Here is a 49,879-nt window from a genome sequence, read left to right on the forward strand (position 1 = left end):
CCTGCGATTACGGCCGCTTCGACGGCCTGCGCGCCGACGCGGAGGGCCGCATCTGGGCGGCCGCGTGGGACGGCGTGCACTGCTTCGCCCCGGACGGCACGCTGATCGGCAAACTGCTGCTACCGGAGTCGGTCGCCAACCTGACGTTCGGCGGCCCGGCCCTCAACCACCTGTTCATCGCCGCGGGCACCTCGGTCTACACGCTGCGCGTGACCTTCAACGGCGCCCGCTGACCCCGGATGCCGGCCCCACGTCAGCTGGATGGGGAGGGGGTGCCGGCGCCGAGGGCGACGCCGAGCCTGGCCACCACGGCCGCGTAGGCGGTGTCGCCCCTGGTGAGCGTGGTCTTGGCCGCGGCGACCTGAGCGGCGTCGCCGGCGGTGGCACCGGTGCGGCAGTCCTTCGCGCCCTGCTGCAAATCCGTGAGCGCCGACGACCACAGTGCCTGGGCCTGCGGGTCGGGAATGGGGTCGAACTTCGTGATGATGGTGAGATCGTGATCGAGGAAGTCGCAGGCCGACCGGATGTTCGAGAAGTCGGCCGCGGCGGCCGGGTCGATGGCCATGCTGCGCTTGACTTCGCCGAAGGCGTGGTCGATAGCCTGCAGTCCTTCCCGGTGACGGCTGTCCTCGAACCACGCGACGAGCTTGACCTGCGCATCCGCGGAGAGCGTCGGCACCTCGGCAGCGGATGACGTGGTGGCGGCAGTCGGCGCGCCGGTGGACGACGAGCCGCCGCCGCAGGCGGCAAGCGGGACCACAGAACCGGCGATGACCAGACTGAGCAGGAACGGACGCACGAAGACTCCCTCTACTGACGTTCCGAAACATTACCGCGCCCGGACCCCGGCTGATTTCACACGCGTCGATGCGATGGCTGAAGTCGTCCAATGTCGATCCACGACCACCGGGCACGACCAGGTCGCCGCCGTAGATAACCTGGCCGGTATGGACGATGCGGAGATCGAACGGTCCGATGTCCTTCGCGTACGCCTGGCGTGGGAGCGGCCCGGGCGCAGGTTGCCGATCAGCGTCACGCTCGACGCCGGCACCGAAGTGGCGGTCGCCGTCCCGCTCGGTGACGGTCGTACGCTGCTGGCGGTCGCCCATGATCAGGACGGTCCGCCCGCGCTCGTGTCACTGTGGGACCCGGCGACCGCCGAGAAGATCGGCGAGCCGCTGACCTATCCGGCGGAGGCCGTCACCGCGATGGTCGCGCTGCCGGCGCCGGACGGGACGCCCCTGCTGGCGGTCGCCTACCTGGACGTCGACGATTCGCTGGTGCAGGTGTGGGATCCGGTGGCGGGCAAGCGGGTCGGCGAGCCGCTGCCGGGCCCGATCGACAGGGCCGGCCTCGCCGCCGTGCCGGTGCCGGGCGGCCGTCACCTGCTGGCCGTCATCGAGGATTCCGGCGGCGTGCTGCGACTCTGGGATCCGGTCACCGGCGAACCGGTGCTCGGACCGCTCGGCCCCGATGCGGAGCCGGAACAGCTGGAGAACTGGGCCGTCGCGGCCACGACCACGCCGGACGGCCGCTCGCTGCTGTTGACCGTGTACGGCGACGAGAAGGAGGCCGTGGTCCGGTCCTGGGATCCGGTGAGCGGGCAGCTGTTGGGCCCGTTGCTGCGGACCCTCCACGACGCGGCCAGCCCGTACCGGATAGCGGCATTGCCGCTACCGGACGGCCGCCTCGTCCTGGCGCTCGCCCGTGGCCACGAGGACGACGGGTTCGTGGTGCGGTTGTGGGACGCGGCGACCGGCGACCCGATCGGTGATCCGATGGAGGGCTACGGCCTGACGCCGGTGCCGGCGGCCGACGGCACGGTGCCGCTGCTGGCGGTCGGCGATGGACTGTGGGATCCGGGGTCGGGCCGGCGGGTGGGTGACGCCGGCACGAACGGCGTGCCCCGGCCCATCGCGGCGGTGCCGTCCCCGGGCGGCCCGACCCTGCTGGCCGGTCCCGGACCGGACGGCAGGCTCTGGCTGTGGGATCCCGCCACGGTACGACCGCTGCCGAGCGGCGAACGGGTCGGCCCGGTCGCCTTGCTGACCCCGGTGACGCCGCCCGGCGGCCGCACGTTGCTGGCCACGTCCGGCACCGGCGAGTTCGGCGGTCCGGTGGACGAGGCCGTCCGATTCTGGGACGCGCTCACCGGTGAACCGGTCGCGCCCGCGTTGACCGGCCACGCCGGGGGCGTCACCGCGATGGCGTCGGCGCCGTTGCCCGACGGGCGGGTGGCCGTGGTTACGTGTGACGCGGCCGGCACCATCCGTTCATGGGACCCGGTGACCGGGCAGCTTCTCGCCGCGACGCCGACCGCCCGCGCGAACGCGGTCCGCTCGATGACGCCGATCGGCCTGCCGGACGGGCGGACGCTGCTGGCCACCGGCAACGACATGAACGTCCTCCGGCTCCGCGACCCGGCGACCGGAGGCAGCGCCGGCGACATGTTCACCCGGCTCGACCGGCCAAAGCTGCGGGCGCTCGCCGCGGTGCCCATGCCCGACGGCCGCGTACTGCTGGCGGCCGGCAACGCCACCCCGGCTCGCGGCGGCAGCTGGGCGGCACGACTGTGGGATCCGGCGACCGGCCTGCCGGTCGGTGAGCCGATCGGCGCGGACATCCGGGTGTGGTCGCTGGCGGCGACGCCGGCTGGACACGACCGGCCGCTGCTGGCCGCCGGAACCGAGGACGGCACGATCCAGATCTACGACGTCCTCGGCCGCGAGGTGCTCGGCGAACTCCCCGGAAAGCACCCGTGCCTGCTCACCGCGCCCGACGGCCGGCCCGTGCTGGCCGTCGGACGCCGGGACGAGGTCGAGTTCTGGGATCCGATCGGCTGCCGCCGCCTGACCTCGCTCCGGATGGGAACCAAGGTCCAGGCGCTGGCCGCGGCCGGCTCCCGGCTGGCGGTCGGTTGTGCGCACGGCCTCGCCGTCCTCGACCTGGGCAAGCCCTACCGAAAAGCCGAATAGTAAGGATCCGTGGGCGGCCGGTCGCCGGTGACCGGCGCCGACGGGGGCAACGACACCGCGATCTCCTGCCTCCAGGGCATCCGCAGCACCACGACGTCGCCGGCCGTGAACCGGACGGCGTCCTCGGTGTCCCAGTCCATGTACTCGTGCGGGTAGCTGGACACCGGCATCTCGACGCCGACGTCGACCCGGTGCAGTTCTTGGTCGGGCAGGTGCAGCGCGCGCAGGCTCGCCCAGTCGAGCGTGACCCGGGCGCCGGACCGCTTGTCGAACAGGTCGGTGAAGTGCTGGTCGGTGCCGCGCACCCGGTATCCGTCCGCGACGAACCCGACGAGCCAGCGGCTGTCCGGCGAGAACACCGGCGGGTGCCCGTGGCGGCCCGGCACCGCGGGGAGCCCACCGATGTGCCGGAACTCGGGCCGCACCTCGAACAGCTCGAAGCCGTGCGTGTGGTCCTCCGCATCGATGTCCCCCGAATAGATGAACAGCGCCAGGTAGCGCTCGTCGGGGGACACCACGAACGCGTACTCACCGACCGGGGTCCTCGGCTCGAACGGCGCCACCTCATCGGACGCGCCCGGCGCGACCAGCGTGAGCGCGGACTCGCCGGCACGCCACTCGACGACGCCGGCACCGACGTGCGCGGTGGGCGGCGGCGGCGGGGCGTTGCACTCGGCCACGATCTCGTCGAGCAGCAGCCCCCGGCCGTCGAGATCCTCATCCGTCCACCTGTGCCGCGCCGGGCAGAACCAGTCCGGCAGCCCCGGCTCGATCATGCAACCGCCGAGACTGACACGGCCGGCCTCGACGGCACGGAGCAACGGCGGAGCGGGCAGACCGTAGACGAGCATCGTGCCGGGCTCACCGCACTCCGGGCAGTTTTCGATCATATGGCTGGCTCCCCTCGCCGCATGGTCTCGGTGACACGCCGGTTGTCGGCCGCCACCCGAGCCGAAGCCGTCAATAGTTGCAGAGCGGCCTCGTGGCTCGATCCCGGCGCCGGCGTGTACGTCAGCACGCGGTGCCCGTCGTCGTCGGGCAGGTGCAGCGCCTCGTAGTCGAGTTCCAGATCGCCGACCACCGGATGATGCAGGAGTTTCGTGCCCGCGCCGCACACCTGAACCGGATGTTCGGCCCAGCACGCCGCGAACTCGGGACTCTTCACGATCAGCTCGCCGACCAGCGCCGTCAGCGCGGCGTCGTCGGAATAGCGGCCCGCTGCCACCCGCAGCGAGGCCACGGCCCGGCTGGCTTCCTCGTCCCAGCGCCGGTACAGCTCTCGGGTGTGCGGGTCGAGGAACAGCATCCGGGTCAGATTCGGCCGATCCGCCGGCCGGTTCGGAGCCGCGCGGTCGACGTGCCCGGCGAACAGCAGATGACCGAGCTCGTTCCAGGCCAGGACCTCGCTGTGGCGGCCCAGCACGAGAGCCGGCACGTCCCGCATCGCGGTGATCAACCGCTCGACACCACGCCGAGCCGCCTCGGTGCGCTGCGGCCGGCGCCGCTTCGCCGGTCGTGGCCGGGCCAGCTCGTGCAGGTAGGTACGTTCGTCATCGGTGAGAGCCAGCGCCCGGGCGATGGCGTCGATCACGGACTCGGACGCGTTCGCGCTCTGCCCCTGCTCCAGCCGGGTGTAGTAGATGGGGCTGACCCCGGCCAGCTGGGCGAGTTCCTCCCGCCGCAGCCCCGGCACCCGGCGTGGTCCGTACGACACCAGCCCGACATCCTCGGGGCGCAATCTCGCGCGTCGAGTCCGGAGGAAGTCCGCCAGCTCGCCACGGCCCCCACGCTCACTCTGCATGAGCCCATCTTGCCCATGGTCACGGCGTGCTGCCTGTCCCTGCCAGTACCAGTCGGGCTCCGCGTAGCCGGAACAGTGGACTGGTTGCCGGCGAACCCGCAGGTCAGGGTGATTCAGCGGCAGGCGCTGCCGCCTGCCTGACCATCAACCACGACGCGGAGGTCGCCTCGATGACCCGTACGGACTCGGTCCACGAGACCAGCAGAAACCAGGCTTCAACCACGGGGAGACGCCGTGACCGGCTCACTCTCGCCGTCCTGCTGACCGCGAGTTTCGCCCTGGCCGTCGACTTCTCCATCCTCAACGTCGCCCTGCCGGTGATCGGCGCCGACGTCGGCTTCGCCCTCTCCGGTCTGCAGTGGATCGCGACGTCCTTCGCGGTGTGCGCGGCCGGGTTCACCTTGTTGTTCGGCCGGATCGCCGACATCGTCGGACGGCGCCGGTTGTTCCTCGCCGGCATCGCCCTGCTGGGCGTCTCCTCGCTGGCCGGCGGGCTGGCCACCGGCCCGGCCGTCCTGATCGTCGCCCGCGTCGCGCAAGGTCTGGCCACCGCGGCCGTCACCCCGGCCGCCCTCGCCTTGCTGACCACCTCGTTCCCGGAGGGGCCCCGGCGCGAACGGGCGCTCGGCCTCAACGGTGCACTGATGGCTGCCGGATTCACCACCGGCGCCATCCTCGGCGGTGTCGTCACCGACGTGCTGAGCTGGCGATGGGCGTTCTTCGTCAACGTGGTCGTCGCCGTCGTCGTGCTGGCGGTCGCCCCGTTCGTGCTCGCCGAGAGCCGCCCCGGCCAGCGCCCGCGCCTGGACGTGCCCGGCGCTGTCACCGTCACCGCCGGACTGCTGGCCGTCGTCCTCGGCCTCACCAGCGCCGGAGAGCACGGCTGGACCGATGTCCGCGCCTGGGGCGGGCTGCTCGCCGGAGTCGTACTGCTGATCGGATTCCGGGCGATCGAACGCCGGGTCGCCGCGCCGCTGGTGCCCGTACGGATCCTGCGCGAGCGCAGCGTCGCCGGGGGCAACATCGCCGGCGTCCTCGCGTTCGCCACCGAAACCTCGCTGGTCTTCCTCCTCACCCTCTACCTGCAGGAAGTCCTCGGTTACTCGCCGCTGGCCGCCGGGCTGTCCTTCGCGGTCCTCGGCCTCGGCACCGTTCTCGGCGGCGCCATCGGCCCCACGGTGATCGCCCGGCTCGGCAACCCGCCGCGGGCCCTGGCACTCGGCATGGCCGTCCAGGCGGCGGCGACCCTGGCGCTGGTGTCTCTCGGCCCCACCTCGAACGGGATGCCGCTGCTGCTGATCGCCACCTTCATCGGCGGCGTCGCCAACCTGGTCGCCATCGTCGGGTTCATGGTCACGGCCACCTCGGGCCTGCCGGACGACGAACAGGGCCTCGCCGCCGGTCTCGCAACCATGAGCCAGCAGATCGGCATCACCCTCGGCATCCCGGTCATGTCGGCGATCGTCGGTGCCACCCTCACCTCGCTCGGCACCGATACCACCGGCAGCATCCTCACCGCGGTACGCACCGCCATCGGCGTCAACACCGCCCTGTGCGTGATCACCGCAGTGGCCGTGGCGACGTTCCTGCGGACGCCACGCATCGTCACCACCGCCGTGCCGGGCAGGTAGAGCCCCGTCAGGCTTTGACCACGTTGGTGCCGCTGACCTTGACGGCGACCTCGCTCAGCGCCTTGGTGGCCGGGCCCTGCACCACCGAGCCGTCCTTGATGGAGAACTGGCTGTTGTGGCAGTTGCACAGAATCTTGTCGCCGGTGATCGAGCTGACCGGGCAGCCCTGGTGTGTGCACACCTTGCTGAACGCCTTGAACGCTCCGGCAGTCGGCTGGGTGACGACCAGATCCGTGCCGATCACACCCCCACCGACCGGGACGTCCGCGACCGCCGCCACCACATCCGCGCTGTCCCCGGCACCGCTCGCCGCGGAAGTCTCCGTGGTCGCCGGCGTCGTCGTGCTGACCGCGGCGTCGTCGGTGTCGTCCGACGAAGAACCGCACGCCGTCAGCAGGACGCCGGCCCCACCCGCCCCGGCCAGCTGCAACACGCGGCGACGGGCGACAGCTGGGTCCGGCGATTGGTCACTCATGCCTGCTCCAGGAAGGTCGGCGACGGGCAGATCGGTAGTCCAAAATATCACCAATCGCCCGCCCGTCGAGGCCGATCAGAGCGGGGTCAGCAGACGCAGCGCGGCCGTGACGGTGTCCGCCATCGCGATCCGGGCCGGGGTCAGGTACTTGCGCGGGTCGACCAGCTCGGGTCGCCCGGCCAGGGTCGCCCGGACCGCGGCGGTGAAGGCCGTGTTCAACGCCGTACCAATGTTGATCTTTGCCATGCCGCCGGACACCGCGGCGGTCAGCTCGCCGTCCGGCACACCCGACGAGCCGTGCAGGACCAGCGGCACCGGCACGGCCGCGCGCAACCGCGCGATCAGCTCGTGGTCCAGGCGCGCGGTCCGTTCCCGCATCGCGTGCGCGGAACCGACCGCGACCGCGAGCGCGTCCACCCCGGTCGCCGCGACGTAGGCGGCCGCCTCGTCCGGGTCGGTCCGCACCCCGGGAGCGTGCGCGCCGTCCTTCCCGCCGACCTCGCCCAGCTCGCTCTCCACCCACAGTCCCAGGGCTCGGCAGCGGGCTGCTGCCGCTGCGGTGGCGGCGACATTGTCGGCGTACGACATCCGCGACGCGTCATACATCACCGACCCGAATCCGTTCGGCGCCGCCTCGTCCAGCAGCTCGGCGCACTCGACGTGATCGAGGTGCAGCGCGACCGGCACCGTGGACGCCCGCGCCACCGCAACGGCGGCCGCGGCGATCGGGGCGAGCCGGCCGTGATGGAACCGGACCGCGTTCTCACTGATCTGCAGGATCACCGGGCGCCCGGCCGCCTCGGCCCCGGTCACGATCGCCTCGGCGTGCTCAACGGTGATCACGTTGAACGCGGCCGCCGCCCCGCCCCGCGCCCGAGCCGCCATCACGATCTCCCCGGTCGGCGTCAGCACGCGGCACCGCCAGCGCCAACAACGACGGCGGCGAGCGCGGCCCGGGTCAGCACGACCCACCGCCACTGGTCACGGCGAGCGCCGCGCGCGTCGAACGGTAGACATCGGGGTCGAAGGAGCCGGCGACCGGGCTCGCCACCGCAGCGGCACCCAGCGCCACCGCGTCGGCGAGCAACTCCGGCCACCCGGCCCCGTCCCGCAGCCCACGGGCCAGCGCCGCCGCGCACGCGTCGCCCGCACCGGTCGGGTTGCCGTCGACCGGGTAGGGCGGCGCGCACCGGAACTCCCCGTCCGGCGTGATCGCGTGCAGCCCCTCCGGCCCGTGCGAGACCACCAGCGCTCCGCCTTCCAGGGAGACGGTGCCCAGCTCGGCCAGCTCCTCGGCGTTCGGCTTGGCCACGGTGGGCGCGGCCGCCAGACCGTGCCGCAGCGCCGGGCCGCTGGTGTCCAGCAGCACGGGTACGTGCTCGGCGGCGGCCAGCCGGCTCAGTACCGCGTACGCGTCAATCGGCAGACCCGGCGGAAGCGAACCGCACAGCGTGACCACCGCGGCCCGGCCGACCAGCTCGCGGAAGTGGTCGACGAACCGCAACCACTCGGCCGCCGGGACCACCGGCCCGGGTTCCCAGAAACCGGTCGCGCCGCCGGGGTCGACGACCGCGACGGTACGGCGGGTGTCCCCGGCGATCGGCACGAACGACGCCGGCACCCCCTCGGTGGCCAGCAGCGACGCGACCACCGCGCCGGACGGCCCGCCGAGCAGGCCGGTGGCCAGCACCGGTTCGCCGAGCGCGTGCAGCACCCGGGCCACGTTGAGCCCCTTGCCGCCGGCGCGTTCGGCGACCCCGGTGACCCGGTGGGTGCGATGCGGGACCAGCGCGCCGACCGGATAGGTCAGGTCGAGCGCGGGATTCAGGGTGACAGTAACGATCATGGTCAGGGCTCCGCTGCCGGATCTGCCCCGCCTCGGGCCGGATGGAGCGGCCCTGGCGCCTGACTGCCGGACTGGATACCGGCTGGGCGACGATCGTTGGCACGATTCCAACTGATCGAACGCGCACGTGTCAATAGCCGTTCGTGCGCGTATGGTGCTCATCGATTGTCCATATGAACATCTGGAGCACGCATGCCCGAGTTCGACGTGCTGGTCGTCGGCGACGCCAACCCGGACCTGCTGCTGCGCGGCGACGTGCGCCCGCGCTTCGGCCAGCAGGAACAACTGCTCACCGGCGCCGACCTGGTCCTCGGCGGTTCGGCCGCGATCACTGCGGCGGGCTGTGCGCGGCTAGGGTTGCGGACCGCGCTGCTCACCGCGGTCGGCAAGGACTTCTTCGGTACGTTGGTCCGCGACCACCTGGCGTCCCTGGGTGTGCGGGTGCTCGCCGTGGAGTCCGGGGACACCCCGACCGGGCTGACCGTGGTCCTCGCCGAGCCCGACGACCGCGCCATGCTCACCCTGCCCGGCACGATCGCCGCGCTGCGCCCGTCGGACGTCACCGCCGAGCTGCTGTCCCGCACCCGGCACGTGCACGTCGCCTCGCTCTACTTGCAGCCCGTTCTCGCCGCGGGTCTGGCCGGGGTGTTCGCGGCCGCGCGCACCGCCGGGGTGTCCACGTCCCTGGACACCAACTGGGACCCGACCGGCGAGTGGTCCTGGATGCCGGAGATCCTCCCGCACACCGACGTGTTCCTCCCGAACGCCGCCGAGCTGCTGGCGGTGACCGGCGCGGCCTCGCCCTCAGCGGCCGCGGAGCAGCTGGTGGCGAACGGCGCCACCGTGGTGATGAAGGACGGTGCCCGCGGTGCGCAAGCGTGGTGGCCGGGCGGTTCGTGCACCGCGCCGGGCGTCCCGGTGCAGGTGGTGGACGCGGTCGGAGCCGGCGACAGCTTCAACGCCGGCTTCCTGGCCGCCCGCCTGAGTGGCCGCGACCTGCCGTCAGCGGTCAGCTGGGCCGCGGTCGCCGGCTCCCTGAGCACCCGAGCAGCCGGCGGCACCGCCGCCCAGGCCACCCCGGACGACCTCCCCCACCCCTGACCACCTCCCCACCCCGGGCCACCTCCCCACCCAGGACCACCTCACGGTCCAGCGCGGCCTCGCCTCCCGCGCTCGCGGGCTGATCCGGCCGCGTTTTCAGTGCGGGTCGCAGCCTCCCGTGACCAGTTCGCGATCGCCGCTTTGCCCCGGACCGCGGCGCACCTCAGGCCCCGGCTGGCTCTCAGGGGTGTCTCCGTGCCCTCGAGACACCCCTGGCGGCCAGCCGCCGGGCCGGTGCTTTCGGCGTTTCTCCACCACGCCGCACACGGCGGCCAGGACGACGCCGAGCAGCATTCCGGCCAGGGCGCCCAGCAGCGGCGAGTGGGCGAAGACCGCGCCACCCAGCCGGCCCAGGGCGATCACGTAGATCGCCCAGGCCACGCTCGCCAGCGCGCTGAACAGCTGGAACCGCCGCATCGGCAGCCGGACCACGCCGGAGGTCACGGTGGTGGCCGCCCGGCCGTAGGGCAGGAACCGGCCGACCAGGATCGCGGCGCCGTCGTGCCGGAGCAGGGCCTGTTTCGCTTTGGCGCGGGCGCGGGCCGCTTTCGAGTCAGCTGGTGAGCCCGGGCGCCGGGTGGGGTCGCGCCGGGCGATCCGCCGGCCGATCAGGTAGGAGATCCGGTCGCCGGCCACGCCGCCGGACATCGCGGCCGCGGCCAGCCCCGCCACGTGCGGGGAACCGGTCGCCGAGAGGGCGGCCGCACCGATCAGCACGGCCTCGGACGGCACGACCGGGAAGAATCCGTCGATCGCCACGCTCACGAACACGATCACGTACAGCCACGGTGAGGTGAGCAGAGGCATGAGGTGGTCCAGCATCCGCAGCCCCCGTTGGTCGATCCATGCCACGACCGTACGGATCACCAGCAAACTTCACGATGATGCCAACCCACCGATCGACGGTAGAGCTAGCTCCACCCGGAATGCCCCTTAATGGTCTGCCGCCGGCGGTGCTCACTGCGTACAAAATCGGTCTTTGACGGCAACGACCGACGGGCGACGGTGACCTCAACGCGGTCATGGCCAACGCGGCGCGTTATGGGCCGATTCGGTCGGCGAGCCAGCGGCGGAGCGCGGCGAAGTCGGTGTCGGTGAGGCCGATCAGCGGATCCACCTGGTGTAGCAGGGCCGACCCCGGATGGTGAATGCGGACCCAGCGCTGATCGGCTTCGGTCATCTCGTCATCGAGCCAGATGAACGGGATGCCGGCGGCCCGACGGATGAGGGACGTGGTCTTCCAGTGCAGGCCGCGCTCGGGGATGTCCGCGTCCGGGAAGTCGACAACCGGCAGCGGCGGCAGGCCGAGCCGAGGGGCGACGACGACGTTCGCGTCGGACATCCAGGTGGTGGCCCACATCAACCGGCAGCCAAGGGCCAGCAGCCGACGTCCGTCGGCCGGGTCGAGGCGATCCAGCAGCGGGTTGCCTGGCTGATCGGTGCCGGACACGCGCTGGGTCGGCCGGGACCGGAACGGGATCAGCGGGCCATCGACGTCCAGGAAGAGCAGGGGACGCTGATCGCTGGCAGTCATCCCGGAGAACGTATCTCACCACGTCGATCTGGGAAGATCGCGGGATGACATCTTCGCCGCGGTGGCTCAGCCGGTACCAGAGCGGGCAGCGCGATCAGGTCTGGCAGGAGTTGCGGCAGCTCGGCGGCGCGGTGCGGAGCGGGGAGTGGGCGCAGGAGGCGCAACTGGTCTGCGATGAGATGGCGCGGCGGGCCCGGCAGAACGTCGAGGTCATCGTGGAGCGGCTGTCGCAGGGCGGCTACCGGTTCCACGCCAACGACGATGAGCAGACGCCGGTGCCGGCGCACACTCCGCCGACGGCGGTGCCGCGGCGCAGGCGGAGTGGCTGGCGGAGAAGTTCGGGCCGGTGCCGATGACGCTGTTGTCGTGGGTGCGCATCGTCGGGGATGTCTGGTTGGTGGGCACGCACCCGGAGTGGGCCGCTTCGGCGGCTGCCGACCCGCTGGTGATCGAGCTGGAGGGGACCCGCTATCCGGACAGCCCGATCCGCGACTGGTTCACCGAGGAATGGGACGGGTGGCAGGAGCAGCAGGCGGAGGATCCGGACGGCGATCTGTTCGTGCTGCCGGCCGCACCGGACCGTTTCCACAAGGACAACACCAGCGGCGGTATGCCGTATGGCTTCATCCTTCCGGACACCTGCGTCGACGGCCTGTTCAGCTGGGAGACGACGATGTCGTTCGTTTCATATCTGAACTGGGTGTTCAGCGAGGGCGGATTCCCCTGGCCCTCCGGCGACGACGCCCAGTGGCAGGTGCGGCACCACCTGGTGAAGGACATGCTGCCGTTGTGAGAGCACCGGGCCGACCGCCGAGGCACCGGCCGCGACCCGGTCCACCAACTCATCGAAGTTCACACCGCATGATCCCTGATCGCGAGCATCTTCAGTGCTTTGTGCGCAGTGCCCGCCGGTAGCGGTACCGGTAGCATTTCTGCGCGACGAGCAAGGCCGGAAACGCCCACCGCCAGCGGCCCTGAGACGATCTCGTCAACGATCGCAGGGTGAGCCGGACTTCTCCGCTGGAGTCGCGGTGTACAACAAATGCCTCTTCGCCACTCACGGGATGTCCGAAAAGAGTTCCATAGGCGAATCCACAGCGCATCGGCTCGTCCACAACGGCCACCACCCGCACCGGCTCGTGAACGATGAACGGCCCGATACGAGCGGTAACCCGATAGTCGGCGTTCTCTCGTACGCGTATCCCGTTCGTCAGCGACTCGACCGCGAAACCGCTGCGGGTCTTGATCTGCCAGTCCAGGACAGCTGAGGCGGCCTCGTCCCAACACCGTTGCCCGTGGCCGATGACAGCCGTAGTGGCATACCGGCGGTAGCCCTTCGGCCGCTCGGACCAGGTTTCCTCGCCCGGATGTGTGAGTCCGACCGCGCCATAGCTCAGCTTTCCCGTCATCGACGCCATCTTGGCACCGTCGGCCCGGCGGTATGACGGGAACTAAGCGCTTCCAGGTTCACTCGGCCGGCTCGAAGCGGACGATCACGATCTCGTCGCGGCCGCCTGACGGCGTGAAGTGCCGCTCGATGCGTGAGGTCTTGGGCGGCTGACTGGACGGGCGCGGCGGGGTCGCCGGTTTGTCGTACTCATGCAAGGCTTTTGGGATGGCGACGTTTGTTCTGATTCACGGTGGCGGGGGCAGTGCGTGGGACTGGCATCTGGTGGTGCCTGAACTGACCGCTCTCGGTCACGACGTGGTGGTGCCGGAGCTGCCGATCGAGGACAGGTCGGCGGGGTTCGCCGAGTTCTGCGACACGGTCGTCGCTGCGATTGGTGACCGCAGTGACCTGGTGGTCGTCGGGCACTCCTACGGCGGGTTCACCGCGCCGCTGGTCGCCGACAAGCTGCCGGTACGGATGATCGTCCTGCTCACGCCGATGATCCCGAAGCCCGGTGAGAAGCCCGCGGACTGGTGGGGCAACACCGGCTATCACGGCGTCGAAGGGCTCACCGAGGAACAGCAGTTCTTCAACGGCGTACCGGCCGAGATCGTTGCCGCGGCCGCGGAACATGGCCGGGACCAGGTCAGCGCCGAAGGCGGCGAGCCGTGGCCGCTGGACACCTGGCCGAACGTGCCGACGAAGGTGCTCCTCGCCCGCGATGACCGATTCTTCCTACCCGACTTCCAGCGCCGGGTGGCCGCTGACCGGCTGGGCATCGTTCCGGACGAGATCGACGGCGGTCATTGCGTGTCGCTCAGCCACCCGAAGCAGCTCGCCGAGCGGCTGACCGCGTACCTGGTGGCGTGAACTCCTCGGCTCCATGGTTGACTGCGGACGTGGCTGATCTGCGACCGCGCTTCACCGACGATGACGCCCACCAGGTGCGACCAGGACCGCGGCTGGCAGCGGTGCCGGGCTCACCCGGCCTCGTCCTGGACGCGGACACCAGGCAGCTTCTGGCCGACGGCCTCGGCCCGTTCGACATGGACATGCGCTGGCTCGCCCACCTCGACGAGACGAACGTCCTCCGACTGTGGCGATCTTGGACCGGGCACCAGATCTACCAGGCCGTCGTGGAGCCGCGAGCCGCCGGCACCTGGGCGATCCGCGACCTGACCGTCGAGCAGGAACCTGATCGGTACGGCGGGTCCGTCTCGGCGGAGCCCGGCGAGTTCGAACAGGTTCTGATCGTGGTCGTCAACACCTTGCGCCACTTCCGCGCCGGCCACACCCCCTACGGCCCAGGCCCGGACGCGGACCCGCTACCGCCCCCTTGGCCGTGACACATCCTCGCCGCCGGCTCCGACACGACTTCGGTGCCCAGTACGACGGTCTTGGCCCGGCATTCTCAGCGGCGCGGAGAACTGCGGCGGTACCGCGACCTCGGTCGGTACGTCTGGTGAATTGTGGTTGCTCACGGTGCCTGCTGCCCTCACCATCGGGCCGTGCTCAACGACGAATGCCGGCAATGCGAGCAACGGCAGGGCGGGCCTCTGCGGGAGCTGTTCAGCTGCTGCGACCTGGGAATCACTGGAACCAGGCACGCAGCATGCGATTGACTCCGCGATCCGTCGAGGAGCGATCCCCGGTCTGCTCGCCATGCGGGATGCGACGCCACCGATCCGGCTGCCGCACGCTGTCGACGTGCTCCAACACCGGTACGACGCGGGCGTGCCGAGCGCCACCTGACCGTGTTCGTTGCCGTGCGGGCTCCGATCACGCATTGTCGGCGGCAGATACGCTTACGCCGGGTTGGCATGAGCTCGGCGGCCATGGAGAGCGGCGTCATGACGTGCATCGTCGGGATTACGGATGGCACTGCCGTCACCATTGGCGGGGACTCGGCGGGAAGCGACGGATGGCACGTCACGGTGCGGTCGGATTCCAAGGTGTTTCAAGTGGGGCCCTACCTGATGGGCTTCACGACCAGCTATCGGATGGGCCAGCTCCTGCGCTACTCCCTGGACGTCGGCGAACCCGACACCTGGGACGTCGACCGGTTCATGGTGACCACGTTCATCGAGGCCGTCCGCGAGTGCCTCTCCACGGGCGGCTACGCCAAAACCGAGAACGGCCAGGAGCAGGGCGGACAGTTCCTCGTCGGCATTCACGGCCGACTGTACGTCGTCGGCGACGACTATCAGATCGGGCACACGATCTCGGGTTATGCCGCGGTGGGGTCCGGTTATCTGGTCGCTCTGGGCTCGCTGCACTCCACGGCCAGGTCGCCGATCAGCAGCCGGGAACGCGCGGTGATGGCACTCGAAGCGGCGGCCGAGCTCACCGAGGGCGTGCGGCCACCTTTCACCGTGGTGCAGTCGGAGTGACAAGCGGCCACACCAGCAAAGCGACACGGCTGGCGGGCACGCCCGGGAATCCCTTCATGACCACGCCTCGGTCATCGTCATCCGGTGTCGAACACCAGCCTTCGGGGCGTTGATCGTTCAGGCGTGGCCCGGCTGGCGGCGTGCACATCTTTCAAAGGGCACGGGTGGGCGTACGCCGAAATTCGCTTGAAGGTTGAAAAATGCCGCCCTACGGTGCGCTGGTGGTCGATGCGGCAGCTGCGGGGAGAATGCGCATCCGGATGCATGTTCATCACTTGCCTGGCGAGAGTCCATTGCGGCGCGTCCTCGTTCCGGCGACTCCGTTGCGTCGCATGCACATCACCAAGGTCCTGTGGCAGCACAGCGGGGCGCTGATCGGCTCGCGGGCGGATCTGCTGCGGCTCGGTGCATTGTTCCGGCTGGCCGCCACCAGCCCACATTCCCTGGTGTACCTGCCCTTGCGGGAAAACGTCCGGAGCGAAGCCGTCACCTACTGGGACGCGGGTCAGGGACTGGCCGACCTGGTGATCGGGCGCAGCGATACGGCGCTCCGGCCGTCCGCTTGGCCGATCCTGCGAGCCAGCGTGCGACGTGGGCTCAAGGTCGGCGCACTCGCCACCGTGCGGACGCCGGCTCCGCGCCCTCGACCGGAAGAACGGCAGCCGGCGAGCGAGTGGGAGCGGGAGCGCCACCCGCTGCGAGCTACCGAACATGCCGACACGCTGCTGCTGTCCGGCTCGGCTCGGGCTCTGCACGAGGTGGGCGACGAACTCACCTGGTGCGGTGAGCAGGTCGCACTCAACTCCGAGATCCACCGTTTCGGGGGTCCCGCGCTCCTCAGCCAGGTCAACGGCCCCGCACGCCGGGCCGGCCGTCGCGACGCCAGCTGGCATTTCATGGTGCTGGCCGAGGATCACCTCTTCCACCGGGATCGGTGACCCGTGCCGCTCATCGTTGCCGTCCTCGTGCGTCAGGCACAGCGCTCGCCGGCTGGGCCAGGATGACTGGCCCAGCCGTTGCACCGACGCTCAGCGGGATGACACGACATCCCGGGGTCAGGGCAGTGTGACGACCTGCGCCGCGTACGAAAGGCCGGCGCCGAAGCCCACCAGCAGCGCCGGACCCGAAGTGTCGGGCAGGGCGGCCATGGCCTGGGGAATCGAGGCCGCGCCGGTGTTGCCGTTGGTGACGATGTCGGTGGCCACCTGGACGTGCGGGCCGAGATCCAGGGCCTTGGCCGCGACCGAGGTGATGCGCAGATTGGCCTGGTGCGGGATGAAGGCCGCAAGGTCGGAAGCGGACATGCCCGCCGCGTCCAGCGCGCGCTTGGCAACGTCGGGAACGACGGAGGTCGCCCAGCGGAAGACCTCCGGGCCCGCCATCCGCAGGATGCCCGTCTCGTCGTACCGCAGCACCTCGCTGTGGGAGCCGTCGGCACCCCACACCACCGGGCCGATCTCGCACGTCTGCGCGGGACCCACAACCACCGCGCCCGCGCCGTCGCCGAAGAGGAACGCCGTGCCGCGGTCGTGGTCGTCGATGATGTCCGTCATGCGCTCGGCGCCGACCACCACCACGTAGCCGGCCGCGCCACTGCGGACGAGCGCGTCGGCGGTCGCCAGTGCGTACGGAAAACCGGCGCAAGCCGCGCCCAGGTCCATCGCGGCGGCTGCGGTCGCGCCCAGCGCGTCGGCCACCAGGGGCGCCACGGTGGTCGCCCGGCCGCGGTGGGACATCGTCGCCACCAGGACGGCCGAGACGTCGAGCGGATCGATGCCGGCATTGGCAAGGGCCTTGGAGGCGGCCGCTGCGCCCATCATGACCAGGCTCTCGTCGGGTGCGGCATGCCGGCGCGACTCGATGCCGCATCGTCGGCGGATCCACTCGTCGCTCGAGTCGATCAAGGCGGCGACCGTCTCGTTGCCCACCTCGGTCCGCGGACGGTAGGAGGCGACGCTCATGATGCGCGACCCAGGGTGACTGGTGCGGCGCGGTGATGGGTTGGCCATGAGCGATCTAAGCATGCCCGACTGGGTGCCCTCTGAATGCTTTATTCCTCGCCAGTAACTAAGCGTTCGAGCAAGCTCCAGGGAGGGATGAACGGCGGCAAACGAGGACGCCCAGGACGAGTCCTGGGCTCGGCGCGCCGTTGAGCGACCGGCGACCTTGAGGCGCCGAAGAAGGAGCCTCAAGCGGAGCTGCGCACGTGCGAGCGGTAGTGCCCTGCCCGGATGGCGGTGCGTCACGGGGAGTTGGCGAGGCGGGCTGATCGGCGTAGCGCGAGGATACCGACCAGTAAGGTACCGCCGATCAGAATGAACAAGCCGGCGAATCGCAACTCATCGGTCCTGTCGACGGGTGCGTCCTCCGTGTCGAAATTCAGGTCGCCGCCTTTTATGTGAACGGCAGTTCCCCGATAGAACGTCACTCGCACCGGAAGGCCGACCGCGTCATCCGGTAACGGCCCGTGAAGATTCGCCTCGATCGAGCTCTGCCGGCCGCCGACGTCGATCCCGACCTGGTCGGACGTCAGCGCCGTCACCGTCGCGTCGACCGTGACGCGGCAATACGTCGCGGCGAACACCTGGCCTGGCGAACACGTGGGGGCACTCTGAAACTGGTCCGAGGCGACCGAGCCGTACAGCGACCCGACCAGCAAGACCACACCGAACGTCCAGAAGCCGGCCAATACCAGCAACGCTTTCCGTACCGTAACGCCATCACCCCGCACCCGCCCATGATCGCGCCCTGGCGCAACCGTTCGCTGCGGGGATCAGCGCTCACCGAAATCGATGACATCGCCGGTCAGCGGGTACTGCCCGGTCCGGCCCGGTGCGGGCGGGGCGGCCACTCTCACCGGCGCGGGCGGGTCGCTGTCCAGACCGGTGATCCGGTTCTGGAGCCGGAAGCGGTCGAAGGTGTACGGAACACTGTCGCCGGCCACGCCCAACGGCAGTTCCGGGCTGTCGACCACGTGGAAATGCAGGTGCGGTTCGGTCGAGTTGCCGGTGTTGCCGACCAGGCCGAGTGCCTGCCCACGGGTGAGCCGGTCTCCCGGCCGGACCCGCACGCTGCCGGTCTGCATGTGGGCGTACAGCGCGTACGCCCCGCCGCCGAGGTCCTGGATCACGAAGTTGCCGGTCAGGTCCCCGGGTCCGGTGCGGGGCGGTAGCTTCTCCGGCGTGTTCTCGGGCACGCCGTCCCGGACCGCCAGCACCCGGCCGTCGGCCACCGCCGTGACACCGGCGCCGAAGATGAAGTAGCTCTCGTTGCGGGCCTGGTCACCGGCATAACTGTCCACGCCGCCGCGGGTCCGGACGAAGTCGATCGCGTACCGCTGGGCTGCGAACGTGCCGCCGTTGAGCTCCATGACGGCCAGGCGGTGCACGAACGGGGGCCGGCAGCACCCGTACACGGCGAGACCGCCGCCCCGCAGCGGTGGGCTGAGGTGCAGGGGTTCGCGCTGGGCGACCTTTGTCGCGGCGCCACTCACGGTCCGGTGGGCGGTTCCGGACACCTCGAAGCGGTGGATCAGCCGGGCCGGCGCCCGGGCACCGGCCGCCACCGTGACGTCGAGCAGCAACGAACCGGACGTGCCGGGTGCCAGCGCCCGGCCGAACGTGCGGGCCTTGGGGTCCAGCAGAACTCGTTCGATCGCGCGCGAGTCATAGACGGCGATGGGGCCGGCACGGCCCGGCTCCTGCACTTCCACCCGATCCAGCTGTACCGGCCGGGCGGACACGTTGCGCAGCATGACCTCGTAGACCAGATGTGTCCGATTGTCACTCGCGGGCACCGGCCGCGGCGCCGCCAGCACCCGGGTCTCCAGAATCTGAGCGTCGCCGACTCCCGGCGAGGCGGCAAACGCGGTCGCGGGCACACCGGCGGCCGGCAGAAGCAGCGCCACTCCCCCGGCGAGAATCGCAACCCATCTCCGGTACGCGCTCGGCCGGGCTGCTCCGGACGACACCGGCGAAAACTGCGACATCATGGCTCCCCGGCTGCCGGACTTCGAGCGTCGGCCCGATAAACGGATGCCTTCGAGCCAGTTCCTGATGCTGCTACCTGCCGTCCTCCTTCACAGGCTGTTCGACAGATCCGGGCATCTGCGATGGGTGGCGAGCGACGCTACCGCTCCCCCGACGTGCCTCTCGCATGGAGCATTTCCAGCAACTTGACCGTCGTGTTCCAGCTGCGAACAGTCATCGACTTGTACAGCGGTGACGCCATCATGGCGCTCAACCGGCTCTTTGTTCGCTGCGCGCTGAGGCGTTCCGCATAGACGACGCCATGACCCGGCCAGACCCTGTCGACGCCTTCGCGCGGATTGAAGATGGGCATGACCTCAGCAGACGTGACGCCCATCAGGAAAATCGCGTCGCTGTGGTATTTGTCCGGCTGGTCGCCGAAGCCCTCCGGCCTGTCGTCCACGACACTCTGGAGTTGATCGCGCGTGAGGACCAGGACTTTGATGAGTTCGCTGTCGAGCTGGAAAGCCTCGGGCAGGGCCGCTTCGATCTGAGCAGCCACCTCGACGGCTGTCCGGTCCGACGTCAGGACCACGTTGCCACTGGCGATAAAAGTTGAGACGTCGAGGAACCCCAGTCCTTCCAGGCAATTCCTCAGTTCGGCCATCGGAACCTTGTTCTTGCCTCCGACATTGATGCCGCGCAAAAGAATCAGGAACGTCTTCACCTCGCGCATTTTACCCACGAATGAAGGCCAAGTAAAGCGCGCTTCACCCTGCGCGTGAACAGCGAGAATATCGGCCACATCGGCTTTATCAACATCGCCGGGGAGAGCGAGTGCCGCCCTGGATCGCGCTCGGTGGAAGTGCCTCACCTAGTTCGGAGTGAGGATGCGGATAAGGAAGCCAGAAATGTGCCGGCCCTCCACGTCGTCGTTCCACTTCTCGGCCGTGACGACGGACGCCATGAGACCGGATCCGGCGACCGGCTCGGGCGCGGAGCGGCTGTGCAACGTGGCGATCGAGGTCACGGTGCCGGCGGTCAGCGGAGCGCTCGCATCGCCGTGATGGTCCTCCACCGCATCGATGGTCGCGGCGATACCGTCGTGCAGCACGGTGTCGATCCACCCCAGTTCGGCCAGGTTGGGATGCCCTAGCCGCCACGACACCTCGGAGCCCTCCCGGAACGGCGTACCGCAGCATTCCATCTGCCAGCTGGCCATCCACACGTAGAGCTGCACCACCCAAGCCTGCCAGACGCCACCGTCAGCTACGGTTTGCGTTCGCCGACTACTCGGGACGCCCCGCCACGGCGACCGGTGCGACGGCCCGGAGCTCGGCGGTGAGCCGTACGGCCAGCTTCAGCGCGGATTCCGACGGCGACGACGGGGTCGGCTCGAAGAACGTCACCTTCAGCCGGGGGCGCCGGGGGAACCGGGCGATGTCGACGGTCCCGGAGACCGCCGCGCAGACGATGCGGGCCTCCGGCACCGACTGGGCAAGACGTCCGACCCCGCTCCGGGCGCGCAACTGCCGGCCCTGTGAACGACTGCCCTCCGGGAAGATCCCGAGGCAGCCGCCAGCGGAGAGGCACTGCACCGCGGCATCCAGCGCGTCCATGTCGGCCTCGCCGCGCCGCACGGGGATCTGCCCCATCCCGTCGAGCACCCACCGGAGCAGCGGATTCTTCCAGAGCGACGCTTTGGCGAGGGCCTGGATCTGCCGGCGCCGGCGAGCGGCGAACGCGATGACCACGGGATCCCACGCACTGTCGTGGTTGGCCGGGAGGATCACCGCGCCGCGCATCGGAAGGGTGTCCAAGCCCTCCACCTCGAGGCGGCCCCACCAGCGGACGATCGGGCCCGCCACTGCCATGACCGCTCGATAGGTCCGCGGGATCCGGCCGGCGGTGCCGACGGCAGCGGCAGAACTGTTGCTCTCCATGACCCACTCTCACTGTCCACGCCCGTGCCGTTCACCAGCGAACGCATGCTGTCCTGCTCGCCGATGTCGTCATGCACTGCATGGACGGCGACTCACCGGCCCTGTCTAACAGGTCGAGCGACCCTCAGCAACGCGACAGCGTCGGAGTGGCCTGAGGAAGGAACCAAGGGCGGCTGACCCCGAACCTGGGGTGTGACATTTATGCTACGTTTCTAGCCTCGAGGAGCGGAGGGGCGGACATGACAGCCACCAGCAGTGCCTTCTGGGACGACCTCGCCGAAGACCTCAGAGACCCCGAGTTCCTGCGCGCTTACATCGTTGAGTCCATCCGCCTCGCCACCGTCGACTCGGTGATCAACGCCCTCGATGACGCTCGCGAGGCTGCCGGCCTGTCCAAAGCTGCCCTGGCCCGCGCCATCGGCGCCAACCCCGACGCCATCCGCCGGTTGTTCACGAACGGATCCACGAATCCGACGGTACGCACCGTGGCGGAGATTGCCGCCGCTCTCGGCATGCGCCTCACGCTGGAGCCCCTACCGGCCGCGGAGCGCGAGCAGATCACCGACCCACTCGTGCAGGGCGAGCACGCCGACACTGCGGCGCTCGCCCGCCATTTGCAGGCGATGCGGCGGCAGCGAACTCAACCCAAGCCGCGCCGGCGCACCATCGCCAGAGCGGCATGACCACGGGGCTACATCAGCGAACGGGGATTCCGGGACCAGTACTCCCGGCCGAATTCCCGGACCTGTTTGTAGTCCGCCTCTGACAACGTCGTACGGAACGGCTTGTCCAGACCTGCGACCACCACCAGCAGCGGCTTGGACCGACCGACGGCTTCGTAGTCCAGCAGACAGAACAAGCGATAATGATGCCGGCGCGGCCCATCGACGCGGACCTCGAACCAGCCGGTCATCTCCCCGTGCATGGCCTCCCAGTACCCACCACCGGCGAACCGCTTCGGTGGTGCTGTCGCCACCGCCACCAGGCGCGCCCGGAACTGAGCCCGCACAGCCGGAGGGCATGACCGGAGAAACTCTCGACCGGGCGCCGACTCGTCGGCATCATCATCACGGTGCCGCCGGAAGTAGGCGACATCGTGGGAGTCGTCCGAAAAGGATCAATTTCGGTACGGCACCACCCGACATGCGCGCGGCTGGATCTGGGGGACGATGGGTGCATGATCGGGGACCGGTGGGGTGTGGGCGACGGCGATGTGTCTCGGGCTTATCCGTGTGATGACTTTGTGGTCTCGCCTGCCCTGCAAGCGTGGCGAGGCGTCCCGGTGAATGCACCCGCCGCCGCGGTCTGGCCCTGGATCGTTCAGATCAGACTCGCGCCGTACTCCTACGACTGGATCGACAACCTCGGGCGGCGGTCGCCTCAGCAGCTCGTGAGTCTTCCCGAGCCGCGCGCCGGGGATCCGTTCACCACGGCCGGCGGGCGGCAGACCGGCCGGATCGTCGCGGTCGACGCCGGGAGCCACCTCACCGCGACCATCATGGGCGCTTTCATGTCCTACGTCCTGGATCCGCAAGCGGACGGCACGACGCGCCTGCTGCTCAAGGTGGTCATGCAGAACCACCGCTGGGCCGCTCCGGCCGCGTCGGTCGGCGATCTGGTCATGGCCCGGCGGCAGCTGCTCAATCTGAAGCGTCTCGCCGAACAGCAGCAATAGCCTCCGAAGAAAAGATGCCGGCGAGGAAGATGTTCACCCCGGCCAGGAACTGCGCACGATCGTCGTGCTCCCGGAGCAACGCCGCCGACTCCTGGACAAGTGGGTCGGAGTCCTGTCTGGCCCACTCCGCAGCCAAACCGTCCAGGAACTCCTTGCGCGCCGCCCCGTCCGGCGCCCGCCGAGCCCCCGCGGCATGCTGCCCGGCCGCTCCCAGCACGTAGTTCACCAGCGCCGACCCCGCGTCAGCCAGCGCCGTCCCGCCAACCCCGAGAGCGCTCAGCGACACCCCCACCGCCTTCCAGATCTGCAGGACCGCGGGCTGGAACGGCTCCCGCGAGAGCTGCACCCCCACCCACGGACGCGCGTCGATCGCCTCGAAGATGCCCAGCGCCAGCGCCCGGATCGACCCCCGAGGGTCATCACCGCCGGCCGCCGCCGCGACCACCTGGCTGATCACGCCGTCCGCGGCCGCGGCCAGGAGTTCGTCCTTGTTCGTGACGTGGTGATAGATCGCGCCCCGCCCGGTGGCGAGGTGGGCGGTGACCGCGCGCAGTGTCAGGCCGCTCTCGCCCGCGGTGTCCAGGATCTGAATGGTCGCCTCGACGATGCGCTCCCGGGAGAGCGCGTCGGTGCGTCGGGAGGTCATGAACGTCATCTTGACAGAGTTGGACCGCTGGTCCAATAGTGGGTTCATTGGACCGCCGGTCCAACCGACGGAGAAGAGAGCCCCATGCACGTCACGATCGTCGGCGCCGGCCTCGGCGGCCTCACCCTGGCCCGGGTCCTGCACCTCAACGGCATCCCGGTCACCGTCTACGACGCGGAGACCTCGGCGGGCGCCCGCACCCAGGGCGGCCAGCTCGACCTGCACGAGCACAACGGCCAGCTCGCCATAGCCATCGCCGGGCTCACCGAGGAGTACCGCGGCATCATCCACCACGGCGGCGGCGCGCAACGCGTCCTCGACCGGCACGCCACCGTGCTCGCCGAACTCCCCGACGACGGCACCATGACCCGCCCCGAGGCCCTGCGCGGCGACATCCGCCGCATCCTCCTCGAGTCACTCCCGGCCGGCACCGTGCGGTGGGGCAAGAAGCTCATCGCAGCGCGTCCACTGGACCAGGGCCGGCACGAGTTGACCTTCGCGGACGGCTCGACGGCCGGCACCGAGATCCTGGTGGGCGCGGACGGCGCTTGGTCCAGGGTCCGCCCACTGCTTTCACCAAACATTCCGGTGTACGCAGGGATGACCTACATCGACACCTACCTGCACGACGTCGACGAGCGCCACCCCGCGGCGGCGAAGGTCGTCGGCGACGGTGCCATGTACGCCCTCATCCCCGGCAAGGGTTTCCTGGCCCACCGCGAAGCGGGCGACGTCATCCACACCTACGTCATCCTCGACCACCCCCTCGAGTGGTTCGAGGCACCCACCACGAAGGAACGGATCGCCGCCGAGTTCGGCGGGTGGGCACCCGAGCTCGTCGCCCTGATCGCCGACAGCGACACCCCGCCGGTCGTCCGCAGCATCCACCAGCTCCCCGACCGGCACCGCTGGCCCCGGACCCCCGGCGTGACCCTGCTCGGCGACGCCGCGCACGTGACCGTCCCCGGCGGCGAGGGCGCGAACATCGCGATGCTCGACGGCGCCGAACTCGGCCAGGCGCTCGCCGCGCACCCCGGTGACCCCGAGGCGGCTCTCACCGCGTACGAAAAAGTGATGTTCCGGCGAGGCGAAGCCGAAGCCGTTGCCGCGCGCGACACCATCGACCTGATCTTCGGTGCCGGCGCGCCCCACGGTCTGGCCGACCTGCTGACCGGAACCGATCGGTAAGCCCGGCTCACCAGCCGGGGCCGCGGGCGAGGCGGATCGGCCCGGTGGCGGTGGTGACGTCGACGTCCTCGCCGTGCTGGCGGACGACGATGACGTCGTCTCGCGCCAGGCCGGCGGCCACCTCGCGCGCCGGGTCCATCAGGTCCCGCCACGACTCGCCGCCGACGACGCGGGCCGCGTCGCTCGGGCAGATGGTGGCATCGGGGTCGCGGTGCCGCAGCAGCGCCCGGATCGTCGCGGCCAGCCTCACCCGCCGGCCGCCGGGGGTCGGTTCCCACCAGGGATCGCCGCGCTCCCCCAGCGCCACCTTGGCATCCTGCACCCGCGGGCGGGCCGCTTCCGGGTCGCTGCGCACGAGCCGGCGGGCCGCCATCAGCTCGTTCACCAACTCCTGACGCAGCGCCTCAGGAATAGCCGGATCGGTGGCCCGCCACCGCCGCCCGGCCACGACCAGATACCGCCCGTCCTCCGTCATCGTGGCGTCATCACGCGAGCTCATCGCCCCATTGTCCCCGGCGAGCCACCCGCCGGCCCGGACTCCGGCCCGCCCCGCGGTCAGCCCTTCAGGCCGGTGAAGCTCATGGTGGCGATGAAGCGCTTCTGGGCCACCAGGAATGCCAGGATCAGCGGCATCGTGGCCAGCACGTTGCCGGCCATCAACTGGGACCACTCGGTGTGCCGGGTGCCCTGGAACGTCGCCAGTCCCACCTGCAGGGTGAACCGGCTGTCGTCGGAGATCGCGACCAGCGGCCAGAGCAGGTCGTTCCAGCTGGACAGCAGGGTGAACACCGCGAGAGTGGCCAGCGCCGGGCGGGCCAGTGGCAGCACGATGCTGCGGAACGTCCGCCACCGGCCGCATCCGTCGATCAGCGCGGCCTCCTCCAGCTCGGCCGGCAGGGACAGGAAGAACTGGCGCATCAAGAAGATGCCGAACGCCGAGGCCAGCCACGGTACGAACGCCGCGGCGAGGGTGTCGACGATGCCGATCCGGGCGAACATCAGGTAGGTCGGGATCATCAGCAGCTGGATCGGGACCATCACGGTGGCGACCACGACCAGGAACGCCACGCCCCGGCCGGCGAACTTGAGGCGGGCGAAGCCGTACCCGGCGGTGGAGCAGAGGGCCAGGTGCGCGACCACCGAGACGGCCGACACGACGATCGAGTTGCCGAGCCAGCGCAGCGCGGACGTCTCGGTGAGCAACGCGGTCCAGCCGGACAGGTGCAGGCTGCTCGGAATGAGCTTCGGCGGGAACTGGTTGATCTCCGCGTTGCTCATGAAGGAGGTCAGCACCATTTGTACGAGCGGGAGCACGAACAGCAGCGCCAGCGGCATGAGCAGGAGGTGCCAGGGACTGAACGGAAGACGACGCATCAGAACACTTCCGATCCACGCCGGCGGCTGTACCAGATGATCCCGAGGGTGAGCAGCAGCGTCACGGCGAACAGCAGGTAGGCGGCTGCCGCGCCGTACCCGAGGCGTTGGGTTTGAAAGGCCAGCTCGTAGATGTAGTAGACGACGGTCTGGGTGCTGTTCAACGGCCCGCCGCGGGTGGTCGTGTAGATCAGGTCGAACAGCTGCACCGCCGTGATCGTCTGCCAGACCGCGGCGAACACCGTGACCGGGCGCAGCTCCGGCAACGTGATGTGCCGGAACACCCGCCAGCGGCTCGCGCCGTCCATCTTGGCCGCCTCGACCAGCTCGGCCGGGATGTCCTGCAGCGCGGCCAGGTAGATCACCGTGGTGAAGCCGACCTCACCCCAGAGCGCGATCAGGCAGATCACGTAGAGCGCCTGAGACGGGCTCTCCAGGAATTGCTGGGTGGGCAGCCCGAGCGTGCGCAGCACCTGGTTGGCCGCGCCGAACTGCGGGTTGAAGACGAACGAGGCCAGGATGCCGGTGGCGGCGGCCGAGGCGACGTACGGCACGAAGATGCACGTCCGGTAGAACCCGATCAGCCGGATCCGCTGGTTGAGCGCCACCGCGACGAGCATGCCCAGCCCGATCGAGGCCGGTACGAACAGGGCCGCCAGCAGCAGCGTGTGCCGGGCCGCGGCCAGCATGTCCGGGTCCTGGGCGAGCCGGGCGTAGTTGGTCCAGCCGACCGGCACCCCGGGTGAGATCCCGTTCCACTTGGCCCGGGAGATGAAGAACGCCCACACGGCCGGGAACAGCGAGAGTCCGACAACGATCAGCGTGGCCGGCCCCACGAACGCCCAGCCGGTCACATCAAAACGCCGGCGAACCTTGACAGCAGGCACCGTACGGGGCAGCGCGAACGTCAGACCCGCCATCAGTTCACCAGCGCGTCTGCGGACTTCTTCGCGGCCGCGTCGAGAGCCTGCTTCGGCGTGGACTTCCCTTGCAGGACCTCGGCGATCGCGTCACCGACGTTGCGGGACAGCTCCTCGTACCCGGGTGCGGTCGGCCGGGCCTGTTTGGCGTTGGCCAGGTTGTCGAAGAACTTCTGCCCGCCCGGGTACTCCTTGACGTAGGCGGCGAACTCCGGCGTCGACGCCTCGGTGGAGCGCAGCGGCAGGTTGCCCACCGCGAGGTTCCACTTCGCGTCGGTCTCCGCGCTGGTCAGCCACGTGGTGAAGGCCCGGGTGGCGCCGGCCCGGTTCGCGTCGCCGTGGTCGAAGAGCACCCACAGGTCCGGCCCGGAGACGGTCTGGTGATCGCCGTTGAAGCCGGGCAGGTCGGCCACCCCGTAGGACAGCTTCGCCTCCTTGAGCTCGATCAGCGACCACGGCCCGGAGAGCATCATCCCGATCCGGCCGCTGTTGAACAGCCGCCAGTAGCGCTCGTCGGTCTGGTCCAGGTACATCGACTTGTCGTCGACGGCCATCTGCCGCAGCGTCTCCAGGGCGGCCACCCCGGCGTCGGAGTTGAACGCCGGTTTCGTGCCGTCCAGGATCTGCCCGCCGTGCTGCCAGAGCAGCGGCCACAGGTGCCAGGTGGTGTCCTCACTGCCCGAAACGGAATAGGCGGTGCCGTAGGTGTTGGTGCTCGCGTCGGTCAATGTGCGCGCCGCCGTGCGGAAGTCGTCCCAGGACCAGTCGTCGGTCGGATACGTCAACCCGGCCTGATCGAACAGCTTCGTGTTGTAGATCAGCGCGATGTTGTCGACCAGGGCCGGCACCCCGATCACCTTGCCGCCCGAGGTGGCCGTCTGGCGGGCCGCCTCCGGGATCTCGGTCCACCCGAACGACGGCTGCTGCACGTACGACGAAAGGTCCTGGGTCTTGCCACTCGCGGACAGGTCACCGGCCCAACTACCGTAAGCATAGGAAATATCCGGATAGGTGCCGCCGGTGAAACCGGCGGACAGCTTGGTCAGCAGGTCGTCGGTGGTGGGCGCGCCGGTCGAGGTCTTGATCGTGACGTTCGGGTGGGCGGTGTGGTACTCGGCCGCGAGACGTTCCGCGACCTTCTCCGCCTCCTCGGTCTGCCCGGTCCACCAGGTGATCTCGACGGTCGCGTTCGGGTCGTAACCCGCGGCCGCGTCCTTGCCGGGTTCGGCGGTACCGCCCATGCAGGCGGTGGTCAGCAACAACAGGGCGGCCGCGCCGCCGGCGAGCGAGCCAGGTCTCATCACGGGGGACCTCTTCCTCAGGTGAGCACCACGGATCTAGTGAGCAGGCGGGGGCGATCGGGGTCGAGGCCGCGGTGGGCGGCCAGGGCGAGGGCGAAACGCTGGGCGAGGACGAGTTGAGCGAGCGGGTCCCGGTCGTCCCGGTAGGCGGTGGCGCCGGCCTCCCGGGCCACGTCGTCGAGTTCGGCGGGCACGTCGCCGAACGACCAGATCAGGCTGCGCGGCCCGGCCACCGCGACCGGTCCGTGCCGGAAGTCGCGCGCCGGGTAGGACTCCGAGTAGGCCTGCGCCGCCTCGCGGACCTTCAGCGCCGCCTCGTGTGCCAGGCCGATGGTCCACCCGGTGCCGAGAAACACCAGGTGGTCGATGTCCGCCGGGTCCGCGGGCAGGGGCGCGGTCAGCGCGGCGTCACCGTCCGCGACAACCGATTCAAGATCTTTTCCGTACGCCGTACGCGCGAGAGCGAGCACGGAGGTCGGGAACCTGGTCTGCACCACACTGCGCTCGTCGGCGAAGTCGAGCAGCAGTCGCGCGTCGGTCAGGTCGTCGACCGGCTCCCCGCGGACCGCGGTGACCGCGATCCGGCGGGTGCCGGCCGGAACCTGGCGCAGCGCTTCCAGGACCTCGGTGGAGGTGCCGGAGCGGGTGATCGCGACGACCCGGTCGTAGTGCCGGCGCGGCACGTACTCGGAGGCGCAGACCGCGTCGGTCTCGCCCAGCCCCGCGTCTTCGCGCAGCTCGGCGATGCTCTGTGCGACGAACCAGGACGTGCCGCAGCCGAGCACGAGCATCCGCTCCCCCGGCGCGGCCAACTCCCGGACCGCCTCCGGCTCGAGCGTGGCGGCCCGGCGCCACACCGCGGGCTGACTGGCGATCTCCGCGGACGTGTTATTCATGTCCGTGGATTATGCTCGTTTGTGCTCGCTTCACAAGATGCGCGCAGCAAACGAGCATCCGCTGCTGCGCGTTTCAGGATCGGAGCGCCGGGGGCAGCAGGTCGCCGTGGGCGGCGGTCAGCTCGTCGCAGAGTGCCCAGATCGCGTCAACGGTCAGGCTCGCCGCCGTGTTCGGGTCGACCATCGCGGCCTGCCGGACCATCCGCGGGTCGCCGTCGACGGCCGCGCGGACGGTGAGCTCGCCGACGCTGACGAACGAGCGGTTCAGCGCGGCGCACTGCGGGGGCAGGGCGCCGACGTGTTCGGGTTTGATTTCGCCGTCGTCGACCAGGCACGGGACCTCCACGGCGTACCCGTCGGGCAGGTTGGTGATCAGGCCGGTGTTGGGCACGGTGGCGTGGATCCGGCGCGGGGTGCCGGTGACCATGCTGTGGATGACCTGAGGGGCGTACTCAGTGGCCGGGCGGGTCAGGTCCAGGGCCTCGCCGGCCAGCAGGGAGCGGCGGGTGGTGTGGTACTCGGCGACGTTGTCCGCGCTGATCTGCAGGTAGTCGCCGACCGGGATGCGCAGCCGGTCGACCTCGCTGTCGTGGTGCAGGTACCAGGGCACGTACTCCGAGGAGTGCTCGCTGGTCTCGGTCGGGAACCAGCCGAGCCGCCGGTACATGTCCATCCGGACGCGCCGTCGCAGCTCGGGGTCCCGGTCCAGGAGCGCGTCGAGCTGGGGGTAGAGCGACTCGCCGCGGTGCTCGAAGCGCAGCAGCCAGGCCTGGTGGTTCACCCCGGCGCCGGTGTAGTCGATCTCGTCGAGCGGCACGCCGAGCAGCGCGGCCAGGTCGTGCACGGTCCAGAACACCGAGTGGCACAGCCCGGCGACCTTGAGCCGGGGCGCCGTGGCGGCCAGGTAGGCGACGTTCATCGCCATCGGGTTGGTGTAGTTGAGCAGCCAGGCGTCCGGGCAGAGCTCCAGCATGTCGGCGGCGATCCCGTCGAGCACCGGGAAGGTGCGCAGCGCGCGGAAGATGCCGCCGACGCCGAGGGTGTCCGCGATCGTCTGCCGCAGGCCGTACTTGGCCGGGATCTCGAAGTCGCGCACGGTCGCCGGGTAGCCGCCGACCTGGATCGCGTTGATCACGAAGTCGGCGCCCTGCAGCGCCCGGCGCCGGTCCAGATGGGCGGTCACCGCCGGCTTCGCGCCGAGCTGCTCCGCGGTACGACGGGCGATCAGCTCGGCCGTCTCCAGCCGTTCCGGGTCGATGTCGTGCAGGGCCAGGGTGACGCCGGTCAGTTCGTCGAAGGAGAGGATGTCGGCCAGCAGCTCGCGGGTGAACACGACACTGCCCGCGCCCAGGAAAGCGATCACCGTCATGCGCGGATTGTTGGTCGCGGATGGCCGAACGTGCAAGGATCGCGGGCAAACGAACGGTTCCACTTGCACGTTTGCGGGTTTTCTGCCGCGCGTGTGCTCCCTGCCGGAAAGGTGCCATGTCCTCCTTGCGCCGCGCCGACCGCGTGTCGGCCATCCTGGAACGCGTCACCGGCACCGGCTCGGTCGACGCCGGTCAGCTCGCCGACGAGTTCCAGGTCTCCCCCGCGACCATCCGCCGGGACCTGCAGATCCTCGAGGACCAGCGGCTGCTGTCGCGCACCCACGGCGGCGCGGTCGCCGTCGACGTGGCGTACGAGCTGCCGGTCCGCTTCCGGGCCGGGCAGCACCGCGAGGAGAAGGCGCTGATCGCCAAGACGGTCGCCGGGCTGCTGCCGAAGGGCCCGCTGAGCCTCGGCCTGACCGGCGGCACCACCACCCACCTGCTGGCCCGGCTGCTCGCCGAGCGGGTCGACCTGACCGTGGTCACCAACGCGCTGAACATCGCCGCCGAGCTGTCCCTGCGCCCGCGACTGAAACTGATCATGACGGGCGGGGTGTCGCGGACCCAGTCGTACGAACTGGTGGGTCCGATCGCGGACCAGGCGCTGCGCGGTCTGAACATGGCGGTGGCGGTGGTCGGCGTGGACGGGATCAGCGTGCGCGGCGGGTTGACCACGCACGACGAGATCGAGGCGAACACGAACGCCACCATGGTCCGGCGCGCCGACCGGGTGATCGTGGTGGCCGACGGTTCCAAGGTCGGCAAGGTGTGCCTGGCCGGGATCTGCCCGATCACCGACGTGGCGATGCTGGTCACCGACCCGAGCGCCGACCCGGCCGGTGTCGAGGCGATCCGCCGGGCCGGCACCGAAGTGATGATGGCCGGCTGATCGTCGGCGGCGGCGGCTTGTCGGCGGCGGCTTGTCAGGCGTTCAGGCTGCTGATCGCTTTCTGCAGCGCGGCGGTCTGGTCCGCGGCCGCGAGCGGTTTGCCATACAGCCAGCCCTGGCCGAAGTCGCAGCCGTTGGCACGCAGCCAGTCGCGCTGAACCGCGGTCTCCACGCCCTCAGCCACCACCCGGTGGCCCAGCGCGTGCGACATGGCCAGCACCGCCCGCACGATCGGCTCGTCCGGGCCGCCGTCACCGACCCCGGTCACGAACGCCCGGTCGATCTTGACGATGGCCACCGGGAGTCGCTGCAGGTAGCTCAGCGAGGAGTAGCCGGTCCCGAAGTCGTCGATGCACAGGGTGATGCCGAGCGCGGCCAGCTCGTGCAGGGTTCGCAGGCAGGTGTCCGGGTCCTCCATGAACCCGGACTCGGTGATCTCCAGCCAGAGCCCCTCGGCGGGCAGGCCGGTCCGCTCCAGGATCTCGCGCACCCGGTCGGCCAGGCCCGGCTCGCGCAGCTGGCGCACCGCCAGGTTGACCGAGACGTGCACCGGGCTGCCGGACCGCCACGCCTGGGTCTGCGCGGCCGCCTCCTCGAGCAGCCAGGCGCCGGACTCGACGATCAGCCCGGTGTCCTCGGCGACCGGGATGAACTCGACAGGTGACACCGGGCCGAACTCCGGGTGGGTCCAGCGCATCAGCGCCTCGAACCCGTCGACCCGGCCGGTGGCCAGGTGCACGAGCGGCTGGTAGTGCACGGCGAGCTGACCGTGTGCGAGGGCACCGCGCAGCGCGCCCTCGAGTTCGACCCGGCGCTGGATGCCCTTGCGCAGGTCCGGGTCGAAGACGGCGTAGCGGTTGCGGCCGCAGTCCTTGGCCCGGTACATCGCGGTGTCCGCGTCGCGGAGAAGATCGAGCGCGCTCTCCCGGCTCGCGGCGTGGTCGTCCGGGGGCTCGGGGTGGCTTCCCGGGGTCGAAGCGTGGTGTCCCGGGGCCGCGGCGTGCGGCTGCGGGGCCGCGTGGGCGACCCCGACCGAGGCGGTCACGTCGACCGCGCCGACCGACAGCGGCAGCGGCGCGGCCAGCTCGACCAGCAGGCGCGCGGCCAGCTGCTCGGCGACCGGCTCGTCGACCGGGCCGAGCAGTGCGACGACGAACTCGTCCCCGCCGACCCGGGAGACCAGGTCCTCGGCCCGCACCGCGGCGGCGATCCGGGCGGCCACCGCCCGGAGCAGTTCGTCGCCGACCTCGTGACCCCAATGGTCGTTGATCAGTTTGAACCGGTCCAGGTCGAGCAGCAGCACACTGACCCGGGACGGCGCGTCGCCCCGGGCGACCCAGCGGTCGATGGTGGCGGCCACCGTGTCCCGGTTCGGCAGGCCGGTCAGCGCGTCGTGCTCGGCCTGCCAGCGCGTTTCCTGCTCGGCGCGCGCCCGGGAGTTGTTGGCCCGGACCACCCGGGCGACGACCACGCCGATCAGGGCCAGGGACAGGCCCGCCCGTACCAGAGCGAAGGTGTTGTTGACCGGCGGCGCCGCGACCCACAGCACGGTCGGGACGCACAGCGCCGCGGTGATCGCCGCGGTCCGGCCCTTGGTCAGGAACCGCGACCGGCCCTGCACCTGCTCGGTCAGCACCCGCACGCTCGGATGCAGCATGCAGGCCGCGTTCGTGGTGTCGGCGACGAAGACCAGCGCGCCCATCACGTGCATCGGGATGGCGCCCGGCCCGGAGACGAACCAGCCGCGGACGGCCAGCACCATGTCGGCGGCCAGCAGCGCCACCCCGCTGGCCACGAACAGCGCCAGCGCCGGGGTGCGGACCCGGGTCAGCAGCAGCACCGGCATCGCGATCACCAGCAGCAGCGCGGCGGCCAGCGGCAGCAGCGCCGCGACCAGGTTCTGCCACCGGCGGTCGTCGGTGGCGAACCACGGCTCCACCCACAGCGACCAGACGACCAGGGCCGCGCCGACCCCGACCAGCAGGGTGTCCACCCGGGCCGGATCGTCGGCGGCGGCCCGGCTGCGCCGCAGCAGGTCCAGGACACCGGCGGTCAGCAGCAGGTAGTTGGGCAGCAGCACCAGGTTCGGGATCATCGTGAGCGCGGTGTGCGCCAGCGCGTCGACGCTGGTGACCAGCAGCCGCACGCTCTCACCGGTGAGCGAGAGGCACTGCGCGGACAGCAGCAGCAACCACGGACGGCGATGCCCGGCGGCGACGTTGTGCCGCAGGCCGGTGGCTGCCGCGACGCAACAGACCAGCACGCCGAGCAGGTACACCCGGGTGGCGGTGGCCGGCGCCGCGACGCCGACGGCCACGGCGGTGAGCAGACCGGCGCCCAGCACGATCCAGGACGCGGCGGCCCACCGGGCCGGACGCGCGGGGCCCCGGGCCACGTCGCCGCTCACCATGACCGTATCGGCACCCGGGAAAGCTGTCTTAGCGCCGCGGGGCCGGGGCGAGCAGGCCGGCGAGCCGGTCGGCGACGGTCATCGCGGAGTTGACCACGGTCGTGGTGCGGCCGCGGGTGGTGGCGACGGCGATCGCGATGTCCTTGCCCGGCAGGTAGGTCTGCACCGCGGAGTAACCACCGAACGACGGGCTCTGCTGGATCCAGCCGTTCTTGACCATGACGCCGAGCCCGTAGTGGCTCTGCTCGGTGTGCCGGATGCAGATCGACGCCGGGCAGGTCGCGGTCGGACCGCCCCGGCCGACCGTGCCCGGGTCGCGCTGGATGCGCAGAGCGGCCGCGGAGAGCAGCCGGCCGTCGCCGACGCCCCGGGCGGACGCTTCCAGGTCGCAGATGTCCGAGGTCAGCACGGCGCCGGACGCGGTGGTCCAGGACGGGTTCCAGTAGGTGGCGTCCTCGTACGTGCCGCGCTCGATGGTGAAGCCGTGCAGCACCGGCTGCGGGATGACCGCGTTGTCCTGGCTGCTGGTCTCGGTGAGCCCGAGCGGCTTGAGGATCCGCTGGCGCATCAGCTCACCGACCGGCGTACCGGTGACCTTGGCGAGGATCTGGCCGAGCACAACAAAGTTGGCGTGCGAGTAGCTCCAGTTGGTGCCGGGCTCGTACCACAGCGGGCGGGACGTGGCCAGGTCGACGAGTTCCCGCTCGGTCCACTGCCGGAACGGGTCGGCGTAGATCTTGGTGATGAACGGCTCGTAGGTCACGTAGTCCGGGTAGCCGGACATGCTGCTGCCCAGCATCCGCAGCGTGACCTTGTCGGCGCGCGGCAGTGCGGGCAGCCAGCGGGCGATCGGCTCGTCGAGCTTCACGATCCCCTTGTCGGCCAGTTGCAGCAGCACGATGTTCAGGTACGCGATCCCGACCGACCCGACCCGGAAGTGCATGCCGGTGCTCGCCGGGACACCGGTCATCGCGTCGCCGACCGCGGCGGTCACCACCTCCCGGCCGCCGACACTCACCCGTACCAGGGCCGCGCTGAGATCGAACTCGCGTCGCGCCGTCCGGACGATATCGACGATCTGCGCGGCGGTCCCCCGCGGCTGCGCGGTCGCGACGCACCCGGCGGGTCGGTCGCCGGCTGCGGCCGGAGGGGCCCAGCCGCCGGCCACCAGCACGGCGACGGTCAACGTGGACAGCAGTGAGCGTGGCATATGTCCATTCTCGGAGTCCGCCGGCCGGGCCGTGGTGAAGATCCGGAAAAGGCGGCCGGGCCGTCACCCCGACGCGAGACTGTCCTGCGGGACTTCGCCGCACCGACACCGGGAGACGCGTTGATGAATTGGATCGCGGGCCAGGTGCCGGAATGGCTCACCCTGCTCGTACTGGTGATCGGGCTGCCGTCGTTCATGCTGGTGCTCGAGTCGCGGGTGCACCGGTGGGTGCCGGACTGGCGGCTCGGCAAGTACAACGACGCGACCGGGATCATGCTCTCCAGCGCCGCGGTGGTCTATTCGGTGGCGATGGGCATGTGCGTGGTGACGCTCTGGGAGAGCCGCAACGAGGCCCGGGCGGCGACCGAGGCCGAGGCGGTGAACCTGGCCGGGCTGGCCGAGGGCGCCCGGGTCTGCGACCCGGCGGTACGCCAGACGATCGAGACGGGTGTGCTGACGTACAACCGCGACGTGATCGCGATGTGGTCGAACCGGGTGCACAGCGAGCCGACCCCGAAGGTCGGCGCGGACCTGGACTCGCTGGTGCTCGTGGTCAGCCAGATCACCCCGACCACCGAGGCGCAGCGGGCCTTCGTCCAGGAGGCGGTACGGCGGCTCAGCACGGCGACCGAGTTGCGGGCCAAGGCCATCCGGCTCGCCCACGAGGAGCAGCTGCCGAACGTCCTGTGGATCTCGGTGTTCACCGGTTCGATCGTGGTGCTCTCGCTCTGCGTGACGTGCGGCATCCGCGACGGCCTGCTGCGGCGGGTGCTGGTGGCCGGGGTCGCCGCGACGATCGGCGTGAACATGTTCCTGGCCATCGAGCTGAACTACCCGTTCGAGGGCAGTGTCCGGCTCGGGCCGGACAGCTATCAGGAGGTGGTGGACCAGCTGGAGCAGCGACGCTGACTCGCCGGCAGCACCTACCCGGTAACACGAAAATCATTCACTTTTCTGCCTAGGCTTCTTCTGTCCGCACACCTCACACCGCGAGGCCAAGGCCATGAGCGTGAGCCAGCTGTCCCGGCCACACACCACCGGCGCACCCGAACCCGGCCGCAACCATCCCCTCGGGGCCACCCCGGACGACGACGGGGTGAACTTCGCCTTCTTCTCCGAGCAGGCCACCGGCGTCCAGCTGCTGATCTTCGAGCGGGCCGGCGACGCCGAGCCGGTGCAGACGGTCACCCTGGACCCGGAACACAACCGCAGTTTCACCATCTGGCACGTCTACCTGCGCGGGCTGCGGGCACCCACGTTCTACGCGCTGCGGGTCACCGGGCCCGAGGGCGAGGACGCCCGGGGACGCGGACAGCGGTTCGACGCGGCCAAGGTGCTGACCGACCCGTACGCCAAAGGTCTTGATCGAAGTCGTTGGGATCGCGGTGCGGCCTGCGCGCCCGGTGACACCCTCGGCACCTCGCTGCGCTGCGCGGTGATCGACGAGCGAGACTACGACTGGGCCGGCGACCAGCCGCTGAACCGGCCGATGGCCGAGATGGTCGTCTACGAGATGCACGTCGGCGGGTTCACCCGCTCGCCCGGCTCCGGGGTGGCGCGGCCCGGCACGTTCGCCGCGGTGACCGAGAAGATCCCGTATCTGACCGCGCTGGGTGTCACCGCCGTGGAGCTGCTGCCGGTCTTCGACTTCGACGCGAGCACCGGCAACTACTGGGGTTACAGCACGGCCGGGTTCTTCGCCCCGCACGCCGGATACTGCGAGCAACCGCAGGCCGGCGCGCACGTCCGGGAGTTCCGCGACATGGTCGCGGCGCTGCACCGGGCCGGGCTCGAGGTGATCCTCGACGTGGTCGTCAACCACACCGACGAGGGCAACCAGCTCGGGCCGTTGTTCTGCTGGGCCGGGCTGGACAACACCAACTACTACCACCTGGACCGGGCCGACCCGCGCTACTACGACGACTACTCCGGCTGCGGCAACACACTGATGGCCAACCACCCGATCGTCACCAAGATGATCGTCGACTGCCTGGAGTACTGGGTCCGGGAGATGCACGTCGACGGGTTCCGGTTCGACGAGGCCGCCGTGCTGACCCGCGGGCCGGGCGGGGTGATCCTCGACGAGCCGCCGGTGGTCTGGCAGATCGAGCTCTCCGACACGCTGGCCACCACGAAGATCATCGCGGAGGCGTGGGACGCCGCCGGGGCCTACGAGGTCGGCCACTACCCCGGGTATCGCTGGGCCGAGTGGAACGGGCGGTTCCGCGACACCGTGCGCCGGTTCGTCCGCGGCGATCCGGGCCTGCTCGGCGCGATGGCCGAACGCCTCGGTGGCAGCGCCGACCTCTACCAGGCGCGCGGGCACCGGCCGGTGAACAGCGTCAACTTCGTCACCTGCCACGACGGGTTCACCCTCGCCGACCTGGTCGCCTACGACCGCAAGCACAACGACACCAACGGCGAGGACAACCGGGACGGCAACGACGACAACCTGAGCTGGAACTGCGGCGCCGAGGGCCCCACCACCGACCCGGACGTCCTCGCCCTGCGACGGCGGCAGACCAAGAACTTCGCGGCCCTGCTGCTGTTCTCCCGCGGCGTCCCGATGATCACCGCCGGTGACGAGGCCGGACGCAGCCAGCAGGGCAACAACAACGCGTACTGCCAGGACAACCCGGTCGGCTGGTTCGACTGGAGTCTGCCCGGCGCGAACGCGGACCTGCTGCGCTTCTGGACCGGCCTGATCGCGCTGCGCCGCCGGCACCGGGTGCTGCGCCGCGACGAGTTCTACACCGGACGCGACGTCACCTGGCACGGCACCCAGCTGCCGCCGCCGGACTGGGACGACCCGCAGGGCCGCGCCTTCGCCTGCACCCTGACCGGCGTCGGCGACGACCCCGACCTGCTCCTGATGATGAACATGCACTCGGCACCACTGGAATTCCAGTTCGACCCGGAGCGCCGCTGGGCGCGGACGGTCGACACCGCACTCGACTCACCGGCCGACATCGCCGACCCGGGCACCGAACAGCCGGTCACCACCGCCGGCTACCTGGTCACCGCGCACAGCGTCGTGCTGCTGCAGTCCCTCTCTGGAGACACGCCATGAACCCCGCCACCGATCCGGGCACCCGGGTCAACCAGATCGACTTCACCTTCTCCGACATGATCGCCGGGTACGTGACCGGCTACGACCCGGCCACCGACACCCTCGGGCTGCGCACCTCCGACGGCCGCCCGTACGCCGCCCGGCTCACCACGAACACCGTGGCCGAGATGCTGCGCAACCTGGGCGAGGCCTACGTCGACGCCGGCGCCCAGCTGCGCGGGCTGCTGCAGCCCGGCCGCTTCGTGCACGTCTACGGCGTGTTCTACCCCGGCGAGGCCAACGGCACCGGGTTCGAGGCCAAGCACGTGCTGCTGTTCGGCAAGGACGCCGACGAGTACCGGTTCGAGTCACCGGACTGGTGGCAGCGCCAGGTCCGCGCGATCGGCGACTTCTACCTGCAGGCCGAGTTCGGCGGCGCGGGCGCGGGCTACGACTACCACGGCTACCGCACCGACCTGTCGATGCTCGGCACCAAGACCAAGGCGGTCCGGCAGGAGACCGACACGATGTCCCGGATGGTGTACGGGCTCGCCACGTCGTACCTGCTCAGCGGCGGGCAGGCCTACCTGGACGCGGCGATCGCCGGCGCCGACTACCTGATCGAGCACTTCTGCGCGGTGGATCGCAGCCAGCAGATCGCCTACTGGTACCACGCCATCGACATCGCGCCCGACGGCGGCGAGCGCAAGATCCTGGCGTCCGAGTTCGGCGACGACTACAACGCGATCCCCTGCTACGAGCAGATCTACGCGATCGCCGGGATCACCCAGGTGTACCGGGCCACCGGCGAGGCCCGGCTGCGCGAGGTGATCGACCTGACCATCAACCTGTTCGAGAAGTACTTCCGCGACCCGGAACGCGGCGGCTACTACTCGCACATCGACCCGGTGACGTTCGACCCGCACAGCCCGGCGCTGGACGCCGACGGGCGCACCAACGCCGACCGCAAGAACTGGAACTCGGTCGGCGACCACATCCCGGCGTACCTGATCAACCTCTTCCTGGCCACCGGCGAGCAGCGCTACGCGGACCTGCTCGAGGACTGCTGCGACACGGTGGTGAAGTACTTCCCCGACTACGACGACAGCCCGTTCGTGCAGGAGAAGTTCTTCGGTGACTGGCGCAAGGACCAGACCTACGGCCAGCAGCAGAACCGGGCCATCGTCGGGCACAACCTGAAGATCGCCTGGAACCTGATGCGGATGAACAACCTGCGGCCCAAGGACGCGTACGTCACGATGGCCACCCGGATCGCCGACCTGATGCCCCGCGTCGGCGCCGACCCGCAACGCGGTGGCTGGTACGACATGGTCGAGCGGGTCACCGCGCCGGGCGAGACGTTCCACCGCCTGGTCTGGCACGACCGGAAAGCCTGGTGGCAGCAGGAGCAGGGCATCCTCGCCTACCTGATCCTGGACGGCGTGCTGGACCGCCCCGAGTACGCGAAACAGGCCCGCGAGGGCGCCGCCTTCTACAACGCCTGGATGCTCGACACCGACGCCGGCGGCGTCTACTTCAACGTGCTGTCCAACGGCGTGCCGTTCGAGCTGGGCGGCGAACGCAGCAAGGGCTCACACGCGATGGGCATGTACCACAGCGCCGAGCTCGGCTACCTGGCCGCCGTCTACGGCAACCTGCTGCGCCGCGAGCAGCCCCTCGACCTGTGGTTCCAGCCCCGCCCCGGCGCGTTCGGCTCGGTGCTGCGGGTCGCGCCCGACCTGCTGCCGCCCGGCCGTACCCAGATCCTGCAAGTGTGGATCAACGGGCACGACCATCACGACTTCGACCCCGGCGGGCTCACCGTCACCCTGCCGCACAGCGACCAGCCACAGACCGTACGGGTCCGGATGACCCCGGTCGGTGTCGCGTTCAGCGCCGACCTGATCGGCACCGACGGTGACCGGGCCGATCTGGCGCTGGCCGGCACCCTGGGCCTGGACGGCCTGCCGGCACTGCACGAGCGGCTCGCCGAGGCACAGGCGGCCGGCTGCACCACCATGGTGCTCGACGTGCACGACCTGCGGCACCTCGACCCGGCGGCGGCCCGCGACCTGGCAGTCACCCGCCAGCACGCCGGCTTCGCGCTCACCCTGGTCAACGCGGTCGGCCAAGTCGCCGAGCAGCTCAAGGACAGCGACCTCGGCTCGGAACTGGCCGGCGCCGGCGCGACCGGGGGCCGGTCATGACCACGGTGCTGTTCGCGATCTCCGAATGGGGCTACTGGGGCGAGGAACTGGTCGGCCCCCTGGAAGCCTGCGACGCGGCCGGATACCAGGTCGAGTTCGTCACCCCGACCGGCGCCCGGCCCACCCCGCTCGCCGTCAGCATGGACCCGTCCTACGCCGACCCGCCGCAGGGCAAGTCGGTGACCAGCGCGGAGATGGCCGCCAAGACCCGGGACCTGCACGCCGGCGACCGGATGGACAAGCCGCACGACCTCAGCGGCTGGGTGCCGGAGCGGCCCTACCCCAGCTCACCGACCTACCTGCGCGACGCCGAGGAGTACTACCGCCGGGTCGAGCGGGTGATCGCCGACGACCTGCCGGCCTACGACGCGCTGGTGATCGTCGGTGGCAGCGGCGCCATGGTCGACCTGGCCAACAACCAGCGGCTGCACGAGCTGATCCTCGGCTTCGTCCGGCACGACCGGCCGGTCGCCGCGGTCTGTTACGGCGTCGCGGCACTGGCCTTCGCCCGGGACCCGCTGCGCAAACTCAGCATCATCCGCGGCAAACGGGTCACCGGCCACCCGATCGACTACGACTACCACGACGGCACCGGCTTCGAGGGCCCGCACGCGCTGGACGGCTCCACCACCGGCTTCGGCGACGGCTACGTCAACTTCGGGCCGCCGTTCTACCCGCTCGAATTCATCCTGCGCGACGCCGTCGGCCCGGACGGCGAGTTCATCGGCAACGTCGGGCACGCCGAATCGGTGATCGTGGACTACCCGTTCGTCACCGCCCGCTCCACCGAGTCCTCGATCGGCTGCGGGCGCGCGCTGGTCGACGTGCTCGACCACGGCAAGCGACGGTACGGCTGGTGAGCGGCCCGCTGACCGGTCACCGGATCGCCGTGCTGATGGAGAGCGACTTCTACGAGCACGAGATCTGGTACTACTCGTACCGGTTCCCCGAGGAGGGCGCCGACCTGCACTTCCTCACCCGGCTGTGGGGGCAGGAGTCGCTCACCTTCACCGGCCACGAGTACCGGGCCCCGTTCGTCTGCACGGAGTCCTTCGAGAACGTCGACGACGACACGCTGCGCTCCTACTCGGCGATCATCGTGCCGTCGGCCATGGTCAGTGACCGGCTGCGCTACAGCGAGGACCTGACCAAGCTGCCGCCGGCCACCGATTTCGTCCGCCGGGCCTTCGCCGAGCCCACCATCGTCAAAGGCATCATCTGTCACGGGTTGTGGCTGCTCGCCCGGGTGCCCGAGCTGGTCAGCGGCCGCCGTCTGACCTGCCACCCCAATCTGTACGGCGACGCGCTCAACATGGGCGCCCGCTACGTGGACCAGGACGTGGTCGTCGACGGTGACCTGGTCACCGGGCGCACCGGCGCGCAGGCCGGGGTGTTCGCCCGCACCGTCATCGAGCAGGTCCAGCAGCGCGCCGTCGTCGGGGCGGGTGCCCGATGACCACGACCGCGGCCCGCACCCCGGACCGGCTCGCCACCGGGCACCGGCGGCTGCTCGAACAGCTGCGCGCCGACGGGGTGCGCCACCTGTTCGGCAACCCCGGCTCCAGCGAGGAGGGCCTGCTCGACGAGGTGGCCCGCTTCCCCGACATCGACTACGTGCTGGGCCTGCAGGAGGCCGCGGTGGTGTGCACCGCCGACGGGTACGCCCAGGCCACCGGCCGGCCCAGCGTGGTGCTGCTGCACAGCGGCGTGGGCCTGGGCAACGCCGTGGGCAGCCTCTACCACGCGCTGCGCCGGCAGACGCCGATGCTGGTGCTGGCCGGGGAGGCCGGGGTCGCGTACGACGCCCTCGAGGCGCACATGGCGGTGAACCTGGTCGACATCGCCCGGCCGGTCACCAAGTACGCCGCCCGGGTCACCCACCCGGCGAGCCTGCTGCGGCTGATCCGCCGGGCGCTGAAGGTGGCCGCCACCCCACCACGCGGGCCGGTGTTCCTCGCCCTGCCACAGGACGTGCTCGACCAGCTCGCCGACGAGCCGATCGTGCCGACGGTGGTGCCGGACACCCGGGTCGTACCGGAAAAGGGGTCGATCCAGGCCGCGGCCCGCCTGTTCGCCGCGGCCCAGGCCCCGGTGATCCTGGCCGGCGACGGCATCGCGGCCTCCGGCGGCGCCGAGGAACTGGTCCGGTTCGCCGAGACCTGGGGCGCCACGGTGCACGGCGCGATGGCCTCCGAGCTGGTCATGCCGTGGACGCACCCGCTGTGGGGCGGGCTGACCGGGCACATGTTCGGCACCGACAGCGCCGCGCTGGTCGCGCAGGCCGACGCGGTGCTGATCTGCGGCACCTACGTGTTCCCGGACGTCTTCCCGGAGCTCGGCGACGTGTTCCGGCCCGGCGCCACCGTCGTGCACGTCGACCTCGACCCGTACGCGATCGCCAAGAACCACCCGGTGACCGCCGGGCTGCTCGGCGATCCGCGGCTGACCCTGCGGGCGCTGACCGGCGCCCTCGACGAGGCGATGACCGGCCCGCAGCGGCAGACCGCGGCCGAACGGGTCCGCCGGCACGGCGCCCGGCGCACCGCCGCCCTGGACCAGGCCCGCACCGCCGACCTGGCACACGCCGGCGACACCCCGCTGGGCATGGCCGCCGTCGCCGCCTGCCTGGCCGGCCTGCTGCCGGACGACGCGATCATCTTCGACGAGGCGCTGACGAACTCGCCGGCGCTGACCCGGTGGCTGCCGCCGAGCCGGCCCGGGCACTTCTTCCAGACGCCCGGCGGCACGCTCGGCGTCGGCATCCCCGGCGCGATCGGCGCGAAACTCGCCCACCCCGGTCGTACCGTGCTGGGTTTCACCGGCGACGGCGGCGGCATGTACACCTGCCAGGCGTTGTGGACCGCCGCGCACCACCGGATCGCGGCGAAGTTCGTGGTCTGCCACAACGGCGGCTACCAGCTGCTCAAGGACAACCTGGCCCGCTACCGCCAGGACCCGGCCGACACCACGTTCCCGGAGTTCTTCGACGTCCGCGAACCTCGCGTCGACTACGTGGCCCTCGCGGCCGCTCTCGGCGTGCCGGCCGCCCGGGTCGAGCACGCCGCCGACCTGCCCGGCACCCTGCGCACCATGCTCGATCACGACGGCCCGTACCTCGTCGAAGCCGTCCTCGGCCATTGAAAGGGATCACCACTGTGACCACCATGCCCGGAACCCTCGCCGACTCGGTGTCCGCGTTCACCGCGTCCTGGTTCGCCGGCCTCGACCGGCACGCGCCGTCCGAGGAGTTGGAGAACTCCCTGTCCACCACCACGCTCGAGATGGTGTTCCCGGAGCGCACGCTGCGCTCGATCGCCGAGTTCCGCGACTGGTACACGGGCGTCTGCCTCGCCTACACCGCCGAGGAGCACACCGTCGAACAGGTCGACATCACCTCCGCCGACGACGACATCGAGGTGACCGTGGTGGTGCTGTGGCGCGCCACCCGCACGTCGGACGACACCCGGCTGGCGATGCGAGCCCGCCAGACGTGGCGGCTGGCCCGGGCCGGGACCAGCTTCGTGATCACCCTGTACCGCGTCGACGACCTGACCGCGATCTGACCGCCGTGGACACCAGAGAGGTCGTCGACCGCTACTACGAGCTGGCCAACGCGGGGCAGTGGGACGCCTGGTGCGACCTGTTCGCCGCCGACACGCGGATGGACGAGCAGCTCGCCGGGCACGTGGAAGGCCGGGAGACGCTGCGGGAGATGGTCAAGAGCTTTCCGCGTACGTACGCCAGCTTCGCCAACCGCCCCCGCCACGTCGTCATCTCGGACACGCACGCGGCCGTCGTGTCGCACATCTCCGGCCTGACCCGGCAGGGCGCGTCGGTGGAGGCGGAGGTGTGCAACTACTTCGAGGTGGCCGGCGGCCAGATCACCTACATGGCCAACTTCCACGACACCGTCCCGTTCGCGCCGGTCCTGCACCCCGCGTCATGACCGCCCCGCAGGTGGCGCGCTGGTCGCACGTCGGCCTCAACTGCCGCGACCAGCACGCCACGGAACGGTTCTACCGCGACGTGTTCGGTTTCCGCCGGGCCCGGGTGGTCAGCACCGGCGACGCCGAGGTGGTGTTCCTGCGCCAGGGCGACATCCACCTGGAGCTGTTCGACGCCGCGGGGCAGCCGGCCGCGGCGTCCGGCGGAGACGGACCGCGAGGGCCGGGCACCATCCGGCACCTGGCCTTCGCGGTCGACGACCTGGACGCGTTCGTGGCCGCCATCCCCGGCGGCGCGGACGTGTCGCTCGGGCCGCTGTCCTTCGACGAGTTCATCCCGGGCTGGCGCACCGTCTGGGTCAATGACCCGGACGGCGTGATCGTCGAGATCAGCCAGGGCTACACCGACGCGCCGGACTAGAGCGAGCCCAGGTAGTCGCGGACGCCGCGCTCGTCCCCGGGGTCGGCGACCAGGCCGACGTAGCCGTCCGGGCGCACCAGCACCAGGGTGTCCGCGCCGTACGCCCGCGCCACGTGACCGCCGTCGTCGTCCAGGCCACCCGGCCCCACTTTCCGGCACTCGACACCGTCCAGCGACGGGACGCCCCGGTCGCCGATGCCGAGCAGGGTGAAGTGCGGGCCGCGGAACAGGTCGAACAGCCGGATCGGGGCGCCGCCGGCCTCGCGCAGCGGCGCATCCGGTGCCCGGTCGCCCGGCCGCACCAGGGCGGGCCGGCCGGCCTGGCGGGACAGCCGGCTCCACGGATACCGCAGCGCCAGCTGGGTCAGCTCGGGTGAGGCCGCCGCATCCAGGCCGCCGCCCTTCTGCTTGACCGCGTCCAGGACCGCGGCCAGCCGCGCCGAGGTGATGTCCAGCAGCCAGCTCGCGATCGGGAGGCGCTCCTCGTCGTACGTGTCCAGCAGCTCCGGCGACGCCGCCCCGGTCAGCGTCAGCCCGAGCTTCCAACCCAGGTTGTACGCGTCCTGGATCCCGCTGTTCATGCCGAGCCCACCCGCGATCGGGTGCACGTGCGCGCAGTCCCCGGCGAGGAACACCCGGTCCACCCGCAGCCGGTCGACCATGCGGACGTTGACCCGGTACGTCGACCGCCACCCCAGGTCGTGCAGCCGCACCCCGGGCACCCCGGCGACCCGGTCGAAGGTCCGCTGAAGACTCTCCAGGGTCGGCTCGCCGTCCACGCCGGGCTCCTGGGACGCCTGCATCTGGAACACGTCGGTGCCGGGCAACGGGCACAGCATGACGACGCCGTCACCGGTGAACCACTGATGCCAGACGTCGCGCCCCAGCCCGTCGACCCGGAGGTCACCGACCGCCATCGCCGGTGACTCCGGCGTCTCCCCGCGCATGACCAGACCGAGCGCCCTGCGTACGGTGCTGCGGCCCCCGTCGCACCCGGCCAGGTACCGCACGCGGATCCGCTCTCCGCCGACCGTCGCGGTCACCCCGTCGGCGTCCTGCTGGAAGTCGCGCAGTTCGGCGCCCCGCTCGACGGTGACACCGAGCCCGGCGAGCCGGTCCCGCAGAATCTGCTCCACCCGCCACTGCGGGATCATCAGCGCCGCCGGATACGGCACGTCGGGCGTCGGCACCTGATCGGCCTGCGGGTCGACCTCGGCGACCACCTCGGCACCCTGGTACTTGCGGTGCCGCAGATGGCTGACCCCGCCGGCCAGGATCGGGCCGGCGACACCCAGGTCGTCGAGCACCTCCAGGCTGCGCGGGCTCAGCCCCTTGCCGCGCGAGCCGGTGGGGAAATCCGGCGCCCGGTCCACGATCCGGACCGCGACGCCGCGCCGGGCGAGGTCAGTGGCGAGGGTGAGCCCGGTCGGGCCGGCACCGACCACGAGAACGTCTGTCATGCCCTCATCCCACGCCACCGACCCGCGTTGCGTGGGGAGTTGGGGTGCGGAGCGCACCGAAAGTCCCCACGCTCCGGGGTCGCCCGCGTTGTGTGTGGCGCTCAGTCGATGTCGTTCCCGGCGCGCAGGTCACGACGGGCGTCATGGCGGCTGCGCCGGCGCTCCTCGCGACGCATGACGCTCCACTCCCGGTAGCCATGGCTCTCGCACCGTCGTACCCAGTAGGCCGGGGTGCCGGACCAGTGGCAGCCGGCGCGGCGGCTGCCGGGCTCGGCGCGTAGCGCCTCGATCTCGCGGGGCAGCGTGCACGGCCCCCATCGGTGATCGTGCACGGGCGCGCAGGTCGTCCCCGGCGCGTCGACCAGCTGCACCCACCAGGGCCGGGTCTTGTCGGTTCTGCTCATCAACGGGCACCTTCCGGCTCCGCGCAGCCCCGTTCTGGGGCTGTCACTAGATCGGGTGCACCGTTACCTCCTCCACTTCTCCTCCTCGCGCCGACGCCGGTCAATGCGTCCCTGCACGGTACCGCCACGGCGGGGCCCGCTACCGTCCCACCCGTGACTGACACCCCACTGTCCGACCTCATGGACGCGCACGTGCAAACCGACACCGCGGAGACCTACACGGCATTCGTCGAGATGTTCCAGAACTCGGTGATCGGGATCGTCGGCGTCGGCCCCCGGTCACCCGACGGCCGGACCGGCGAGGGCTTCGCGGCCGGCAAGACCACCCACGGCGACGGCCGGTCGCGCATCCTCGCCTTCGCCGACCCGGAGGTGGCGTCGCGGACGCCCGGGTCGCCGTGCAACGCCGGCATACCCGGCGCGGTGCTGCTGCGCATGGCGGCTGACGACCTGTCGTGCGAGGGCATCCTGGTCAACAGCGCCACCCGGTTGATCAGCGTCATCATCGACCGGGATGCCGTGTCGGCCTTCGCTCCGGGACCGGTCTGACAGGATCGGGAAAGTCGCGGAAATTTCTCCGGGGCCGTGTCGATCGGCGGGTCGCTCGTTCGACGTGTGAGTGCGAGGGCCGAGCGGCGGCCCCGCCGGACGAGGAGCACACGATGGCGAAGTACGCACTGATCATGCGGGGCACCGACGAGTCGAACGCGGCCATGATGGCCGACATCGGCACGCTGATGGCCGCGACCCACCAGTTCATCGAGGACATGATGAAGGCCGACGTCCTGATCGCGGCCGAGGGTCTCGACGACCCGGCGCAGGGCGCCGTCGTCGACTTCAGCGGCGAGGCGCCGGTGGTCACCGACGGTCCCTACGGCGAGACCAAGGAACTGTTCGGCGGCTACTTCCTGATCGATGTCGCCACGAAGCAGGACGCGATCGGCTGGGCCAAGCGGGTCCCGGCAGTCCGCGGCGCCAAGATCGAGGTCCGGCGGGTGGCCGGCGAAGACGAACTGCCGCCGGGCGTCGAGACCGACAACAACATCTGATGGGTACGGCCGATGTCGAAGCCGTCTGGCGGATCGAGTCGGCCCGCATCGTCGCCGCGCTGACCCGGTTCACCGGCGACGCCGGGCTGGCCGAGGACGCGACGCAGGAAGCGGTGGCCGAGGCCCTGGTGTCGTGGCCCCGGTCCGCTCCGGCCAACCCGGCCGGCTGGCTGATGGCCACCGCCCGGCGCCGGGCGATCGACGCGATCCGCCGCCGGTTCGCCCTGCACGACCGGTACGTCCTGCTGGCCGCGGACCCCCCGCCCGACTCCCCCGCCGACCAGGACATCGACCCCGACACCATCGACGACGACATCCTGGCGTTGATGTTCATCAGCTGCCACCCGGTGCTGTCCCGCGAGGCCCGGGTGGCGCTGACCCTGCGCGTGGTCGCCGGCCTGTCCAGCGAGGAGATCGCCCGCGCGTTCCTGGTGCCGGTGCCGACGGTCCAGGCCCGCATCACCCGCGGCAAGAAGACGATCGCCGCGGCCGGGGTGCCGTTCGCACTGCCCCCGGCCGCCGAACGCCGCGACCGCCTGGGTGGCGTCCTCAGCGTCCTCTACGTGATCTTCACCGAGGGCGCCACCGCCACAACGGGCGATCACCTGCTGCGTACCGACGTCGCCTACGAGGCGATCCGCCTGGCCCGTGCCCTGGCCGCCCTGCAGCCGGACGAGCCAGAGGTGCACGGTTTGCTCGCGCTCTGCGAGCTGACGGCTGCCCGCTTCCCGGCCCGCACCGCCCCGGACGGCACCCCGATCCTGCTCGAGGACCAGGACCGCCGCTTGTGGGACCGCACCGCCATCCGCCGCGGCCTGACCGCCCTGACCAGGGCGTCGTCACACGGCCTCGGCCCGTATGGCCTGCAGGCCGCGATCGCCGCGGTGCACGCGTCGGCGCTGTCGGTCGAGGCCACCGACTGGGACCGGATCGTGCTGCTCTACGAGGCCCTGGGCCGCCTCGCCCCGTCCCCGGTGGTCGAGTTGAACCGCGCGGTCGCGGTCGCGATGGCCTCCGGCCCGGAGCACGCCCTGCCCATCGTCGACGACCTGATCGCCGCGAACCGCCTCCCGGGCTCCCACCTGCTCCCCACGGTCCGCGGCGAGCTGCTGACCCGCCTCGGCCGCCACCCCGAGGCCCGAGCGGAGCTGGAACTGGCCGCCCGCTTGTGCACCAACCACCGCGAACGCTCAGTCCTGCTGCGCAAAGCCGCCGCACTGACCGATCGGGCATGACGTCGAATCAGGAGATGGATGGTGGGATCGTGCCTTTACTGATCGAGCTGCCTGTCGGTGAGCGCCTCACCGGCCTCCGGCGGGCCTATTACGTCTACGGCGCGGACCTCGACGCCCCGGACGGTCCTTTGGAGGCGTCTTTCGAGAAATCCGGAAGCTACATGATTGATTCTACCGGGGAGTCGCTGGTCATCACTCAGGGCCCCTGGATCGATTCCTTCGCGGACCCACTCTCTCCCGAGAACGAAAAATTCGTTCGCGAATCAGGAAAATGGGAAATCGTCGACATGGGCGCGGCGGCCTGGAGCTATCGACAATTCCTGGGCCTGCGGCTGGACCGCCAAGAACTTGGCGGGTCACCAGCAATGGAGCAGTCCTTGACCTTGACATTCGGAAAAGACTCCATCGTCATAAAAACAAGCGGCGACGAAACCAGGGTGTCATTCCACCGCTCAACCTAGATGCCGGCCGGACTTCAGGAAGTCGGCCAGACCCGTTGGAAACTGACTCCGCTCTCCTCGCTCAGCGCGTCAACGACATCCTGGGTGCAGAGCAGCGGGCCCTTCGGCATTTGCGGGATGCGAAACGCGGTCTGGTCGACAAGCCGTTCCGGGTGGAAGTCATACCGGCTGACGTACATCACCCGCCCGCTCGAGAATCGCGCAACGCTGGAACCCGCCTCGTTCAGCGCGTCGCAGAGGTCCGGCACGAACATCCAGAAGTCTCCGTCGTCGGACTGGAGCCGGGCAAGAACGCCCTGACCCTCCAGGACCGGACGCACCGCATCCCATACCGCAGCTGTCATGACCAGGACCTGGGAGGACAGACACAACAGGCCCGAGCCCTGCAGCGGATCACCGCACTCGTCGTGTTCGATCAGCCGTACCCGAAGACGCCAGGACGAGGACACCCTCGACTGCAGATCGAGGGAGTTCAGCGCATCGAAGTCCTCCTCCCGAACGCATTGCAGCCACTGATGCCTCTGCGATCCCACCGGGACATAAATCGACCCTGCACCCATCAACGAACACGTCCGTCCTGCAACATCAGACCGGCCCGAATCTTAGATCGCCACGGCATCCCTCGCTTGAACAGCAAATCCTCGGCCAGCCGGCGTGCCGTCGGACATCACCAACGTCCTTCTTGTGGCGGCTGGCAAAATGCCGACGTGTCGATC

Annotated in this window: 56 protein-coding genes (1 of these 56 running past the window's edge); 27 read left to right on the plus strand and 29 right to left on the minus strand. The window is 70.5% G+C overall.

Annotated features, from left to right (window positions below; genetic code table 11):
- Positions 1-233: the final stretch of an SMP-30/gluconolactonase/LRE family protein gene (locus Apa02nite_RS28630; protein ID WP_239164634.1), read on the plus strand. The gene continues 661 nt to the left of window position 1, outside the view; only the last 233 of its 894 coding nucleotides appear in the window; its start codon lies beyond the left edge, outside the window; its stop codon occupies positions 231-233.
- A 20-nt stretch (positions 234-253) separates the two neighbouring features.
- Here Apa02nite_RS28630 and Apa02nite_RS28635 read toward each other — a convergent pair whose 3' ends face one another.
- A complete protein-coding gene (locus Apa02nite_RS28635; protein ID WP_203827764.1) occupies positions 254-799 on the minus strand; it encodes a hypothetical protein in 546 nt (181 codons plus the stop codon).
- Positions 800-947: 148 nt separating this feature from the next.
- Between Apa02nite_RS28635 and Apa02nite_RS28640 the strand changes: the two genes are divergently transcribed.
- On the plus strand, positions 948-2,975 hold the full coding sequence (locus Apa02nite_RS28640; protein ID WP_203827765.1) for a WD40 repeat domain-containing protein: 2,028 nt from the start codon (positions 948-950) through the stop codon (positions 2,973-2,975).
- On the opposite strand, the gene Apa02nite_RS28645 is transcribed toward Apa02nite_RS28640, so the two are convergent.
- Both Apa02nite_RS28645 and Apa02nite_RS28650 read right to left on the minus strand, forming a co-directional pair.
- A complete protein-coding gene (locus tag Apa02nite_RS28645; RefSeq protein ID WP_203827766.1) occupies positions 2,957-3,865 on the minus strand; it encodes a hypothetical protein in 909 nt (302 codons plus the stop codon). The two genes, Apa02nite_RS28640 and Apa02nite_RS28645, sit on opposite strands and share 19 nt — an antisense overlap.
- Positions 3,862-4,776 carry a helix-turn-helix domain-containing protein gene (locus Apa02nite_RS28650; RefSeq protein ID WP_203827767.1) on the minus strand — a complete coding sequence of 305 codons (915 nt, stop codon included), beginning with the start codon at positions 4,774-4,776 and terminating at the stop codon, positions 3,862-3,864. The genes Apa02nite_RS28645 and Apa02nite_RS28650 overlap by 4 nt, the downstream gene beginning before the upstream one ends.
- A 170-nt stretch (positions 4,777-4,946) precedes the next feature.
- Between Apa02nite_RS28650 and Apa02nite_RS28655 the strand changes: the two genes are divergently transcribed.
- Positions 4,947-6,407: an MFS transporter gene (locus Apa02nite_RS28655; protein ID WP_203827768.1), complete on the plus strand. Its 1,461-nt coding sequence runs from the start codon at positions 4,947-4,949 to the stop codon at positions 6,405-6,407.
- Positions 6,408-6,414: 7 nt separating this feature from the next.
- On the opposite strand, the gene Apa02nite_RS28660 is transcribed toward Apa02nite_RS28655, so the two are convergent.
- The 3 genes from Apa02nite_RS28660 to Apa02nite_RS28670 all read right to left on the minus strand — a co-directional run bounded on the left by Apa02nite_RS28660 (position 6,415) and on the right by Apa02nite_RS28670 (position 8,728).
- On the minus strand, positions 6,415-6,882 hold the full coding sequence (locus Apa02nite_RS28660; protein WP_203827769.1) for a Rieske (2Fe-2S) protein: 468 nt from the start codon (positions 6,880-6,882) through the stop codon (positions 6,415-6,417).
- A gap of 75 nt (positions 6,883-6,957) precedes the next feature.
- The gene (locus Apa02nite_RS28665; RefSeq protein ID WP_203827770.1) at positions 6,958-7,794 is read right to left on the minus strand and encodes a class II fructose-bisphosphate aldolase; all 837 of its coding nucleotides are present in this window, start codon (positions 7,792-7,794) and stop codon (positions 6,958-6,960) included.
- A 46-nt stretch (positions 7,795-7,840) separates the two neighbouring features.
- A complete protein-coding gene (locus tag Apa02nite_RS28670) occupies positions 7,841-8,728 on the minus strand; it encodes a 1-phosphofructokinase family hexose kinase (protein WP_203827771.1) in 888 nt (295 codons plus the stop codon).
- A gap of 192 nt (positions 8,729-8,920) precedes the next feature.
- On the opposite strand from Apa02nite_RS28670, the gene Apa02nite_RS28675 reads away from it, so the two are divergent.
- Positions 8,921-9,829 (plus strand): carbohydrate kinase family protein, encoded by a 909-nt coding sequence (locus Apa02nite_RS28675; protein ID WP_203827772.1) that lies wholly within the window; start codon positions 8,921-8,923, stop codon positions 9,827-9,829.
- A 96-nt stretch (positions 9,830-9,925) separates the two neighbouring features.
- Here Apa02nite_RS28675 and Apa02nite_RS28680 read toward each other — a convergent pair whose 3' ends face one another.
- On the minus strand, positions 9,926-10,696 hold the full coding sequence (locus Apa02nite_RS28680; RefSeq protein WP_203827773.1) for a DedA family protein: 771 nt from the start codon (positions 10,694-10,696) through the stop codon (positions 9,926-9,928).
- Positions 10,697-10,868: 172 nt separating this feature from the next.
- Entirely contained in the window at positions 10,869-11,363 is a 495-nt protein-coding gene (locus Apa02nite_RS28685; protein ID WP_203827774.1) for an HAD domain-containing protein, read from the minus strand.
- 44 nt (positions 11,364-11,407) lie between these two features.
- Between Apa02nite_RS28685 and Apa02nite_RS28690 the strand changes: the two genes are divergently transcribed.
- Together Apa02nite_RS28690 and Apa02nite_RS28695 are read left to right on the plus strand one after the other, a co-directional pair.
- The gene (locus Apa02nite_RS28690) at positions 11,408-11,719 is read left to right on the plus strand and encodes a hypothetical protein (protein ID WP_203827775.1); all 312 of its coding nucleotides are present in this window, start codon (positions 11,408-11,410) and stop codon (positions 11,717-11,719) included.
- On the plus strand, positions 11,710-12,156 hold the full coding sequence (locus tag Apa02nite_RS28695) for a hypothetical protein (protein WP_203827776.1): 447 nt from the start codon (positions 11,710-11,712) through the stop codon (positions 12,154-12,156). The genes Apa02nite_RS28690 and Apa02nite_RS28695 overlap by 10 nt, the downstream gene beginning before the upstream one ends.
- Positions 12,157-12,247: 91 nt before the next feature.
- Here Apa02nite_RS28695 and Apa02nite_RS28700 read toward each other — a convergent pair whose 3' ends face one another.
- Both Apa02nite_RS28700 and Apa02nite_RS28705 read right to left on the minus strand, forming a co-directional pair.
- Positions 12,248-12,781, minus strand: coding sequence for a DUF1990 domain-containing protein (locus Apa02nite_RS28700; RefSeq protein WP_203827777.1), 534 nt, complete (start codon positions 12,779-12,781; stop codon positions 12,248-12,250).
- Positions 12,782-12,830: 49 nt separating this feature from the next.
- Entirely contained in the window at positions 12,831-12,968 is a 138-nt protein-coding gene (locus Apa02nite_RS28705; RefSeq protein ID WP_203827778.1) for a hypothetical protein, read from the minus strand.
- Positions 12,969-12,978: 10 nt separating this feature from the next.
- On the opposite strand from Apa02nite_RS28705, the gene Apa02nite_RS28710 reads away from it, so the two are divergent.
- The 4 genes from Apa02nite_RS28710 to Apa02nite_RS28725 all read left to right on the plus strand — a co-directional run bounded on the left by Apa02nite_RS28710 (position 12,979) and on the right by Apa02nite_RS28725 (position 16,081).
- On the plus strand, positions 12,979-13,623 hold the full coding sequence (locus Apa02nite_RS28710) for an alpha/beta fold hydrolase (protein WP_203827779.1): 645 nt from the start codon (positions 12,979-12,981) through the stop codon (positions 13,621-13,623).
- 29 nt (positions 13,624-13,652) lie between these two features.
- On the plus strand, positions 13,653-14,099 hold the full coding sequence (locus tag Apa02nite_RS28715) for a hypothetical protein (protein WP_203827780.1): 447 nt from the start codon (positions 13,653-13,655) through the stop codon (positions 14,097-14,099).
- A 615-nt stretch (positions 14,100-14,714) separates the two neighbouring features.
- The gene (locus tag Apa02nite_RS28720; protein WP_239164636.1) at positions 14,715-15,143 is read left to right on the plus strand and encodes a hypothetical protein; all 429 of its coding nucleotides are present in this window, start codon (positions 14,715-14,717) and stop codon (positions 15,141-15,143) included.
- 332 nt (positions 15,144-15,475) lie between these two features.
- Positions 15,476-16,081 (plus strand): hypothetical protein, encoded by a 606-nt coding sequence (locus Apa02nite_RS28725; RefSeq protein WP_203827781.1) that lies wholly within the window; start codon positions 15,476-15,478, stop codon positions 16,079-16,081.
- A 117-nt stretch (positions 16,082-16,198) separates the two neighbouring features.
- Here the strand turns inward: Apa02nite_RS28725 and Apa02nite_RS28730 are convergent, their stop codons facing one another.
- The 6 genes from Apa02nite_RS28730 to Apa02nite_RS28755 all read right to left on the minus strand — a co-directional run bounded on the left by Apa02nite_RS28730 (position 16,199) and on the right by Apa02nite_RS28755 (position 20,985).
- Positions 16,199-17,104 carry a beta-ketoacyl-ACP synthase 3 gene (locus Apa02nite_RS28730; protein ID WP_239164637.1) on the minus strand — a complete coding sequence of 302 codons (906 nt, stop codon included), beginning with the start codon at positions 17,102-17,104 and terminating at the stop codon, positions 16,199-16,201.
- Positions 17,105-17,385: 281 nt separating this feature from the next.
- The gene (locus Apa02nite_RS28735) at positions 17,386-17,874 is read right to left on the minus strand and encodes a hypothetical protein (RefSeq protein ID WP_203827782.1); all 489 of its coding nucleotides are present in this window, start codon (positions 17,872-17,874) and stop codon (positions 17,386-17,388) included.
- Positions 17,875-17,916: 42 nt separating this feature from the next.
- Positions 17,917-19,050, minus strand: coding sequence for a M23 family metallopeptidase (locus Apa02nite_RS28740; RefSeq protein ID WP_203827783.1), 1,134 nt, complete (start codon positions 19,048-19,050; stop codon positions 17,917-17,919).
- A gap of 221 nt (positions 19,051-19,271) precedes the next feature.
- On the minus strand, positions 19,272-19,847 hold the full coding sequence (locus tag Apa02nite_RS28745; protein ID WP_203827819.1) for a DUF1697 domain-containing protein: 576 nt from the start codon (positions 19,845-19,847) through the stop codon (positions 19,272-19,274).
- Positions 19,848-19,985: 138 nt separating this feature from the next.
- On the minus strand, positions 19,986-20,351 hold the full coding sequence (locus tag Apa02nite_RS28750) for a DUF6578 domain-containing protein (RefSeq protein WP_203827784.1): 366 nt from the start codon (positions 20,349-20,351) through the stop codon (positions 19,986-19,988).
- A 49-nt stretch (positions 20,352-20,400) separates the two neighbouring features.
- Entirely contained in the window at positions 20,401-20,985 is a 585-nt protein-coding gene (locus tag Apa02nite_RS28755) for a lysophospholipid acyltransferase family protein (protein ID WP_239164638.1), read from the minus strand.
- A gap of 308 nt (positions 20,986-21,293) precedes the next feature.
- On the opposite strand from Apa02nite_RS28755, the gene Apa02nite_RS28760 reads away from it, so the two are divergent.
- Complete coding sequence (locus tag Apa02nite_RS28760; protein ID WP_203827786.1) at positions 21,294-21,737, plus strand: helix-turn-helix domain-containing transcriptional regulator; 444 nt, start codon at positions 21,294-21,296, stop codon at positions 21,735-21,737.
- Positions 21,738-21,745: 8 nt separating this feature from the next.
- Here the strand turns inward: Apa02nite_RS28760 and Apa02nite_RS28765 are convergent, their stop codons facing one another.
- Positions 21,746-22,063: a hypothetical protein gene (locus tag Apa02nite_RS28765; RefSeq protein ID WP_203827787.1), complete on the minus strand. Its 318-nt coding sequence runs from the start codon at positions 22,061-22,063 to the stop codon at positions 21,746-21,748.
- A 168-nt stretch (positions 22,064-22,231) separates the two neighbouring features.
- Between Apa02nite_RS28765 and Apa02nite_RS28770 the strand changes: the two genes are divergently transcribed.
- Entirely contained in the window at positions 22,232-22,729 is a 498-nt protein-coding gene (locus Apa02nite_RS28770) for a polyketide cyclase (protein ID WP_203827788.1), read from the plus strand.
- Here Apa02nite_RS28770 and Apa02nite_RS28775 read toward each other — a convergent pair.
- Complete coding sequence (locus Apa02nite_RS28775) at positions 22,695-23,375, minus strand: TetR/AcrR family transcriptional regulator (RefSeq protein ID WP_203827789.1); 681 nt, start codon at positions 23,373-23,375, stop codon at positions 22,695-22,697. The genes Apa02nite_RS28770 and Apa02nite_RS28775 overlap by 35 nt on opposite strands.
- An 84-nt stretch (positions 23,376-23,459) precedes the next feature.
- Between Apa02nite_RS28775 and Apa02nite_RS28780 the strand changes: the two genes are divergently transcribed.
- Positions 23,460-24,563 carry an FAD-dependent oxidoreductase gene (locus tag Apa02nite_RS28780; RefSeq protein ID WP_203827790.1) on the plus strand — a complete coding sequence of 368 codons (1,104 nt, stop codon included), beginning with the start codon at positions 23,460-23,462 and terminating at the stop codon, positions 24,561-24,563.
- A 7-nt stretch (positions 24,564-24,570) separates the two neighbouring features.
- Here the strand turns inward: Apa02nite_RS28780 and Apa02nite_RS28785 are convergent, their stop codons facing one another.
- The 6 genes from Apa02nite_RS28785 to Apa02nite_RS28810 all read right to left on the minus strand — a co-directional run bounded on the left by Apa02nite_RS28785 (position 24,571) and on the right by Apa02nite_RS28810 (position 30,423).
- Positions 24,571-25,062, minus strand: a complete 492-nt coding sequence (locus tag Apa02nite_RS28785) for a DUF3253 domain-containing protein (protein WP_239164639.1) — start codon at positions 25,060-25,062, stop codon at positions 24,571-24,573.
- A 56-nt stretch (positions 25,063-25,118) separates the two neighbouring features.
- Complete coding sequence (locus tag Apa02nite_RS28790) at positions 25,119-25,937, minus strand: carbohydrate ABC transporter permease (RefSeq protein WP_203827791.1); 819 nt, start codon at positions 25,935-25,937, stop codon at positions 25,119-25,121.
- Positions 25,937-26,857, minus strand: a complete 921-nt coding sequence (locus Apa02nite_RS28795; protein ID WP_203827792.1) for a carbohydrate ABC transporter permease — start codon at positions 26,855-26,857, stop codon at positions 25,937-25,939. Before Apa02nite_RS28795 ends, Apa02nite_RS28790 begins: the two co-directional genes overlap by 1 nt.
- Positions 26,857-28,158, minus strand: a complete 1,302-nt coding sequence (locus Apa02nite_RS28800) for an ABC transporter substrate-binding protein (protein WP_203827793.1) — start codon at positions 28,156-28,158, stop codon at positions 26,857-26,859. The genes Apa02nite_RS28795 and Apa02nite_RS28800 overlap by 1 nt, the downstream gene beginning before the upstream one ends.
- A 17-nt stretch (positions 28,159-28,175) precedes the next feature.
- A complete protein-coding gene (locus Apa02nite_RS28805; RefSeq protein ID WP_203827794.1) occupies positions 28,176-29,054 on the minus strand; it encodes an SIS domain-containing protein in 879 nt (292 codons plus the stop codon).
- Positions 29,055-29,127: 73 nt separating this feature from the next.
- Complete coding sequence (locus tag Apa02nite_RS28810) at positions 29,128-30,423, minus strand: alpha-glucosidase/alpha-galactosidase (protein ID WP_203827795.1); 1,296 nt, start codon at positions 30,421-30,423, stop codon at positions 29,128-29,130.
- Positions 30,424-30,539: 116 nt separating this feature from the next.
- Here Apa02nite_RS28810 and Apa02nite_RS28815 point away from each other — a divergent pair, with 116 nt between their 5' ends.
- The gene (locus Apa02nite_RS28815) at positions 30,540-31,313 is read left to right on the plus strand and encodes a DeoR/GlpR family DNA-binding transcription regulator (RefSeq protein ID WP_203827796.1); all 774 of its coding nucleotides are present in this window, start codon (positions 30,540-30,542) and stop codon (positions 31,311-31,313) included.
- Between the two features lie 34 nt (positions 31,314-31,347).
- Here Apa02nite_RS28815 and Apa02nite_RS28820 read toward each other — a convergent pair whose 3' ends face one another.
- The gene (locus tag Apa02nite_RS28820) at positions 31,348-33,723 is read right to left on the minus strand and encodes a putative bifunctional diguanylate cyclase/phosphodiesterase (RefSeq protein WP_203827797.1); all 2,376 of its coding nucleotides are present in this window, start codon (positions 33,721-33,723) and stop codon (positions 31,348-31,350) included.
- A 28-nt stretch (positions 33,724-33,751) separates the two neighbouring features.
- A complete protein-coding gene (locus Apa02nite_RS28825; protein ID WP_203827798.1) occupies positions 33,752-34,933 on the minus strand; it encodes a serine hydrolase domain-containing protein in 1,182 nt (393 codons plus the stop codon).
- A 123-nt stretch (positions 34,934-35,056) separates the two neighbouring features.
- Here Apa02nite_RS28825 and Apa02nite_RS28830 point away from each other — a divergent pair, with 123 nt between their 5' ends.
- The 9 genes from Apa02nite_RS28830 (at position 35,057) to Apa02nite_RS28870 (ending at position 44,554) form a co-directional block, all read left to right on the plus strand.
- Positions 35,057-35,842 carry a bestrophin-like domain gene (locus Apa02nite_RS28830; RefSeq protein ID WP_203827799.1) on the plus strand — a complete coding sequence of 262 codons (786 nt, stop codon included), beginning with the start codon at positions 35,057-35,059 and terminating at the stop codon, positions 35,840-35,842.
- 94 nt (positions 35,843-35,936) lie between these two features.
- A complete protein-coding gene (gene glgX / locus Apa02nite_RS28835; RefSeq protein ID WP_203827800.1) occupies positions 35,937-38,003 on the plus strand; it encodes a glycogen debranching protein GlgX in 2,067 nt (688 codons plus the stop codon).
- On the plus strand, positions 38,000-40,189 hold the full coding sequence (locus tag Apa02nite_RS28840; protein ID WP_203827801.1) for an AGE family epimerase/isomerase: 2,190 nt from the start codon (positions 38,000-38,002) through the stop codon (positions 40,187-40,189). The genes glgX and Apa02nite_RS28840 overlap by 4 nt, the downstream gene beginning before the upstream one ends.
- Positions 40,186-41,049 (plus strand): type 1 glutamine amidotransferase domain-containing protein, encoded by an 864-nt coding sequence (locus tag Apa02nite_RS28845; protein WP_203827802.1) that lies wholly within the window; start codon positions 40,186-40,188, stop codon positions 41,047-41,049. The genes Apa02nite_RS28840 and Apa02nite_RS28845 overlap by 4 nt, the downstream gene beginning before the upstream one ends.
- Complete coding sequence (locus Apa02nite_RS28850) at positions 41,046-41,645, plus strand: DJ-1/PfpI family protein (protein WP_203827803.1); 600 nt, start codon at positions 41,046-41,048, stop codon at positions 41,643-41,645. Before Apa02nite_RS28845 ends, Apa02nite_RS28850 begins: the two co-directional genes overlap by 4 nt.
- Positions 41,642-43,330 carry a thiamine pyrophosphate-binding protein gene (locus Apa02nite_RS28855; protein ID WP_203827804.1) on the plus strand — a complete coding sequence of 563 codons (1,689 nt, stop codon included), beginning with the start codon at positions 41,642-41,644 and terminating at the stop codon, positions 43,328-43,330. Before Apa02nite_RS28850 ends, Apa02nite_RS28855 begins: the two co-directional genes overlap by 4 nt.
- A 23-nt stretch (positions 43,331-43,353) precedes the next feature.
- Entirely contained in the window at positions 43,354-43,752 is a 399-nt protein-coding gene (locus Apa02nite_RS28860) for a hypothetical protein (RefSeq protein WP_203827805.1), read from the plus strand.
- A 5-nt stretch (positions 43,753-43,757) separates the two neighbouring features.
- Positions 43,758-44,135: a nuclear transport factor 2 family protein gene (locus tag Apa02nite_RS28865; protein ID WP_203827806.1), complete on the plus strand. Its 378-nt coding sequence runs from the start codon at positions 43,758-43,760 to the stop codon at positions 44,133-44,135.
- A complete protein-coding gene (locus tag Apa02nite_RS28870) occupies positions 44,132-44,554 on the plus strand; it encodes a VOC family protein (RefSeq protein ID WP_203827807.1) in 423 nt (140 codons plus the stop codon). Before Apa02nite_RS28865 ends, Apa02nite_RS28870 begins: the two co-directional genes overlap by 4 nt.
- On the opposite strand, the gene Apa02nite_RS28875 is transcribed toward Apa02nite_RS28870, so the two are convergent.
- Positions 44,551-46,014 carry an FAD-dependent oxidoreductase gene (locus Apa02nite_RS28875; protein WP_203827808.1) on the minus strand — a complete coding sequence of 488 codons (1,464 nt, stop codon included), beginning with the start codon at positions 46,012-46,014 and terminating at the stop codon, positions 44,551-44,553. The two genes, Apa02nite_RS28870 and Apa02nite_RS28875, sit on opposite strands and share 4 nt — an antisense overlap.
- A 101-nt stretch (positions 46,015-46,115) precedes the next feature.
- Complete coding sequence (locus Apa02nite_RS28880; RefSeq protein ID WP_203827809.1) at positions 46,116-46,418, minus strand: hypothetical protein; 303 nt, start codon at positions 46,416-46,418, stop codon at positions 46,116-46,118.
- Between the two features lie 153 nt (positions 46,419-46,571).
- Here Apa02nite_RS28880 and Apa02nite_RS28885 point away from each other — a divergent pair, with 153 nt between their 5' ends.
- The 4 genes from Apa02nite_RS28885 (at position 46,572) to Apa02nite_RS28900 (ending at position 49,163) form a co-directional block, all read left to right on the plus strand.
- Entirely contained in the window at positions 46,572-46,967 is a 396-nt protein-coding gene (locus Apa02nite_RS28885; protein ID WP_239164640.1) for an SseB family protein, read from the plus strand.
- 113 nt (positions 46,968-47,080) lie between these two features.
- Positions 47,081-47,467, plus strand: coding sequence for a YciI family protein (locus tag Apa02nite_RS28890; RefSeq protein ID WP_203827810.1), 387 nt, complete (start codon positions 47,081-47,083; stop codon positions 47,465-47,467).
- Positions 47,467-48,702, plus strand: coding sequence for an RNA polymerase sigma factor (locus Apa02nite_RS28895; protein WP_203827811.1), 1,236 nt, complete (start codon positions 47,467-47,469; stop codon positions 48,700-48,702). Before Apa02nite_RS28890 ends, Apa02nite_RS28895 begins: the two co-directional genes overlap by 1 nt.
- Positions 48,699-49,163 carry a hypothetical protein gene (locus Apa02nite_RS28900; RefSeq protein WP_203827812.1) on the plus strand — a complete coding sequence of 155 codons (465 nt, stop codon included), beginning with the start codon at positions 48,699-48,701 and terminating at the stop codon, positions 49,161-49,163. Before Apa02nite_RS28895 ends, Apa02nite_RS28900 begins: the two co-directional genes overlap by 4 nt.
- Before the next feature lie 14 nt (positions 49,164-49,177).
- Here Apa02nite_RS28900 and Apa02nite_RS28905 read toward each other — a convergent pair whose 3' ends face one another.
- Positions 49,178-49,723, minus strand: coding sequence for a hypothetical protein (locus tag Apa02nite_RS28905; protein WP_203827813.1), 546 nt, complete (start codon positions 49,721-49,723; stop codon positions 49,178-49,180).
- Positions 49,724-49,879: the final 156 nt, after the last annotated feature.

This window comes from Actinoplanes palleronii, assembly GCF_016862315.1.
GTDB lineage: Bacteria > Actinomycetota > Actinomycetes > Mycobacteriales > Micromonosporaceae > Actinoplanes > Actinoplanes palleronii.

What these genes read in the sequence shown, in the direction of transcription:
- Apa02nite_RS28640 (WP_203827765.1), top strand. Translation starts at nt 948, where the DNA reads ATGGACGATGCGGAGATCGAACGGTCCGATGTCCTTCGCGTACGCCTG.
- Apa02nite_RS28645 (WP_203827766.1), bottom strand. Translation starts at nt 3,865, where the DNA reads ATGATCGAAAACTGCCCGGAGTGCGGTGAGCCCGGCACGATGCTCGTC.
- Apa02nite_RS28650 (WP_203827767.1), bottom strand. Translation starts at nt 4,776, where the DNA reads ATGCAGAGTGAGCGTGGGGGCCGTGGCGAGCTGGCGGACTTCCTCCGG.
- Apa02nite_RS28655 (WP_203827768.1), top strand. Translation starts at nt 4,947, where the DNA reads ATGACCCGTACGGACTCGGTCCACGAGACCAGCAGAAACCAGGCTTCA.
- Apa02nite_RS28660 (WP_203827769.1), bottom strand. Translation starts at nt 6,882, where the DNA reads ATGAGTGACCAATCGCCGGACCCAGCTGTCGCCCGTCGCCGCGTGTTG.
- Apa02nite_RS28670 (WP_203827771.1), bottom strand. Translation starts at nt 8,728, where the DNA reads ATGATCGTTACTGTCACCCTGAATCCCGCGCTCGACCTGACCTATCCG.
- Apa02nite_RS28675 (WP_203827772.1), top strand. Translation starts at nt 8,921, where the DNA reads ATGCCCGAGTTCGACGTGCTGGTCGTCGGCGACGCCAACCCGGACCTG.
- Apa02nite_RS28685 (WP_203827774.1), bottom strand. Translation starts at nt 11,363, where the DNA reads ATGACTGCCAGCGATCAGCGTCCCCTGCTCTTCCTGGACGTCGATGGC.
- Apa02nite_RS28690 (WP_203827775.1), top strand. Translation starts at nt 11,408, where the DNA reads ATGACATCTTCGCCGCGGTGGCTCAGCCGGTACCAGAGCGGGCAGCGC.
- Apa02nite_RS28700 (WP_203827777.1), bottom strand. Translation starts at nt 12,781, where the DNA reads ATGGCGTCGATGACGGGAAAGCTGAGCTATGGCGCGGTCGGACTCACA.
- Apa02nite_RS28710 (WP_203827779.1), top strand. Translation starts at nt 12,979, where the DNA reads ATGGCGACGTTTGTTCTGATTCACGGTGGCGGGGGCAGTGCGTGGGAC.
- Apa02nite_RS28725 (WP_203827781.1), top strand. Translation starts at nt 15,476, where the DNA reads ATGCACATCACCAAGGTCCTGTGGCAGCACAGCGGGGCGCTGATCGGC.
- Apa02nite_RS28730 (WP_239164637.1), bottom strand. Translation starts at nt 17,104, where the DNA reads ATGAGCGTCGCCTCCTACCGTCCGCGGACCGAGGTGGGCAACGAGACG.
- Apa02nite_RS28745 (WP_203827819.1), bottom strand. Translation starts at nt 19,847, where the DNA reads ATGCGCGAGGTGAAGACGTTCCTGATTCTTTTGCGCGGCATCAATGTC.
- Apa02nite_RS28755 (WP_239164638.1), bottom strand. Translation starts at nt 20,985, where the DNA reads ATGGCAGTGGCGGGCCCGATCGTCCGCTGGTGGGGCCGCCTCGAGGTG.
- Apa02nite_RS28760 (WP_203827786.1), top strand. Translation starts at nt 21,294, where the DNA reads ATGACAGCCACCAGCAGTGCCTTCTGGGACGACCTCGCCGAAGACCTC.
- Apa02nite_RS28770 (WP_203827788.1), top strand. Translation starts at nt 22,232, where the DNA reads ATGATCGGGGACCGGTGGGGTGTGGGCGACGGCGATGTGTCTCGGGCT.
- Apa02nite_RS28775 (WP_203827789.1), bottom strand. Translation starts at nt 23,375, where the DNA reads ATGACCTCCCGACGCACCGACGCGCTCTCCCGGGAGCGCATCGTCGAG.
- Apa02nite_RS28780 (WP_203827790.1), top strand. Translation starts at nt 23,460, where the DNA reads ATGCACGTCACGATCGTCGGCGCCGGCCTCGGCGGCCTCACCCTGGCC.
- Apa02nite_RS28785 (WP_239164639.1), bottom strand. Translation starts at nt 25,062, where the DNA reads ATGAGCTCGCGTGATGACGCCACGATGACGGAGGACGGGCGGTATCTG.
- Apa02nite_RS28790 (WP_203827791.1), bottom strand. Translation starts at nt 25,937, where the DNA reads ATGCGTCGTCTTCCGTTCAGTCCCTGGCACCTCCTGCTCATGCCGCTG.
- Apa02nite_RS28795 (WP_203827792.1), bottom strand. Translation starts at nt 26,857, where the DNA reads ATGGCGGGTCTGACGTTCGCGCTGCCCCGTACGGTGCCTGCTGTCAAG.
- Apa02nite_RS28800 (WP_203827793.1), bottom strand. Translation starts at nt 28,158, where the DNA reads ATGAGACCTGGCTCGCTCGCCGGCGGCGCGGCCGCCCTGTTGTTGCTG.
- Apa02nite_RS28805 (WP_203827794.1), bottom strand. Translation starts at nt 29,054, where the DNA reads ATGAATAACACGTCCGCGGAGATCGCCAGTCAGCCCGCGGTGTGGCGC.
- Apa02nite_RS28810 (WP_203827795.1), bottom strand. Translation starts at nt 30,423, where the DNA reads ATGACGGTGATCGCTTTCCTGGGCGCGGGCAGTGTCGTGTTCACCCGC.
- Apa02nite_RS28815 (WP_203827796.1), top strand. Translation starts at nt 30,540, where the DNA reads ATGTCCTCCTTGCGCCGCGCCGACCGCGTGTCGGCCATCCTGGAACGC.
- Apa02nite_RS28820 (WP_203827797.1), bottom strand. Translation starts at nt 33,723, where the DNA reads ATGGTGAGCGGCGACGTGGCCCGGGGCCCCGCGCGTCCGGCCCGGTGG.
- Apa02nite_RS28825 (WP_203827798.1), bottom strand. Translation starts at nt 34,933, where the DNA reads ATGCCACGCTCACTGCTGTCCACGTTGACCGTCGCCGTGCTGGTGGCC.
- Apa02nite_RS28830 (WP_203827799.1), top strand. Translation starts at nt 35,057, where the DNA reads ATGAATTGGATCGCGGGCCAGGTGCCGGAATGGCTCACCCTGCTCGTA.
- glgX (WP_203827800.1), top strand. Translation starts at nt 35,937, where the DNA reads ATGAGCGTGAGCCAGCTGTCCCGGCCACACACCACCGGCGCACCCGAA.
- Apa02nite_RS28840 (WP_203827801.1), top strand. Translation starts at nt 38,000, where the DNA reads ATGAACCCCGCCACCGATCCGGGCACCCGGGTCAACCAGATCGACTTC.
- Apa02nite_RS28845 (WP_203827802.1), top strand. Translation starts at nt 40,186, where the DNA reads ATGACCACGGTGCTGTTCGCGATCTCCGAATGGGGCTACTGGGGCGAG.
- Apa02nite_RS28855 (WP_203827804.1), top strand. Translation starts at nt 41,642, where the DNA reads ATGACCACGACCGCGGCCCGCACCCCGGACCGGCTCGCCACCGGGCAC.
- Apa02nite_RS28860 (WP_203827805.1), top strand. Translation starts at nt 43,354, where the DNA reads ATGCCCGGAACCCTCGCCGACTCGGTGTCCGCGTTCACCGCGTCCTGG.
- Apa02nite_RS28870 (WP_203827807.1), top strand. Translation starts at nt 44,132, where the DNA reads ATGACCGCCCCGCAGGTGGCGCGCTGGTCGCACGTCGGCCTCAACTGC.
- Apa02nite_RS28875 (WP_203827808.1), bottom strand. Translation starts at nt 46,014, where the DNA reads ATGACAGACGTTCTCGTGGTCGGTGCCGGCCCGACCGGGCTCACCCTC.
- Apa02nite_RS28880 (WP_203827809.1), bottom strand. Translation starts at nt 46,418, where the DNA reads ATGAGCAGAACCGACAAGACCCGGCCCTGGTGGGTGCAGCTGGTCGAC.
- Apa02nite_RS28890 (WP_203827810.1), top strand. Translation starts at nt 47,081, where the DNA reads ATGGCGAAGTACGCACTGATCATGCGGGGCACCGACGAGTCGAACGCG.
- Apa02nite_RS28895 (WP_203827811.1), top strand. Translation starts at nt 47,467, where the DNA reads ATGGGTACGGCCGATGTCGAAGCCGTCTGGCGGATCGAGTCGGCCCGC.
- Apa02nite_RS28900 (WP_203827812.1), top strand. Translation starts at nt 48,699, where the DNA reads ATGACGTCGAATCAGGAGATGGATGGTGGGATCGTGCCTTTACTGATC.
- Apa02nite_RS28905 (WP_203827813.1), bottom strand. Translation starts at nt 49,723, where the DNA reads ATGGGTGCAGGGTCGATTTATGTCCCGGTGGGATCGCAGAGGCATCAG.